Origin of the sequence: Streptomyces sp. NPDC051921 (genome assembly GCF_040680975.1) — a bacterium.
In the GTDB taxonomy this organism is placed as follows: Bacteria; Actinomycetota; Actinomycetes; order Streptomycetales; family Streptomycetaceae; genus Streptomyces.
In genome coordinates this window covers 1-56513 of record NZ_JBFAXU010000037.1, presented here as the reverse complement: position 1 = coordinate 56513, position 56513 = coordinate 1, and the positions used below count along the sequence as shown (strand labels likewise).

Genomic DNA, 56513 nt, shown 5'->3' with positions numbered 1-56513 from the left:
GGCAAGGTCGTCTTCCGCTTCATGACCGATCCCTCGGCCCGTACCAACGCCCTGCTCAGCGGGGAGGCCGACGGAGGCTACCTCATACCGACCGAGAGCTACGGGCGCCTCAGGAGCAGCGGCGTCGGCACCCTCTACTTCGGCGAGGGCCTGAGCACGGTCAACGTCAACATCACCAACATGAAGGGCCCGCTCGGAGACGTACGCGTCCGCCGTGCGCTCTCCCTGGCCCTGGACCGCGGCGGGTTCGTCAAGGCCGGCCTCGGCGGCGCGGGCACCGTCACCCCCTCCCTCACCACCCGCGCCGCCTGGGCGGCGGGATCGGAGCAGACCAGGAAGGCCGCCCTCGACGCCCTGCCCCCGACCGCTCCCGACCTCGCGAAGGCCAAGGCCCTGGTCAAGGAGGCCGGCGCCACCGGCAAGACGCTCACCGTCGCCACCAGCTCCATCGGCCAGGACGTCTCCCTCCTCGCCACCGCCGTGCAGTCGGCCGGTGCCCAGATCGGCCTCGACGTCCGGCTCAAGACGATCGCCCCGAACGCGTTCACCGCACTGTTCACGGATCCCGAGGCGCGCGAGGGCATCGACATGTTCCCGCTCACCTACTACGACTCGATCACCGACCCGCTGGACCTGCTCACGAGCTTCAAGACCGGCGCGTACCTGAACTTCGCCGGCTACAGCGACAAGACGTACGACGCGGGCGTCGAACGGGCGACCGCCGAGTACGACCCGGACAAGCGCCTGGTGATCGAGACGGAGCTGCAGAAGCACGCCGCCGAGCAGCTGCTGTGGATCCCGGTGGCCGAGTGGCCCACCGCCGTCTTCCTCAACAAGAGGATCACCGGCGCCCCCACGACCATCGCGTACATGTACTACCCGTGGGCCGCCGACGTGGGGGCCGCGCGGTGAGCTTCCTCGGATTCGCCGCCCGGCGTCTCGCGGAGATGGGCGCCACCCTGTTGTGCGCGTCGTTCGTCGTCTTCGGTGCGATGTACCTGGCGCCGGGCAGCCCCGCGAGCTTCCTGCTCTCCGGCCGCTCGGCCTCGCCCGAGGCGCTCGCCGCGATCAACGCCCAGTACCACCTGGACGACCCCTTCCTCGTCCGGTACCTCCGCTGGCTCGGCGACGTGGTCCAGGGCGACTTCGGGCGGTCCATCACCTACCGCACCGACGTCTCCCGGCTGCTGGCCGACCGCCTGCCCACCACCCTCCTGCTGGTGGTGATGGCGCTGGCCGTCGTCCTGGTCGTCGGCCTCGTGCTCGGCCGGGTGGCCGCCGTGCGCGGCGGTGCCACCGACTCCGCGGTCCTCGTCAGCACCACCTTCGCCGTGGGCACGCCCTCGTTCGTCGCGGCCGTGCTGCTCCAGGCCCTGTTCGCCGTCAAGCTCGGCTGGTTCCCGAGCGGCGGCGCCGGCGAGGGCATCCTCGACCGGATCTGGCACCTGACCCTTCCCGCGATCGCCCTCGCCCTCTACCTGATCGGCATGCTCGCCCGGGTCACCCGCTCGGCGATGCTCGAAGCCCTCGGCAGCGAGCACGTCACCGTGGCCCGCAGCCGGGGCGTGCCCGAGCGACAGGTCATCCGCCGCCACGTGTTCCGCAACTCCCTGGGGACCGTCCTGACCACCGGCGGTCTGATCGTCTCGACCCTGCTGGTGTGCACGATCCTCGTGGAGACCGCGTTCAGCATCGGCGGCATCGGCCAGCTCCTCGAACTCTCCACCTCCACCAAGGACTTCCCGACCGTCCAGGCCATCTCCCTGATCATCGTCGCCCTGTTCATGATCGTGAACCTCATCGTCGACCTCCTGCTCCCGCTGGTCGACCCGCGGATCACCCTCGCTTCGAGGAGGTCCTCCGCATGACCGCCGTCCTCACCCGCCGGCCCGGCCTCGCCAGGATCCGTGCCGTCCGCTCACCGCTCCACCTGTGCTGTCTGGGCTTCGTCCTCCTGGTCGCTGCCGGGGCGTTGCTCGCCCCGCTCGTGGTGCCGTACGACCCGAACGCGGTCGACCTCGGCAACGCGCTGGCCGGACCCTCGCCCGAGCACCCGCTCGGCGTGGACGCGGCAGGCCGCGACACCCTCTCCCGCCTGCTCCTGGGCGCCCGCACCTCGTTGCTCGGGCCGCTCGGCGTGGTCCTGTTCTCCACCGTCGCCGGCGTCGTCGTCGGCATGGCGGCGGCCTGGCGGGGCGGCTGGCTCGACTCGGTCCTCTCCCGCAGCACCGAGCTGGTCTTCGCCTTCCCCGGCATGCTGCTGGCGATCCTCATCATCTCGATCTACGGCGAGGGGCTGTCGGCCCCGGTCCTCGCCCTCGCCCTCGCCTACCTGCCCTACGTCAGCCGGCTGACGCGTTCCCTGGCCCTCGCCGAACGCGCACGCCCCTACGTCAGCGCCTACCAGGTCCAGGGCCACTCGGCGCTGCAGATCTGTCTGCGCCACGTCCTGCCCAACATCGCGCCCGTCGTCCTCGCCCAGTCCACCATCAACTTCGGTTACGCCCTCATGGACCTCGCCGGCCTCTCCTTCCTCGGGCTCGGCGTCCCGGCGCTCACCCCCGACTGGGGCCGCATGGTCTTCGACGGCCAGACCGCAGTGCAGCACGGCTACCCGCTGTCCGCGATCCTGCCCTGTGTGCTCATCGTGCTGACGGTCGTCGCGTTCAACGTGGTCGGAGAGCGCTGGGCCGACCGCGTCGCCAGGAGAGACCGATGAACACCACCGACAGGCCCGCACTCGACGTCCGGGGGCTCCGGATCACCCTGCCCGGCACGGCCCGCCCCGTCCTCGACGGGATCGACCTCACCGTCGGAGCCGGCGAGACCGTCGCGCTCGTCGGCGAGTCGGGTTCCGGCAAGAGCCTCACCTCACGCAGCGCCCTGCGCCTCCTGCCGCCCGGCGCCGTCACCGAGGGCTCGGTGCTCGTCGACGGCCACGACGTCCTCACCCTGGACGCCGACCGGCTGCGCACGGTGCGCACCGGCACCGCGGCGATGGTCTTCCAGGACCCGCGGCCGGCCATCAACCCGCTGCGGCGCATCGGCGACTTCCTCACCGAGAGCGTCCGCCTGACGAGGACGATGACGGCCGCCGAGGCCAGGACCCGGGCCGTCGAACTCCTGGAGGCGGTCGGCCTGGACGGCACCGCCCTGGCCAAGTACCCCGGCCAGGTGTCCGGCGGCATGCTGCAGCGCGTCATGATCGCCGCGGCGCTGATGGGCGATCCGGCCCTGCTGCTCGCCGACGAGCCCACCACCGCCCTGGACGTCACGACCCAGGCGGAGGTCATCGCCCTGCTCGCAAAGCTGCGTGAGCGGTTCGGCACCGGGCTGCTGTTCGTCACCCACGATCTGGACCTCGCCGCCGCCATCAGCGACCGGGTCTACGTGATGTATGCCGGCCGGATCGCCGAGAGCGGGCCCGCGGAGGAGATCTTCGCGCACCCCCGCCACCCCTACACGGCCGCCCTCCTGGCCTCCACCCCGCGCATGGAGGGCCCGCAGGGCCGGCTCGCCGCCATCGACGGTCAGCCTCCCGACCTCCGGGTGGAGCTGACCGGTTGCGCCTTCGCCGCCCGCTGCCTCCTGGCCACCGAGGTGTGCGACCTGCGGGCGCCCGCGTCGCTGTCCGCCCCGGGGCGGCCGGGACACCGGGCCGCCTGCCACCACAGCGACCGGCTCGAAGGGAGCGCAGTCGATGCCTGAGAACGCCTCGCAGGTCAAGGACGCGGAGGGCGCCGAGCGCACCTCGTACGGTGAGAACGCCGAGCACGTGCTGGTCGTCAGGGGCCTGCGCCGCACCTTCGGGGCCGTGAAGGCGGTGGACGACGTGTCGTTCACACTGCCGCACGGCGGATCGCTGGGCATCGTGGGCGAGTCGGGCTCCGGCAAGACCACCACGGCGCGGATCGTCGTCGGCCTGGAGCGGGCGGACGAGGGCGAGGTCCACGTGCGCGGCCGGTCCCGGACCGCACGCGGGCGTGGCCGGGTGCGGCGTCTCGCCCGCGCCCGTGAGGTCCAGATGGTCTTCCAGGACCCGTACTCGTCGCTCGATCCGCGGACCAGTGTCGAGGCGGCCCTCCGCGAGACGCTGCGGCTCCACTTTCCCGAGCGGGACCACGCCGGGCGGGTACGGGAACTGCTCGACCAGGTGGGTCTGGGGACGCGCGCGGCCGACGCGCTGCCGCGTCACCTCTCCGGCGGGCAGCGGCAGCGCGTGGCCATCGCGCGGGCCCTGGCCGTCGAGCCGGCCGTGCTCGTGCTGGACGAGGCGGTCGCGGCGCTGGACGTGTCGGTGCAGGCGCAGATCCTCAACCTGCTCGCCGACATCCGGGAGGAGACCTCGATCGGATACCTCTTCATCACCCACGACCTCGGCGTGGTGCGGTGCGTCACCGACGACGTGATCGTCATGCGCCACGGCGCCGTCGTCGAGTCCGGTGCCACCGCCGAGGTGCTCGCCGCTCCGCAACACCCGTACACCCGGCTCCTGTTGGAGTCGGAGCCGCGTCCCGGCTGGGACCCGGAGCGGATCGCGGCGGCGCGTCGGGCGCTGTAGGAGCCGGCGCGCGGTCCGTAGCCGGCGCGCGGTGCGCGGGTGCGCGGTCGGCCCAGGCCCAAGCCGTGGCCCGCGGCCCGTGTCCGTGGTCCGCGACCCGTGGTTCGCGGTCGGCTCAGGCCCCGGCCGCGAGGGTGTGGACCAGGGTCCGCAGCACCGCTCCGCCGTCGGCGTCGGCGTCCAGGGACTCGATCGCGGCCAGTCCGTCGACGGCCGCGGCGACGGCCTCGCCGAGCGGCCGCGGGTCGAAGGCGCCGCCGCGCTCGTCGGCCAGCACCTGGAAGAGGGAGACGAAGCAGGCGCGCCAGCGCCGGTACTCCGCCGCCAGGGACTCCCGTACCCGGTCGTCGTTCAGGGCGTGCCAGTGCAGCGCGGAGTGCAGGTGGGCGAGGTCCGTGCCCTCGGGCGCGCCGAGCAGGGCGAGCACGCGTTCGGCGCGCTCGGCGAAAGTGCCGGGGGCGGCGACCGCCTCCTCCAGGGGCAGGATCCACTCGGGCCGGATGTCGGCGACGACGGCCAGGACGAGGTCGGTCCTGTCCTTGAAGTGGTAATGGCACATTCCGTGGGAAACCCCGCACAGCGCGGCCACGTTGCGCGTGGTGAACCGCTCGCTCATCTCGCCGGCCAGCAGCGTGCGGGCGGCCGCGATCAGGCGGGCGCGGGTCTGCTCGCCCTTCACCGAGGCCCGCGACCGCGGTGCCGCGGGCGTGGGGGGCGGGGATGCGGTGAGGTTCCGGGAGTCCTTCGCGGATGCTGCCATGGCCTCACTCTAGCCAGGCACCGGGGCCGCCACCTGCGGCTTCCGCCCATCTTCGGGGGGCCTGGGGGTGCCGGCCGCCGGGCGGGGCCGACGAGAGCGCACCCTGCCGTCCAGAATATTGACCGAGCGCTCGGTCAGTTCTACGTTTTCGGAACAACCGCGGGAATACCGCGGGGAGTTGACACAGGAGGCAACAGTGAACGATCACGCCGAGAGCAGCCCGCGCAGCGGCGGAGGCCTGGGGCGGCGCCGGTTCCTGAAGGTCGCCGGACTCGCGGCCGTCGGCACGGCACTGGCCGGGACCGAGGCCGCCCACGCCGGCGTCACGCCGCTGGTGAACCGGACCACGGCGGCAGGCGCGTTCGCCGTCCCGATCGAGGACGTCCGGCACACCCGGACCTGGATGGCCTTCCCGGACAGCACGTCGATCTGGGGCAACAAGCTGAGCGGGGTCCAGGCGGACATCGCGCTGATCGCCCGTACGATCGCGAAGTACGAACCCGTCGTCATGTGCGCCAACTCCGGCAGTGCCGCCAGAGCCCGTTCGCTGTGCGGCTCCACGGTCACCGTCATCAGCTCCGTCCCCGTCGACGACTGCTGGATGCGCGACACGGGCCCCGTCTTCCGCACCGACGGGGCGGGCGGCCTCGACGCGGTCGGCCTCAACTTCAACGGGTGGGGCAACAAGCAGACCCACGCGAGGGACGCCCTCGTCGCCGAGCGGATCGCCGCCTACGTCGGCGTCCCGTTCACCTGCGCCGACCTCGTCGGCGAGGGCGGCGCCATCGAACAGGACGGCGCCGGCACCCTGATGGCCACCCGCAGCAGCCTGGTGAACAGCAACCGCAACCCCGGTATGACGGAGCGCCAGATCGAGACGGCCATGTGCGCCGCCTACGGCGCCTCCAAGGTCATCTGGTTCGACGGCGTCCGCAACCAGGACATCACCGACGACCACGTCGACGCGACCTCGCGCTTCCTCGCCCCCGGCCGTGCCGTGGTGCAGATGCCGCTGTCGACCGACACCGACGTCTACGCCAAGGACGCCCGCCGGCAGTACCAGGTCCTGTCCGCCGCCACGACGGCCACCGGCGCTCCGATGGCCGTGAGCAAGATCCAGGGCCCCGACTACTACAGGATCCGCTCCACGAACCGGGACTTCCTCGCCTCCTACGCGAACTACTACGTGTGCAACGGGGCGGTGATCTCCGGCCAGTTCGGCGACACCTCGGCCGACACGGCCGCCCGGGCCACCCTGGCCCGGCTCTACCCGGACCGGGTGATCGAGCAGCTCAACATCGACCGCCTCGGCACGGGTGGCGGCGGGATCCACTGCGTGACCCAGCAACAGCCCGTCCGCTGACGGAGGCGCACGCCGGCCGCCGTCGGGCGTCCGGCCGGACCGGGCGCGCGACGCCCCGCCCCTGCCGGACGCCACCCCACCCCTCCTGGGCAGGCCGCGCGCTTTTCGCGGACCGGCGCCCGCGTGGTCGGAGCGGCTCCCTCCGATTGGCCGTATCCGCACCCGGACGAAACGGGCAGGGTGACTCGGTTGCCGTGCCGTCGTCGGCGTTTCGCGCGCCCTTTCTGGCAGTCTGTCCGCGTGCGGGGGCATGTCATGCGAAAACAGTCCTTAAGGGGTGTGCGTGAACGCGGAGAACCGGAGTCGGACAGTGCGGGCCGCCGCTGGAGTCTCGGCAGCAGTGCTTCTGTTGCTGACAGGGTGTGACGTCCCCGGTGTCTACCGGCCGGCCCGCCCCGCCACCGGCGGTCCGTTCACCTTCTACGTGAGCGCGGACGGTGACGACAGGAACGACGGCCTGTCGCCGGAGAAGGCGTGGCGGACCCTGGACCACGCGAGTGACGTAAGGTTCCAGCCGGGCGACCGGCTACGGCTGAAGGGCGGTGAGCGGTTCGCCGGGAGCATCACCCTGGACGAGGACGAGGCCGGCAGCGAGAAGAAGCCGGTCGTGATCGAGTCGTACGGCGTGGGCCGCGCCACGATCGCACCACGGGGGACGTCCGGCATCACCGTGCGCAACACCGCCGGTGTGGACATCCGGGACATCGCCCTGGTCGGCGACCGCAGGTCGCGCCGCGAGGGAGTCGGCATCGCGCTCCGCAACAGCCTGCCGGGGGCCCGGCGGCTCGACCACGTCCGGATCACGAACGTGGAGGCGAGCGGCTTCCAGAACGGGATCAGCGTCGGCGCCGAGGACGAGGCCGAGGCCGGCTACCACGACGTGCGGATCACCGACGTCTCCGTGCACGACAACCTGGAGACCGGACTCGTCGTCTACGGGCCCGATTTCCGCGCCGAGCACCCCGTCTACGCGCACACCGGACTCCGCGTCGAAGGCGTCAGGGCCTACGCCAACGCGGGTGATCCGGAGAGCGACGAGCGCAACACCGGGAGCGGCATCTCGCTCGGCAGCGTGTCGGACGCGAAGGTGGTGCGCTCGGTGGCCCACGACAACGGCGCGCGTTCCTCCGCGGACGCGGAGGAGGGCCCCGAGGGCATCTGGGTGTACGACTCCACCCGCGTGCTCCTGGAGCGGAACAGGTCCTACCGCAACCGCACCGGCTCACAGGTCGACGGCGGCGGGTTCGGCCTCGACAACAACGTGTCCTCCTCCGTCGTCCAGTACAACCTCGCCTACGGCAACGACGGTCCCGGCTTCCTGGTCTACTCCGGTCAGCCGACCGGTGCTCACCAGAACAACGTCGTCCGCTTCAACATGAGCTGGGACGACGCCAGGAAGCTGCCCGAGTACGGAGGCATCGTCGCCTACGGCACCCGCATGAAGAACCTGGACATCCATCACAACACCGTGGTCATGCGCACCCAGGGCCTCGCGTCGGCGAAGGCCGCGGGCAGTCGGCCGCCGGCCCTGCGGCTGCGTGACGGCATGGTGGGCGTGCGCATCGCCAACAACATCTTCGCGACCGACGGCGGGCCCCTGGTCGAGGCCCAGTCGTCGTACGGTCCGAGCACCGTCCGGCTCCAGGGCAACGACTACTACAGCACGGGCCGGTGGGCTCTCGACTGGGGTGCGACCAGCTACACGTCGCTGACCGGCTGGCGCACGGAGTCCGGCCAGGAGACGCTGAAGGGCGGCCCGACCGGACTCGACGACGACCCGTGCCTGAGCGGCCTCACCGCACCGGTCACCGACGGCGCCGGCGCCGAGAACCTGGTGCCCCGCTGCGACGGAGAGGTGCCCGCCGGCCTCACCCCGCGGTCCCTCGGCATCGACATGGGTCCCGTGGACTACTTCGGCAACCGGGTGTCGGCCACCCCGGTGGTCGGGGCCGTCCAGCGGCCCGCCGACGACTGAGCCGAACGCCGGTCACCGTTCGCCGGAAACCGCCGGTCCGCCGGCCCGGGCCGCGAAAGGGGCGCCGCCCGGTCCGCCGGTCGGGTCCGGCGTTCCGGGCGGCGCCTGCTGCCCTCGCGGTGCCGCTACCTTCCGCCGACCGGGCCGACGTGCAGCGCGGAGGCCGGCACCGCGGACGCGTCGGGACCGGCCGCCGCCATGGAGGCGATGACGGTCCGCAGGGTCTCCGTGGTGGGAGCGGCGGACCGGGGCTCCGGCCGCGGCGCCGGGCGGCCGAGCCCCTTCACGGTCCAGCCGGCCGCCCGCCAGACGTCGTGCGGGAGCGCGTTGCGCCCGTCGACCAGCAGCGGAGTGCGGACCACGCGGGCCAGCTTGACCGGATCCAACGTGCGGTACAGACCCCACTCGGTGAGGTGCAGCACGAGCTCCGCACCCTGGCAGGCCGTCAGCAGGTCCGCGGAGCAGCGCAGCTGGGGGTGGGCGAGCCCGGCCTTCGCCGCGCCCTCGGGGTCGTGCACCCGGACCTGGGCGCCCTGCCGCTGCAGCTCCGCCGCGACGGCGAGCGCCGGCGAGTCCCGGACGTCGTCGCTGTCCGGCTTGAAGGTGGCGCCCAGCACCGTCACCCGCCGGTCGGTCAGGTCGCCGCCGAGGAGCCGCCGGGCGAGCTCGACGGTCCGGGTCCGCTGCCGCTGGTTGATGGCGTCGACCTCGTCGAGGAACGCCACCGCGGGCCCGGCGCCGAGCTCCTGCGCGCGGGCACTGAACGCCCGGATGTCCTTGGGCAGGCAGCCGCCGCCGAAGCCGAGCCCCGCGTTCAGGAACTGCCGGCCGATCCGGGTGTCGTGGCCGAGGGCATCGGCGAGCGTGACGACGTCCGCGTCCGCGGCGTCGCAGACCTCGGCCATCGCGTTGATGAAGGAGATCTTCGTGGCGAGGAAGGAGTTGGCCGCGACCTTGACCAGCTCCGCCGTGTTCGGGTCGGTGTCGATGTAGGGGACGCCCGCCGCGAGCATCGGGGCGTACACGCGGCGCAGCGTCTCGTCCGCCTCCCCACCGGTCACCCCGACGACGATCCGGTCCGGTCGGAGCGTGTCGTCGACGGCGAAGCCCTCGCGCAGGAACTCAGGGTTCCAGGCGACGTCCACGCGCACTCCCGGAGGCGCCAGGTGCGCGACCCGGGCGGCCAGGCGCGCGGTCGTGCCCACCGGGACGGTGGACTTGCCGACGACCAGACAGGGCGCGGACAGATGGGGGGCCAGACCGTCGACGACGGCGTCCACGTACCGCAGGTCGGCGGCCCGGGAGCCGGCCTGCTGGGGGGTCCCGACGCAGATGAAATGGACCTCGCCGTGCGCCGCGGCCTCCCGCAGGTCGGTGGTGAAGCGCAGGCGTCCGGAGTCGAGGGCCCGGGTCAGGACGTCCTCGAACCCCGGCTCGTAGAAGGGGGGTCGGCCTTCGGCGAGGTCGGCCACCTTCGCTGCGTCGACGTCCACACCGAGGACGTCGTGTCCGATGTCGGCCATGCACGCGGCGTGCACGGCTCCCAGATATCCGGTACCGATGACGGTCAATCGCATGCGCTGTGATCCTGTCTGGGCGAGGGGCCCCGGGGGCGGGGAGGAGAAGCGGGTAGGGACCGAGGCGGGTGGGGGTCGTGGGGAGGGGGAACGGAGGCGGCGGACCGGGTGAGGGCTCAGGAGGCGTAGCCGCCCGGGTTCTGCTGCTGGAAGCGCCAGGCGTCGCGGCACATCGCCGCCAGGTCGTGCCGGGCGGTCCAGCCCCAGGCCGCGGTGACCTTGGACGGATCGGCCACGAGCTCCGCGACGTCGCCGGGGCGGCGTCCGGTGACGCGGTGCGGGATCGGCCGCCCCGACACCTGCTCGAAGGTGCGCATGAGTTCCAGGACGGAGGCGCCGCGCCCCGTGCCGAGGTTGAAGACCCGCAGGCCGGTCGCGTCGTCGAGGTGGTCGAGGGCCGCGCGGTGCCCCTCGGCGACGTCGACGACGTGGATGTAGTCGCGGATCCCCGTGCCGTCGGGCGTCGGGTAGTCGTCGCCGAACACGCTCAGCTCGTCGCGGCGGCCCACGGCGATCTGGGCGAGGTACGGCATGACGTTGTTCGGCACGCCGCGCGGGTCCTCGCCGAGCAGCCCGGAGGGGTGGGCACCGGTCGGGTTGAAGTACCGCAGGGCCAGCACTCGCAGTTCGGGCACGTGCCGGCACACGTCCGCCAGGATGCGCTCGCACGTCCATTTGGTGGTGGCGTAGGGGTTCGTCGGCGCGACCGGGGACTCCTCGGTCAGCGGGACGGTCGTGGCGTCGCCGTAGACCGAACAGGACGACGAGAACACGAGCCGGTGCACCCCGTGCGCGTGCATGGCCGAGAGCAGGGCCGTGGTGCCGCCCACGTTGATGTCGTAGTACGTGAGCGGGCTGCGCACCGACTCGCCGACTGCCTTCTTCGCGGCGAAGTGGATCACCGCGTCGATCGGGTGGGCGGAGAAGACCGCGTCCAGGGCCCGCCGGTCCCGCACGTCCCCGACGTGGACCGCCGCGATCGGGCGGCCCGCGATCTTGACGACGCGTTCGAGGGCTTCGGGGGAGCTGTTGGAGTGGTCGTCGAGGACGACGACCTCGTGACCGGAGCCGAGCAACTCGACACAGGTGTGGCTGCCGATGAAACCGGCGCCGCCGGTGACAAGGACCGTACGGGGCACGGGGATCCTCATTTCACGATGGGCCATGGGGCCGGGCCGTCACCAGGCGTAGAAGCCGGTGAGATAGGTGGGGAAGAGGGCGACCGCGAGTGCCAGGGGAAGCAGGCACAGCAGGCCGCAGCCGAGGGGGAGGGCGGCCGTGCGCAGCGCCCGGAAGGCGGGGACGCCGGTGGCCCGGGCGGTCTCCTTGACGTGCAGCACGCCGATCGCCAGCGTCACGGCGGCGTACGAGGCGGCGCCGACGAGGCAGAGGAACACGTAGCCCACGGCGGGGCCGGTGAGCTGGCCGACGAGCGCCGAGCCGGACAGGAAGGTCGTGATCAGCACGTACGGGGCGACGGTGCGCAGCGGGAGCCGCTCCAGGCCGTCCCGCCGCTTCGGGGTGACCTTGAAGGTGATCTGACGGGGCCGCAGTTTCTGCAGCACGGCGGCCAGCACGCCCCAGGCCACGTAGGGCCAGCGGGAGAGTCCGAACAGCCAGATCTCCCAGCTGAAGACGGCGGAGTCGTGGGGGCGCAGCAGGCCGCGGCGGCGGCAGAGCAGCGTCAGCAGGATCAGCCAGGCGGACATGCTCCAGAAGTGCGCCAGGAACTCGCCGTAGTTGACGTTGACCCAGGGCACGCCGGTGAACGCGGCGATCGGCGGCAGGACGATGCCCATGACGGTGGCCGCGGCCAGCAGCGGGTAGTACATCAGCGCCGCGGCGAAGCGGATCCGCAGCTTCAGGGGCATCCGGCCCAGGTGGCGCGGCAGCATGCCCAGCAGCATCACCGCCAGGCTGCGGGACCACTGGAACTCCTGCGTGATCATCGCACCGAAGGTCAGCGGGCCCTCGCCGTGCGCCTCCGCGTCGATCGCGAACGCGCCGTGCCAGCCCGCCGAGGTGAGCAGGAACGTGGTCGAGAAGTCCTCGGCGAGCTCGGGCCCGAGGCCGCCGATGTCCCGCAGGGCCTTCGTGCGCACGGCGTAGTGGGAGCCGATGCACACGGGAGCGAGGCCGGCCGAGTGGCCCAGCTGCACGGGGCCGTGGAACATGGCCTCGCGCTGGAGCCGGCCGCGGGCCGCCCAGGAGCCTGCGGCGTTGGAGTCGCACACGCTGGGTGCCGCGACGTAGCCGATGGCCGGGTCGGCGAAGGGGCGGACGACCTCGGTCAGGTACCGGGGGCCGGGGACGTGGTCGCAGTCGAGCTGGGCGACCACGTCGTAGTGGGCGTAGCCCCAGTGGTCGTAGAAGAAGGCGAGGTTGCCCTCCTTGCACCGGGTGCGCCGCGGCCACTCGGCCCGGTGGTAGTCGGCACGGCCGCGCCGGCACGAGACGCCGACGCCGTGGTCACGGCACCAGTCGAGGATCTCGTCGGTCGGGTCCTCGTCGCACAACCACACGTCGTAGGAGTGCGGGAAGTCCTGGGCGAGCATCGCCTCCAGGGTGGTGCGGGCGAGGTCCCAGCTCTCCGAAGGGGCGCGGGTGACGACGAAGGCCGTGCGGAGCGCGGGTACGGCGCCCGCCGGGTCGAACCGGCGCATCCGGAGCAGCGCGACGAGGAAGTGCACCGGCAGATAGGTCAGATAGAGCAGCAGCGCGCTGTTCACCACGAGGCCGAGCCACCCGATGCGGTGGGAGGGCTCCAGCCACCAGGCCCAGAACCAGACCAGGCAGGCCGCCCAGCCGAGGGACATCAGGACGACGAGGAGGCGGTCGGGGCCGGAGAAGGCCCGCACGAAGCTCGACGGACGGGTGCCGAGGCGGCGCGCCGGCCCGGCGAGGACCGGGCCGTCCGGACCGATGGAGGCGACGGAGCCGTCCGACAGGGCTCGGATCTCCGCGCCCAGGGCCTCCCATTCCTCTGGTGAGCCGGGGGCGGGGGAGACGAGTGGGGGATGCTGGACGGTCCCGACTGCGGGGGCGGGACCTTGCTCCAACGACGTCATGTCGGCGATTTCTCCAGGCGGCGTGTCAGCGGACCGTGGGATGCGGAAGGGGCAGCGGCAGCAGGGGCGTCGAGGCGCGCGCGGCTCGGCGCGGGCGGCCGCCGGCGGGCAGTGCGGTCGCGGCGGGGAGTGCGGTCGGGGCGGTCGGGGTGGTCGGGGTGGTCGGGGAGTGCGGTCGCGGCGGTCGAGGTGTGGGGAAGGCGCGGACGGGCGGCACGGCGCGTGGTGCCGGCAGACCGACGGTCCCGAGGCCGGCGCGCCCGTCGCGCGCGGATCAGCCGATCGAACCGGACGGACCGGAAGCCGCCGCGGGCGTGGCTCCGCCCGCGGTCGCCGGGCCGGGAATCGTCTGCACCGCCGACGCGGCACCGGTCAGCGCGACGCCGGTCACCGCGGCCAGCGGCACGGTCTCGTCCTGACCGCCGCGGATCGCCGCGGCCGACGCCCCGAGCCGGTCCCGCCGGTTCGCGAAGTAGGCGACGGTCCTGCGCAGGCCCTCGGTGATGTCGATCTCCGGCTGCCAGCCCAGCACCTCCTGCGCGCGGGTGATCACCGGTCGCCGGCGGACCGGGTCGTCCACCGGCAGCGGGTGGTGCTTCACCTCGGAACACGACCCGGTCATCGCGAGCACCGCCTCGGCGAGCTCGGAGACGGTGCGCTCGACGGGATTGCCCAGGTTGAACGGACCCATCTCGGAGGAGTCGAGGAGGGCCACGAGGCCGCGGACGAGGTCGTCGACGTAGCAGAAGCTGCGGGTCTGCTTGCCGTCGCCGTAGATCGTCAGGGGTTCGCCGGTCAGGGCCTGCGTGATGAAGCTGGACACCACCCGGCCGTCGTGCGGGCGCATCCGCGGTCCGTACGTGTTGAAGATGCGCGCGATACCGACGCTGAGGCCGTGGGTACGGCGGTACGCGGCCGAAACCGCCTCGGCGTATCGTTTCGCTTCGTCGTAGACGCTGCGGGGGCCGATGGAGTTCACGTTGCCCCAGTACGACTCCTCCTGCGGATGGACCAGCGGATCGCCGTAGATCTCGCTCGTCGACGCGAGGACGAAGCGCGCGCCATGACGCTGGGCCAGGCGCAGTGCGTTCTCGGTGCCGCGGCTGCCGACCGCGAGGGTTTCCAGTGGTTGGCGCAGGTAGTCGGGCGGTGAGGCCGGCGAGGCGAGGTGCGCGACGGCGTCGAGGTGGCCGGCGACCTCCACCGACTCGCTCACGTCGCTGTGCTGGAACGCGAATCCAGGGTGGCCCAGGAGCGGGGCGATGTTCTCGGGGTCGCCCGTCGAGAAGTTGTCCAGGCACACCACGGAGTCGCCGCGCCGCAAGAGCGCTTCGCACAGGTGCGAGCCAAGGAACCCACCGCCACCGGTCACGGCAACGCGCATTTGATTCTCCAGGAATGGGAAGCGGAACGAGCTGACCCCCTGCTGCTGCGGACGCCCGGAAAGCAGGCCGGACGAACCGACAAACAGAGCACTCTCGGAAAAACTCAGCAAAATGGTATGGCTGTATGTACTGATTTCCGTGCAGGTCATACGGGGGCTCGGCCGTTCGGACGATGTCCGCGAACGTCGTGTCCCGGCGCTGCTCCCCGGTCCTGGGCCGTTCGCCGTCGCGCGGTCGGCCCCGTCAGCGTCACACGCATGTGTGAGCGCGGGCCCCGTGTGCCCGGAGGGCGGGCGGCATGCGTGGACACGTGTACCCGGCTCGCGCGTTCGAAGAAGCGAGGTGGGGTGGCGCGCGGTTCCCGCCCCGCGTCGGGAAAGCGCGAACGGGTGGTCCGTCCCGGACCACCCGTGTCGACCGGCTCGCCCGCGCGCGGGCGCCGGCTCACTCACGCACGTACAGCTGCACCAGACCGCTCTTCAACTGGGTGCTGCGCACGAGCGCGAACCCCTTGCGCAAGGTGGTCACCTTCGGGTCCTGGTCGAACCACTGCTCGCTCCAGGCGCTGGGCCAGGCCACCACCCACACCCGCTGCTCCGCGCCGATGCGCTGCTCGATCCGAGCCGCGTCGACCTCCTCGCCGTAGAAGGTGCCGGAGGCGGCCGCGCTCGTCCTGAGGGCGATGTCGCGGCGACCGGCGAACTCCCGGTCGTAGGAGAGGAAGATGTGCCGCTGGTACGAGGGGACGAAGAGCACGGCGTCGTTCGGCCGGGTCTCGGCGGCGACGTACGCGGCGACCTCCCGAAGGTCGTCGATGCGACCGTCCCTGCCCCGTTCCTGCTGGTGGAAGGGCAGCTGGCACCAGAACGCCGCGCCGGCCGCCACGATGCCGACCGCCGCCACCACCGGTCGCCACGGCGCGGCGCGCAGCGCGCCGAGGGACCGCTCCAGTCCGGCGGCGACCAGTAGCGGGACTCCGGCGAACGCGAACAGCAGGTAGCGGTCGACGAACAGGGGCTTCACGGACGAGACCGCGAAGAGGACCGCCACCGGCAGGACGACGAGCGGCAGCGCCACCGCGGTGGTGCCGACCGGGCCGGTGCGCCGCAGCGGCCACAGGACCGCGAGCCCGGCGAGCAACGCCACGGCCACGAACACCCGGACGTCCGGGCCGGCGAACTGCAGTGCGAGCAGGCGGAGTTCCTCCGCCCCCGGCTCCTGGATCCAGGAGATCTGGCCGGCCTGGTCGGAGGAGACCGCGGCGAGCGGCGCCACCGGCACGATCGCCGCGGCCGAGGCCGCCGTCCACCGCCGCCGGACCCCCGGCCGGGACCGCGCCATCAGCACCGTGGCCCCGTGGGCGACCAGCACCAGCAGGGCGAACTCGTGCAGCAGGGCCGTACCGGCGACGGCCGCCGCGTATCCGGCCCACGGCCCGAACGAGTCGCGCTCGACGGCGTTCACCAGACACCAGGTGGCAAGCGCGGCGCCGGCGGCCACCAGGGCGTAGGAGCGCCCCTCCTGCGCGTAGAACGACGCGAACGGGGAGACCGCGTAGAGCAGACCGGCCCACAGGCCCACCCGGGGGCGGGCCAGCCGGCAGCCGATCGCGGCGACCAGTCCGGCGGTGCAGGCCGCGGCGAGCACCGACGGCAGCCGCAGCATCACCTCGTCGGCGCGGACGGCGAGGACGGCGTGCATGAGGAGGTAGTAGAGGCCGTGGACGGCGTCGAGTTCGCCCAGGAGGCGCCAGATCTCCGGCACCGACCGGCGGGAGATCTGGAACGTCGCGGACTCGTCGCGCCACATGGTGCCGCGATCGAGCCCCCACAGGCCGACGCCGAGCATCACGGCAGCGGCCACGGACACCGCGCCCGCGGCCGCGAGGCGGCTGCGCGGAGGGGCGGCAGCGGACGCGCCGTGCTCGGCGGGTGCGTACGGGGTCGGGGGCGTGCTGACAGAAGGGTTCGCCGTTGGCATGCTCGGACGATAGGCGTTTGCGCCGGTTATGCCCCGGCTCATCCCTGCCGAGCGCATCCTCTGTCACCTCAACGGCGCCCGGCGCGCGGGGTCCGTGCCGTGCGCCCGGGACGCAGTGGTGGGGACATCGTCGCGCGGTGGACGTCGATGCCCTCGCCGACTGCCGACTGCCGACTGCCGACTGGCGGCTGGCGATCGCCGACTGCCGATCGCCGACTGCCGATCGCCTGCCGCTGTCTGGCTGCCGCCGACCGCCTACGGTCGATCGCCTACGGTCGATCGCCTACGGCCGACCGCCGAGCAGCCGTCGCGGACTTTGCCGGCCGCCGCCCGCGCGAGCTGGGCCTCCCGGCGGCGGGGTCACCACGCCGGGCGTTCCTCTTCACGCCGGTGGGCGAGCATGGCCGTGGGGGCGGGCCCGCCGGGGTGCCGGACCTTGGCTCCGGCTGCCCGGCCGCGGGCGCGGGCCGGGCCCGGGGGACGCCGGGGAACGCGCGGCCAAAGGCCCCGTCACCGCTCCCCGGCCACCGAGCAGGGTGCCGGTCGGACACCGGGCCGGTGCAGGTCACCCGCTCCCTCCGCCTCGTGCAGGCGCGTCACCAGCGAGGCCCGGGCCCGGGACACCCGGGAGCGCACCGTGCCGACCGGGCAGCCGCTCACCGACGCCGCCTCCGCGTAGGGCAGTCCGACCAGCTGGGTCAGGACGAACGCCTCGCGCCGCTCGACCGGCAGCGCGTCGAGCAGTTCGAGGAGCGCGACCCCGTCCTCGAAGCCGGGCAGGCCGCGCACCTGCGCCCGCTCGGCCGCCGCCTGCCAGTCGGCCGTGTCGGCCGACCGGGGGCGCGCGAGACGGTGGCGGATGCTGTCCGCCACCGCGCGGCGGGCGATGGACAGCAGCCACGTACGGGCCGAGGAGCGGCCTTCGAAACGGCGCAACGCGGTGAGTGCCCGCAGGAAGGTCTCCTGGGTGAGGTCGTCGGCGGTCTGGGCGTCGGAGCTCAGATGCGCGACGTACCGCCACACGTCACGGTGCAGGGCGCGGACGAACCGGTCGATCGCCGCGGCGTCCCCTCCGCGGCCGGCCAGCGCCCACGCGGTCACGGCGGCGTCGGGCGGCCGGACGGCGGGCCGCTGGGGGGACGCGGTCGGGGCAGGAGACATCGCCTGGTTCCCTTCGTGGTGCGGTGGTCTTGGTTGCCGGTCGGGGCGAGCGGGGTGGTACGGGACCGGGGTGATCGGGTGGCGCGGGACGGGCGTGAGTGGCTGGCGCGGGACAAGTGGGATCGGGTGGTGCGGGACAAGAGGGATCGGGTGGCGGGGGAGCGCGGTGATCGGAGTGGCGTGGGCAGGGGTGAGCGGGTGCGCGGGTCAGGGGCCGAGCAGCCGTCGCAACAGCTCCCGCTCCGCCCCGCTCAACGGAACGTCGGGGGTGAGCCGCTCGGGGTGGCCGGGAGGCGGACCGTCCCCCTCCCCGGCACCGGGGCGGGCCGGCGGGCGGGCGACGCGCCGCGGTTCCTCCGGCCAGAGCGGATCCGCCGGCCGGTGCGTCCACAGGCTGCCGTACGACACCAGGGCCCGCAGCACGGAGAACCAGCAGCGCGCCGCCAGGGCCATGACGGTCCGCGCCGCCCAGCGGCCGGTCACCGCGTTCCCCGGTGCCGCCCGGGGCGCGCGAGCACTCCGCGCGGACCGAGCTCGTGGAGCGTGACCCGGCCTTCGGGCTTCGCCGCCGCCCTGCGCACCGCCACGGCCACGTGCGCCCCGTCCACCGGGAAGTCGGTGACGCACCATCCGGGCGCGGCCTCCGCCTCCGCGTCCCCCCGGCCCTTCTGCACAGCCTGCCGCCGCGCCCACAGCCGGGCGAAGACCGCGGCGCGCCGCTCCGGAGCCGCGGCCGACACCTCGGCCCGCTCCGGTGTCGGCAGGACGCCAGAGACGGCCGAGACCGTCGGCGGCGAGGGCAGCCGCTCGACGGAGACGCCCACCGGCGTCCCCGCCACGCCGATCAGCACGACTCCGCCGGAGTGCGCGAGAGAGAAGTACGGGGGCGGCGCGGCCAGTTGGGTGGGCCGGCCGTGCGGACCGCCGCAGCAGGGGCAGGTGTCCCGGCGGAAACGCACCGCCGTGGGCGGCAGGCCCAGATAGGCGCCGAGGACCTTCCGTACGGCGATGTGCGCGGCGGCGTACCCGGCACGGTCCGCCGCGTGCACGAACGAGTCCGCGCGCCGCTGTTCGTTCGCGTCGAGCACGGCCAGGTCGAGCTCGTGCCGCGCCGGCATGGCGTGCGGCAGCCGGAGCAGCCACAGATCGGCGTCGTGCCCGGAAGGCGTCGTCAGCAGCACCGGCCAGGCCCCGGGGCCCGCCGTCCGCCCGGCGGCGGCAGGGGCCGGAGACGCCCAGGACACGGCCGACCGGGGCGGCACGGGCAGTGTGGTCACGGCGCTTCCCGTACCGGCACCCCGTGGGGTCCGAACGGGCGGCCGGTGACCTTTTCCGCCAGCCCGGTGCGGTCCAGGAACGGGGTGACACCGCCCAGGTGGAAGGGCCAGTCACCGCTCGCCAGCAGAGCGAAGTCCACATCGGCCGGGCTCGCGACGACACCCTCGTCGAGCAGGGCGCGCACCTCCTCCGCCAGCGCCGTCAAGGCGCGCTCCCGAACGGCGTCCGGCTCCGTGCTCCTGACCGGGCAGCCTCCCCCGGCCGGTGTCACCGGCAGGCCCGCGGCCTCCCGGGCCCGCAGGAGCCGCGAGGGGGCCGTCGGCAGTGCCAGCGTCTCGCAGGCCCGGTCGAGGGACTCCACGAGCGCGTCGCCGTACGCGCCGTCCGCCGCGCCGTCCGCGGAGGCGAGGAGCGCGCCGAGGAAGCGGCCTCGCAGCCGCTCCAGGACCGGGCCCGGCGAGCCGCCCGTCACCGGAAGGCACTGCTTGCCGAGCTTCGTCGCCACCGCGCCCGCGGTCGCGTACGCGGCGTCGCCGGTCGCCGGCAAGCGCAGCAGCTCGGCCAGCCCGGAGGACTCGACCGGCCAGGGCAGCCCGAGGCCGACGACGCGCTCCGGGTGCCGCACCGCCGCCGTCACCTCGTCCGGTCCGGGCGGGGCACCGGTGGTGACGATCACGCAGGTCTCGGGGACCGCCGACCCGGCCCGGCGCAGCGCCGCCGCGGCGGCCTGCGGGCTCCGCCCCGCGGGACCCGCCTCGAACAGCAGGTCGGCCTCCGCCAGGCACCCGTCCGTCGGGTCCGCCGAGCCGGTGACGAGCGCGGCGCACTGCTCCGCGGCCTCCGCGCCGATCCGCCCGGCGGCCGTCAGCCGGCGCAGTCCCTCGCGCACCTCGTCCAGCGCCGCCTCCACCGCGACGGCGTCCTCGTCGGCGACGACGACCGGGACGCGCAGCTTCTCCGCACACAGCAGGGCCAGCTGCCGGGCCTGGTGCGTGGTGCCGAGGACGCCGACCCGGCGCACCGGAAGCGCCCGGACGGGATCGGGCCGGTGCGGGTGGGTCGCCGCGTGCTGCTGGGTGAGGTGCAGGGCGTACAGAGAGGTGCGGAACTCGTCCGTCAGGAACAGGTCGGCGGCGGCCTGCTCGGCCGCCGCGAACACCTGGTCCCGGGTGCCGGCCCGGGCCAGCTCCAGGAGTTCCAGGGCGCGGCGCGGCGCGGGCAGCACCCCGTGGGTCCGCTCGGCGACCAGCGCGCGCCCCCGGGCGAGGGCCGCCTGCCACGCCGCGGGGTCGTCCTGGCGGGGGCGGTCCACCCGGATCCGGCCGGTGAGCACGTCTGCGGCCCAGTCCAGGCAGTGGTCGAGGAAGTTCCCGGCCTCCAGCAGGGCGTCGGACAGGCCGAAGCCATGGGCGCCTGCCGCGTCCAGCATCCGGCGGCCCGCGAGCGGATGGTCCAGCATCAGGGTGACCGCGCGGTCCGGGCCGACCAGGTGCGGCAGCAGGTACGCCCCGCCCCAGGCAGGCACCAGACCGAGCGAGCACTCGGGCAGCGCGACGACGGGCGCGTTCCGGGAGAGCGTGCGGTACGTGCAGTGCAGCGCGAGTTCGAGACCGCCGCCGATGGTCACGCCGTTGAGGAACGCGAAGCTGGGCACCGGCAGTTCGCCGAACCGGTGGAAGACCTCCCGGCCGCGGCGCAGCGAGGCGACCGCCTCGGCCCGGTCGGTGACGGTGCGCGCGAGGGCGAGATCGGCTCCGGTGCTGAACATGTACGCCCGACCCGTCACGGCCACGGCCGTGACGCCGCCGTCCGCCGCGGCCCGGGCGACAGTGTCGAGGACGGCGTCGAGCGCCGCGAGCCCCTGCGGGCCGAAGGTGGTCGGTCGCATGGCCGGACCGAACGGAGGCAGGTCGTTGCCGAGGACGATCAGCGCGCAGCGGCCCGCGTCACGGGGCAGGTCCACGTACCGCAGACGGGCGGTGGTGACGGTCTCGGCGCCGGGCTCCGGTGCGGTGGTGGTCACTGTTCCTCCTGGGCCGTGGCCATGGGCGGCCGGGTGAGCGAGCGGACGAACTCCGAAGTGAGGGCGAGGAGTTCGGCGGAGCGTTCGACGGGCGGGGTGTGGCCCGTGTCGGGAAGTTCGACGATCCGGGCGTACGGCAGCTGCGCGGCGTAGCGGTGGGCCACGCGGGGCCGGATCGGAACGTCGCCCGCGCCGTGCACGACGAGCACGGGCACCCGGACGGAGCCGAGCCGGTCGGAGATGTCGCCCCGCCGGTACACCGAGTGGCAGGCGTGGGTGATCCGGTCACCGGTCAGGGTCTCGAAGTGCCGGATCCAGAACTCCGCCCGGTCGCTGCCCTGGAAGGAGCGGTGGAAGTTCAGCCGGGCGATCATCCGTGCGAGGTCGGGGCTCATCCCGTCGGTGAGGACGCTCTCCACCATCGCCTCGAACGGACGTGCCGTGTTCTCGGGTTCGCGGTACGGCTGGGTGTCCACGAGCACCAGGGCCCGGACCAGATCCGGGTGGCGCAGGGCCATCCGCAGGGCCTTCATCCCGCCCATCGAATGCCCGACCCACACGGCCGGCGCGTCCCCGCCGAGCGCCGTCCGGCAGGCGTCGGCGAGCCGGTCCACCTCCTCCTCCAGCGTGTACGCGGTCGTGCGCGCGGGGGAGTGGCCGTGCCCCGGGGCGTCGACCGCGAGCGCCAGCCGGCCCTCCGACGCGAGGCCGGTCATCACGGGGTACCAGACCCGGCTGTCGGTGAGCAGCCCGTGCAGCAGCACGACCGGGTCGCCCGCACCCTGCCGGTGCACACCGAACGCCCAGTCCTCGCTGGTGACGTGCTCGACCCGGGTGCCGGGGCCGGCGGACCCGTACGGTGCCGTCGACTCATCCACAACCGCCGCCATGGCCGAGGTCACCTCCCGCCGTCGTCGTCCCGAGCGCCCCCGCCGGAGGCTCGGCCGCCGTCGGCGGACGCACCGCCCCGGGGCGGGCCGGGCCGCCCTCAGGCCCGTCCGAGGGGCCGAGGGAGGCCACGAACGCGGAGAGCCGGTCCACGCCCCAGTACTTCTCGCGGCCGTTGACGAAGAACGGCACCCCGAACACGCCCTCCTCGACCGCCGACAGCAGCGCCCCGGCCCCGCGCGCCCGCAGCTCCGGGTCGTCGGCCGCGTCGCCGAGCGAGGCCGCGTCCAGGCCCAGCTCGCCCGCGATCTTCGCCATGGTCGGCCGGGCACAGATGTCCAGGCCGTCGTGCCAGCGGGCCCGGTAGGCGAGGTCGAGGAACGCCGGGCCCGCACCCTGCCGCTCGGCCGCCAGGTACGCCAGGTGCGGCACCTCCCACACCGGGTCGCGGTCCACCGGCCAGCTGACGGTCAGGCCGCGTGCGGCGGCCAGCCGCCGGACGTCGCCGAGGATGTAGAAGTGCTTCTCGCGCGACATCCGGGTGTACACGAACTGCCGGCCCGCCTCGGCGAGCAGCCGCTCGGTCCGGTCGTCGGGCTCCCAGTAGGGCACCCACTCCAGGTCGGCGGCGAGCCGGGGATGATGGGCCATCAGGTCGAGGTGGGCCAGCCAGGAGTAGGGGCTGCGCAGCGAGAAGTAGAAGCGGAGGGCCATCGTCGTCCCCCTTCCGGGGCGGTCGTGGGGCCGGTTCGGTCAGGGCGCGGGGCGCGCCGGATCACAGGGCGATGCCGCCGTCGATCTGGAAGACCTGACCGGTGATGTACGCGGCCCGGTCGGACACCAGGAACGAGACCAGGTCGGCGACCTCCTCGGCCTCCCCGAACCGGCCGAGCGCGATCCGGTCGAGCATTCCCCGGGTCTTCTCCTCGGGCAGCCCGGCGGTCATGTCCGTGCTGATGAATCCCGGCGCCACCACGTTGGCGCGGATGCCCCGGCCACCGAGCTCCTTGGCCAGGGACCGGGTGAACCCGATGATCCCGGCCTTGGTGGCGGCGTAGTTGGTCTGCCCGGCGTTGCCGTACACCCCCGCCACCGAGGAGAGGGTCACGACACAGCCGGACCGGCGCTTCATCATGGAGAAGGCGACGGCCCGGCAGATGTTGTACGTGCCACCGAGGTTGACGTCGACGACGCTCTGCCACTCGTCCTGGGCCATCAGGACCAGCGGCTTGTCCCGGATGATCCCGGCACAGCCGATCACCGCGTCGACGGGCCCCAGCTCCTCCTCGGCGGCCGCGACGAAGGCCCGTGCCGCGGCCGGGTCGGACACGTCGGCCTGGCGGGCGAGCACCCGCGCCCCCGACTTCCGCGCGATCTCGGCGGTCTCCTCGGCCGCCTCGGGCCGGGAGTGGTAGCAGAACGCCACGTCGTACCCGTCCTCCGCGAGCCTGTGCACCACGGCGCGGCCGATTCCACGGGAGCCGCCGCTGACCAGGGCGACGGGACGGTGCTGTGCGGACATGGGGAACGCCTCCTCGGCGGTCGCGGGCAGGGATGGGGGTTTTCAGGCGGTGGGTGGCGCGGAGACCAGGGAGTCGAGCGGGCGCAGCGCGACGATGAAGTGCCCCACCTCGACGGCGGTCCGCCCGTTCACCAGGGTCCGGCCGGCCAGGATCGTGGTGTCGCCCACCGCCCGGACGACGCCGACGCGGTGCTCCAGGACGTCGCCCGGATACACCGGCCGGTGGAAGCGGACCCGGTCCACGGCCCCGGCGAGCTCCACCTTGCCGGTGGTCACGTCGGGGTTGGGCGTGTCCCAGACCGCGAGCAGCACCGCCGCCTGGGCCCAGGACTCCACGAGCAGGGGCCGTGGATAGCGGAAGGCGTCGCTCCCGGCGCCCGGCGGCAGCCTGCGGTACGGGGGTTCGGCGACGCTCACCGCCTTGACGGCGGTCAGCCGCGCACCGGGGACCGCCGCCGTCACCCGGTCGACGAGCAGCATCGGGTACCGGTGCGGGATGATCCGGGTGATCCCCGCGGTGTCGGCCCGCTCCGCGGCGTCGGCGGGTTCGCCTTGCCCGGCGCCCTCGGCCGGGGTCTCCGGTCCCGGCGCGTCGTCGTTCCGCGGGCCGTACCGGAGCCGCAGGTCCGCGGCCCGGCCCCGGGAGGTCTCGACGGCGACGTCGACCCGGAGCCCGTCCGTCCCGTCGGCGGGGTCCGCGTCCGGTGCGTAGCGGACCTGGAAGGTCAGCTCGTCGCCGGGGAAGACGGGCTCGCGGAAGCGGCAGCGGTCCACGCCGACCAGATCGAGACGCCGGCCGCGGTGGGCCAGGTCCGCCAGGACCGTCTGGTCGGCGTACTCGACGAGGCACACCCCGGGGAACACGGGGAAGCCGGGATAGTGGCCGGGGAAGGCCTCGAACCCCGGATCGACCGTGGCCCGGGCGGTCGCGCCGTCCTCGGTGCGGGACAGCAGCCGGGGCGTGAGCCCCAGCAGCGACGCGGGGAAGGGCGTCGTCATGACACGGTCCGCAGCTTGTCGTCGATCACGGCATGGGTCGCCGCCAGGGTGGTGAGCTCCATCAGCTCCTCCTCGGCGAGCTTGACGGTGAACTCCTGCTCCAGCCTGACGGCGATCTCCAGGGCCATCAGGGAGTCGACGCCGAGCTCGTTCACGAAGTGGGCGTCGTCCGTGACCTCCGCGACGTCGACGTCCAGGACCTCGGCGATCAAGGCGCGCAGCGCCTCCTTGTCCAGGACGGTGCCGGTCTCCTCGGGCATGGCGGTCGTTCCTTTCGTCGAGCGGGGTGGGAAGGAAGGATTCAGAACAGCCGTACGGTGGTGCAGGCGAGCAGCCCGTCCTCGTCGACGGAGGTGACGACGGCGACCGCGTCCCGGCCGGCCGGGGAATCGCCCAGGGCGAGCACCGCGCCGAGCTGGAGGGCGGCGGAGGCGGCGCAGGCGTCCCCGAACAGGTCCCGGACGTGGACGAGTTCGGCACCGGAACCCGCCAGGACCTCGGCCAGCACCTGCGTCTCCGCGTCCGGTGCCCCGCCGCCGGTGCCCGACGGGGCCGCGAGACGCACCTCGGCCGGGTCCACGGCGGCGTCGTCCAGGGCCGCCCGTACGAGCCGGGCCAGCGCCGGGCGCAGGTCCTCGGGACCGCCGTACGCGCTGAACCGGGAGGAGAGGATCTCCGCGCGGGGCCGACGCCCGTGCCGCTCGGCGGACTCGGCGTCCTCCAGCAGGAACACGGCGCAGCCCTCGGCGACCGCGACGTCCGCCCGCTCCGGGCCGCGCGCGTGCCAGTCCAGCCAGGCACGCTGCACGCTGTACTCCTCCACGGCGCCGCACAGCACCACCTCGCAGTGGCCGCGCTCGCGCAACCGGGCGGCGTACCGCAGGGCCTGGAGACCCGTCAAAGGGCCGCCGGCCAGCGTGGCGTTGGGCCCCTTGAAGCCGTGCCAGATCGCGCTCGCTCCCGCGGCCCGGTTCATCACCGTGTTCGGGAACAGTGCCGGGTCCACGTAGAACGGCTGGGCGCCGGTCAGCGAGTCGCGGGTGAAGTCCATCGTGCTCTGCACGCTTCCCGAGCCCGTGCCGAGGACCAGGCCGATCCGCTCCGGTCCGCCGGCCAGCGGCGGACGGCTCGTGCCGTACGGTTCGAGGAGGGCACCGAGCGTGGCCACCGTGATGCCGGTGAGCCGGTCCATGGTCCGGGTGCCCCGACTGCCCAGCGCCTCCACCACGTTGAACCCGGGGATCAGGCAGGCCTGGTCCGAAGGGCCGGGCCACACCTCCGTGTTGAGCCGCGGCACGACCTCCCGGTGGGCCCGCACCCCCTCGGCGAAGGGCTCGGCGCCCATGCCGTACGGGGACAGGACCGACCAGTCCGAGATCACGGTGGCCGCGGAGGGCCGCACCGCCCCTGCCGTCGGCGCGGCCGCGGCCGCCGTCGACACGCCACCCATCACTGCTCCTCCGTTTCCTTGGCGGTGCTCCAGGTGGTGCCGGCCGCGACCAGCTCGCCACCGTCCACTCCGATCGTGTCGCCGGTCAGCCACGACGACGGTGCGCGCGACAGGGCGACGACCGCTTCGGCGACGTCCTCCGGCCGGGTCAGCCGGCCGTGCGGATTGCCCGCCGCGGAGCGGTCCACGAACTCCTCGTGACCGGGGATGCGCAGCAGCGACGGGGTGACGGTCACCCCGGCGCGCAGCGCGTTCACCGCGACCCCGTGCGGGGCGAGTTCGCATGCCAGCTGGCGCACATGGGACTCCAGCGCCGCCTTGGCCGCCGACACCGCTCCGTAACTGGGCAGCACCTGTGTCGTGCCGGCGCTGGTCATCGCGAAGATCTTGGCGCCGCGGCGCAGCAGGCCCGCGGCCACCAGGTCCTGCGTCCAGTACACGAGGCTGTGCGCCATCACGTCGAGCGTCATCTCCAGCTGAGGCTGGGTGAGGACCGTCTTGTCCCCGCCCCGCGGCAGGAACGGCACCAGCGACCCGAAGGCCAGCGAGTGCAGGACGATGCGCAGACCAGCCCCTTCGGTCAGTTCGGCGATCTTCGGCACCAGCCGCTCGCGGGTGCGCCGGGCCGCCGCGTTCGCGTTGAACAGATGCGCCCGCACGCCGGTGGCCCGCAGCTCCTCCTCGAGTCGCCGGGCCTCTTCGGCTCCCTCGGCCCGGTCGAAGTGCACCCCGATGACATGGCCGCCCTCCGCGGCGACGGCCCGGGCGGTGGCCCGGCCCATGCCGCTGGAGACGCCGAGCACCAGGCACCAGCCGTCATGCAGGGAATGCGGTGGATGCGGCATCGCGCCCTCCTCGTCCGTGGGTGGAGGCGGCCGCCTCGACGCGGGCCGCCGCGAGATGTCCGGTCGCCGTCACGCTCACGACCAGGTGCGCGCCGCCGGCGTCCGCCGCGGGCGCACCGGCGGCGAGCAGCGCGGCCCCGCGCAGCAGCGGGGACAGACAGCCCGCGCCCGCCGCGACGGTCCGCACGCGGCCCGGCGCGCCCGCCGGCCCGTCGAGCACCCGGGCGGCGGCCCGGCCGCGGCCGGAGGCGTCGAGCACCGCGTGCACCGGCAGCGGACGCCGCGACCAGTCCGGACACAGCGTGTGGAGCAGCTCGACCAGCCGCTGCTCGAGTTCACCGCCCGGGGCGTCGTGCGCGGCCGACGGCGGTACGTACGCCGTCGTCACCGCGCAGCGGCCGAGCACGCTCGCGCCGCGCCGCTCGGCCCGACCGCGCGGTTCCAGGACGAGGGCGACGGCGCCCTCCTCCCCGTACCGGGCGCCGGGCTCGCCGCGCGGGAGCCGGTCCTCGGCGGCGGTGACGAGGACCAGGTCGGCCCGGTCCGCGGCGAGCGCGCGGGTGCCGGCCAGAACGGCCTCCAGACCGGCGACGGCGGGCGTGGTGAGCGTCAGGCCGAAGCCCCTCAGGGCCTGCTCGGAGGCGAGCCGCCCGGCCAGCACGTTGATCGCGAAGTACGGTGCGGTGGCCGGACTGAGCCGCTCGGCGCCCTGCTCCACGACCGTGCGGTCCATCTCGCGGAACAGCGGGGCCAGCGCGCTGTTGGTGCCGAGCACCATCCCGCGCCGGTCGGCCGCGACCGCCGCCGCGGTCCGGTCCCCGGCCGCGTCCGGACCGGCCGCGTCGACACCGACCGCGTCGACACCGGCCGCCCGCAGCGCCCTGCGGCCGGCGGCCAGCAGGTAACGGGCTCCCGGCGGAAGGTACTTGTGACCACGCGGACCCAGCTCGGCGGTCGCGTCGAACCAGTCCGCCGCCGGCTCCGGGCGGCCCGGGCCGAGCCGCCGAGCCGGGTCGGGCCAGGGCGTCACCAGGCCCACACCGGTCACCACGACCTCGTCCGCCGCGCTCAGCACGGGACCGCCTCCCTGATCACGAAGGACGCGTTGTTCCCGCCGAACGCGTACGCGTTGACGAGCACGGCGGGAGCGGCCAGCGGCTCCGCGGTCCCCGGCAGCCGCACCTCGCACTCCGGATCCCGTCGGCCCACCGGCACGTTGGGCGGCACACTGGCATGGCGCACGATCAGCGTCGCGGCGACCGCCGCGAGCCCCGCCGCCGCCCCGCCGGTGTGGCCGACCAGCGCCTTCAGGCTGTACAGCACCGGCACCTCACCGTCCTCCGCGGCGAACACCTCGCGCAGCGCGGCGCTCTCCACCCGGTCGTTGAGCCGGGTCCCCGTGCCGTGCGGCACGACGCAGCCGACGGACCGCGGCGTCAGCCCGGAGCGGCCGAGCGCCTCCCGCATGGCGCGGACGATCTGCTCGCCCGAGGGTTCCGGAGCGGTGGGATGGTGGGCGTCGCAGCTCCAGCCGGACTCGGCGAGCGCCGCGAGCGGCCGCGCGGCCCGCCGGGCCGCGTGCGCGGCGGATTCGAGGACCAGCACGGCCGCGCCCTCCCCGAACACCGTGCCCGCCCGGTCCGCGGCGAACGGGCGGCAGCCCTGCGCGTCGACGGCCCCCATCCGGTTGAACGCACCCAGCGCGATCCGCGCGTACGCGTCCGCACCGCCGGTGAGGACCACATCGGCCTCGCCCGCCCGGATCAGGTCGGCCGCGATGCCCAGCGCGAAACCGCTCGCCGAGCAGGCGTTGCTGACGCTGGTGTGCGCGCCGCGCAGCCCGAGTTCGGCGGCGAGCCGCCCCACCACGTCGAATCCCGGGACCCAGGACGCCTCGTCGTCGGCGTCGCCGCCCAGGTCACGCCGGCGCTCCTGCTCCCCGGTGCCGCCCATGCACGTGCCGAGCACCAGCGCCGTACGGGACGCGGGAAGCGCGGCCGGGTCGAGGCCGGCCTGGTCCAGCGCCTCCCGGGCCGCGGCGACCGCGAACGAGGTCGCCCGGCCGGGCACCTCGGGCAGGCCGTCCTCGGGCGCCAGGTACATCAGCGGGAGGTCCATCCGGGCGTACGGGTCGGGCAGCTTGTCGGGCGCGCGGACGGCGCCCGCCGTCATCGCCCGCCACAGGGCACCCGCCCCGGGGCCGTGACAGGTCACGGCCCCGACACCGGTGATGAGCGCCGGTTCCATCAGATCCGCTGCCCGTTCAGGCCGCGCAGCATCCGGTCGTCGAACTCCACCAGGCTCCAGTCGCGACGGTTCTCGATCCGGGCGTAGCCGTGCGTGATCCGGCCGGTCGCCGTGAGCAGCGGCACGCCGTCCCGCAGGACGTAGGTGTCCATCCGGGCGGTGTACGTGAGCCGCTTGAAGACGTTCTCGACGGTGAGGACGGTGTACAGGTCCTCCTCCATGCCGACCTCGCGCAGCATCGACACCGAGTTCTGCGGCACCACCGGGATCCAGTCCTGCTCGTCGAGGAGCCGCTTGATGGAGATGTCCCGGTCGGCGAGGAACAGGTCGACGGCCTCCTCCATCAGCCGGAGGTAGCCCGACATCTGCAGGCGCTCGGTGAAGTGGCAGTAGAAGTACGGGACGCGCCACTTCCAGGCGTACGCGTTGGTGTCGGCGGTCAGCGCCGCGAGGAAGCGTTCGCCCGCGTCACCGGCGCCGTCCGCCGCGTCCCCGCCCAGGTGCGGAGGCGCCGCGGCGGCCGGCACCCGCGCGAAACCGGTGCGGTCGATCCGCTCCACCGTGTACGGCTCCAGTTCGGCCGGCACCGGCGCGGCGGACCCGCCCCGCGGATCGAGGCGCAGCACCACCCGCACCTTGGCCGTCACCGTCCGGACCGGAGTCGGCCCGTCCACGTGCAGGCTGACGGCGAGCGCCAGCTCACCGTCGACGGCCTTCTCCTCCGCCACCACGCGTGCCGTGACGCTGTCGTCGATGTGCGTCGCGGACAGGATGCGGGAGTCGATGTCCACGATGTCCACACACAGGCCGTGCTCCTCGTACAGTCTGCCGGCCGCCCGGCCGGTGCGCCGCAGGTGCTCGAGCACGGCCTCCTCGACCAGGTAGTTCACGTGCTTGAAGCCGATCCACGTACAGATGTTGGAGCCTTCGAAACGGGGCCTGAGCCGGACCGTGGTCGGGCCCTCCGAGGCATCCGCGGCGACCTCGGCCGGGGCGGCGGAGGAGCCGGACGTGCGGGTGTCGGTCATGTCATCTCCAGCGAAGCGACGGGAGCGGCGGGCAGGGAACGCAGGAAGTCCGCCAGCAGTTCGGCGAACCGGAACGGGTGCTCGGCCATGGGGAAGTGACCGCATCCGGGCAGCACTTCGAGCCGTCCGGCGGGCAGCGCGCGGACCAGCGCCGCCGCGTCGGACGGGCGCGCGGCGCGGTCGCCCGCACCGGCGATGGCCAGCACGGGGGTCCTGACCCGGTGGAGCGGCAGGGAGGGCGTGCGCAGATAGGCGCCGAAGAAGTCCATCCAGCCGTAGGGGCCGATCCGTTCCCGCACGCGCAGGGCCATCGAGGCCCGGGCGTCGGCGGACAGGCGTCCCCCGGAGGACATGGCCAACCCCTCCTCCAGGATCAGATGGAAGCGGTTGAGGTAGTAGGCGATCGTGGACCAGTCGAAGTCGCGCTTGGCCGTCCGGTAGAACGGCGAGACGCACACGGCCCCCAGCAGCGGTGGCCCGGCCGCTTCGGACGCAGGCCGCTCCGCCTCCCTGGCGAGGTACTCCAGGAGCGCCGTCGCGGCGAACGAGTGGGCGACCACGACCTGCGCGCGGGTGGCCCGCACCGCACGCGCCACCAGCTCGGCCGGATCGCCGGCGCCGTCCGGTCGGGCGGTGCCGTTCATCGGCCAGCTGAGGTCCACCGGCACCAGCAGTGCCCCCTTGGGCGCCACGGCGCGACAGGCGCGCCACACGGCGGGCGTGCCGGCCAGCCCGTGCAGCAGCGCGACGCGAGGCCCGGTCATGGCCGGCCCCCCGCGGAGGCGGCGAGCAGCAGCAGGGCGGCCGACGCGTCGTCGTCCGCGGAGCCCGCCGAGGCCAGCACCGAGGCGTGGCCCGCGCGGGCCAACTCCGCCGTACCGGCGACGCACTGCAGGACGCCGAGCGCACCGGAGCTCCGCCCGAACCGCAGGCCCAGGTCGTGGGTGGGCGGCGACTCCGCACCGTCCGCGCCGGGCGCGGTGCCTTCCGGCACGCACCACAGGGCCGGCGCCGCCCCGCCCTCGCGCACCGACGCCACGGCCGCGTCCGGGTCGGACCGCCGCGCGTACCGGCCGATCCGGGCCAGGGCGCGCGCGCCCCGCTCGGCGGCGGCGTCGGACGACTCGGCGACGAGGGCCACCGCGCCGTCGAAGAGACCGGGCCCCTCCTCCTCCGCGCTCCCGCCGACGACGTGCCGCACCGGCTCGTTGACCGGCTCGACCCCGACGACCAGGGCGCGGTCGAGCCGCCCGGCGGCGATGAGCGTACGGGCCCAGTGGACCGCGTCGAGACCGGACGTCGGGCCGTTGCACAACGTCACGTTGGCACCGCGCAGACCGTGCGTGATCGCCAGCCACGAGGCGGTGACGTTGCTCGCCGTGTTGGGGAGCAGCATGGGGCTGGTGGCCGTGTAGCCGGCCCGCCGGATGGTCGCGGTGGTCTCGCAGACCGTGTCGACGTTGCCCCAGTTGGTGCTCACGACCACGCCGAACCGCCGGCTGTCGACCGGTGCGCCCGCACCCGCGGCACCGTCCGGCGCCCCGGCCCCGCCGGCCGCGTCCAGGGCCGCCAGGAGACCGGCGTCCGCCAGCGCCTCCCGCGCGGCCGACAGGGCCAGCTTGGTCGCCCGGTCCTTGTAGCGCAGGCCGGGGCCCCGCAGCCGGCTCACCGGATCGTCCGCGCCGGCCGCCGGGCCGGGGCCCCGCAGCAGGGCGTCCGGTCCCGCGACGCCCGCCAGGGCCGTCCCGAGGCCGGTGATCACCACATCCTGTGCGCGCACCTATGCCACCTTCTCCACCACGGCCACCGCGTTGAGGCCGCCGAATCCGAAGGAATCCACCTGCGCCAGCGACAGACCGGCGTCGGTCACCGGCTCGCGGGCCAGCCGGAAGTCCGCCACCTCGTCGATCGGCTCGTCGAGCCCCAGCGTCGGCGGCACCCGTCCGCTGTGCAGCGACTGCACGGCGGTGATGAGACTGTGCAGCCCCGACGCGCCCGCGGTGTGGCCGATCATCGACTTGATCGCCGTCATGCGCGGCGCCCGCGGCACACCCGCGAACACCTCGGCGAGCGCGACCGCCTCCGCCTCGTCGTTCAGCGGCGTGCCGGTGCCGTGCAGCAGCACCAGATCGACGTCCGACGGCTTGATCCCCGCCCGCCCGTGCGCCTCCCGCATGACGCGGCCGATGCTCTCGCTGTCGGGCGCCGACGGGTGGTACGCGTCGCAGTTGAGCCCCACCCCGCGGACCCGCGCGTACGCCCGGGCGGCCGAGGTGCCGGCCGACCCGCGCCGCAGCACGACGGCGGCGGCGCCGTCCCCCTGCAGCATCCCGCGCCGCGCCCGGTCGAACGGGCGGACCGACTCGGGGGCTTCGCGGTAGACCCGGTCGAGCAGCCCGTAGGTGCTCTCCGTGATCGTGTCCACACCCGCGACCACCACGGTGTCGGCCTCGCCCGTCTCCAGCAGGTCGGTGCCCAGACCCAGCGCGTACAGGGACGCGGAACAGGCGTTGGCCACGGTGTACGTGCGGTCGGCGCCGAACCGCTCGCGCAGCGCCGTCCCGAAGTGCAGCCGGGCCGCGTCGAACGCGGTGCCCTCGCACCAGCTCAGCTCCACCGAACGCAGCTCGCGCAGGGTCGTGCCCACGAGCACCGGCACGTCCGCCAGGTCCTCGGGCAGCCCGGCGTCGGCGAGCGCCTCGGCGACCGCCCGCAGCAGCCAGCCGGTGGCCCGCAGCGGCTGGTCGACGCCCGGCGCCGGGCGGTCGTCGATCTCGTAGGCGTGCCGCGCCCGGTACTTGGCGCGGTCGAAGCCACGCAGTTCGGCCAGGCCGCTGCGGCCCTCGGACAGCGCGGCGAACGTGCTGCGGGCGTCCTCGCCGACACTGCTCACCGCTCCCATGCCGGTGATCAGCACGCTCATGCGGAGCCCTCCGTCCCGCTGTCGTCCGGGTCGTCCCGCTCGTCGGCCGGGTACCTGCCGAGAACGAGGACCGCGTTGTTGCCGCCGAAGGCGAGGGCGTTGTTCTGCACCACCCGCAGCCGGGCCGGGCGCGGCTCGTTCGGCACGCAGTCCAGGCCGCACTCCGGGTCGGTCTCCACGTGGTTGATCGTCGGGGGGATGAAGCCCTCCGCGAGGGCGAGGGCGCACGCCGCCGACGCCAGCGAACTGGCGGCGCCCATCGTGTGCCCGATCATCGACTTGATGGACACCGTCGCCGGCGGCCGGTCCCCGAACACCTGGCGGATCGCCCCCGCCTCGGTGACGTCGTTGGCCCTGGTGCCCGTGCCGTGCGCCGAGATGAAGTCGATCTCGTCCGGCTTCACCCCCGCGTTGGCGTGGGCCAGTTCCATGCAGCGGGCGATGCTGTCCCGGTCCGGGGCCACCGGGTGGTGGGCGTCGCAGTTGAGCCCGTAGCCGAGCACCTCGGCGTAGATCCGGGCGCCGCGCGCGAGCGCCGAGTCCAGGGTCTCCAGGAGCAGCACACCGGCGCCCTCACCGGTGAGGATGCCCTTGCGGTTGACGTCGAACGGCTGGCACGCCTCGGGCGCGATGGTGCCGAGCCGGTAGAAACCGGTGAACGTCTTGCGGCACATGGCGTCCGCACCGCCCACGATCGCCACGTCGGCGTCGCCGCCGCGCAGCGCGTCGAGGCCGTGCCCGATCGCGTAGTTGCCGGCCGCGCACGCGGTGGCCAGGGTCGTCGCCTCGACGTCGACCAGGCCGAGTTCACGGACGATCGCGGTCGTCAGCCGGCCGGCCGAGACCCGGCGGGCGACCACCGGGTCGAGGCCTTCCGGGCCGTCCGCGAGCTGGCTCTCGACCAGCCGGTCCAGGTCGGCCGACTCGCCGTCGGTGGTGCCGACGCAGACCAGGGAGCGGCGACCGCGCAGTTCGTCGAGGGGCATCCCGGAGTCGCGGACCGCCATCACGGCGGCGGCGACCGAGAACTGCGCGGCCCGCCCGAGCTCTTCGGGGGCGACCCGGCTGATCCACTCCGCAGGGTCGAAGCCCGTGACCTCGCAGCCGTTGGCGTGCGCGAAGCCGGTGGTGTCGAAGGCGGTGATGGGGCGGGCGCCGTTGCGGCCCGTGCGCAGCCCCGTGAGGAACGCGCCGATGCCGATGCCGATACTGGTGACGGTGCCCAGACCGGTGATGACGACCCGGTTCGGGCTCACGGGGCGCACGGGGTTCACCGGGCCTTGAGGGCCTGGTCCACGACCGACTCGACGCCTTCGAGATTGACCATCAGGCTCAGTTCGGCCTGCTCGATCGTGATACCGAAGGTGCGCTCCAGTGCGGCGAGGATCTCGATCGCCCGCAGCGAGTCGGCTCCGTGCTCCTCCTTGAACAGGCTCGTCGGGGTGAGTTCGGCCGGGTCGATCTCGAGGATGTCGCAGACCAGGTCCTTGATCTGCGCCCGGCGCTCGTCCGGGGTGGTGGCGATGGGGTCCGACGCGGTCATCAGCTCTCCGAAAGGGGTGCGAGGGGTGGATGGGGGCGTGTGCGACGACGTGCGGGGTGCTGCGGGGGAGGGGCCGGTCACATCAGCGGAAGGACGTCCTTGACCAGCCACTCCATCGTTTCGACGATCTCGGCGGGACGCATGGACAGGTCGAGGACGGTCAGCGAGACGCCGACCCGCCGGTACGCGTCCAGCTGCTCGGCCACCTCCTCGGCCGTGCCGCGGATGCTGAGCCGGTCGGACATGAAGTCCATGACCTCGAAGGGCGGGACGAGCGCCCGGCGCACGGTCAGCTCGATGCCGGCCGGGTCGCGTCCGGCCTCCTCGGCGAACCGGGCGAGCGTGTCGCGGGCGGGCGGGATCTCCTCCGGGTACAGCTCGTGGGCGAGCCAGCCCTCGCCCAGCCGGGCCACGCGCCGCAGCGCGGCCTCGGTGTTCCCGCCCACGTAGACCGGCGGGCCCTGCTCACTGTGCGGCCGGGAGGCCAGCCACATGTCGTCGAAGTCGGTGAACCGGCCGTGGAAGGAGGTGGGCCGGCGGGCCGCCCACAGGGTCCGCATCACCTCGATCGACTCGTCCGTGCGGGCGCCCCGCTGCTTGCGCGGCACCCCGACGGTACGGAACTCCTCGTCCATCCAGCCGATACCGGCGCCGAGCACGATCCGGCCCAGCGACAGCTGGTCGAGCGAGGCCAGTTCGGAAGCGAGGATCACCGGGTTGCGGTACGGCAGGGCCAGCACGTGCGTGCCGATCCGGACGCGTTCGGTCACGCCGGCGACCAGGCCCATCACGGCGATCGGCTCCAGCCAGGCCACGCCCCAGTTGTAGGCGTCCGCGGTCTTGGCGCGCGGGTACAGACAGGTGCTCTCCCGCTGACGGGGGAGGGCGACGTGGCTGCTCACCCACACCGAGTCGAAGCCCATCCGGTCCGCGGCCGTGGCGACCTCGAGGACGTAGCGGCGCCGGCCGGGCGGCCCCACCGTGGGCAGTGCGATGCCCAGTTTCATCGTGCCCCTCCTGATCGGGTCTCTCCTGCTCGGTCGTCCTGCTCGGTCGTCCCGCTCGGCCCGCCGTACCGGGGACCGGGCGGTCGGCCCGGGTTCAGGAGGACGGGCGGTCGAACCAGTGCTCCAGCTTCGCGGCGTACAGCGTGTTGCCGGACAGCTTGACCTTGCCGCCGAGGAACGCCTGCATGCCGTTGAGCCGGCCGGTCAGCAGCTTCAGGAACACCGGCAGCGCCACCGACGTCGTCAGCTTCGGCGACTCCGTACGGCCCCGGCCGGTCTCGCAGCTGCCCCCGGACACCGTCACGAAGTACTCGTGCACGCCTTCCGGCGTCCTGATCTCGTACTGGAAGGACGCCTCCTGGCCCTTGGCACGGTCCGGGCGGAACGCCTCGGGCATGTTGGCGAAGATGTCGTCCAGGAGGCCGTCGATCCCGCCCTCCTGCTGCCGGGCGAAGGCGAACACGTCCTCCTCCTTGCGGCTGCCGGCGACTTCCCGGATCTGCTCGAACCTGCTGGTGTCCAGGGCCATGGCCCACGCTCCTCGTGGTGGCGTTCGTGCGCTCCGCCGGGGCCACCGGGGCCCCGCACGTCCCGACGCGGGTCGGACGGCCCCAACCTGCCGTTCCGCGCCCCGCGGCGCACAGGGCCGTCAGGGCGGTGGATCTGCGCCCCGCCGGGAGCGGCTGCCGGGCCTGACCGATGGGGCCGCCCGACCGGTCACCCCCATGGGGGGCTGCGGGGGCGGGGGACGGCCGCTTTGCTGTCCGGGGCGCCGGCCCCCGCCGAGCCGCTCCCGCGCGCGCTCGCCGAGCCTCCGCACCGGGGCGGTCGCGCCCCCAGAACCCCCGCGGAGGTCGTATGTACGACGTGATAGTCGTCGGAGCCCGCTGCGCAGGGTCGCCGCTGGCGATGCTCCTGGCCCGCAAGGGACACCGAGTGGTCGTCCTGGACCGCGCGGCGTTCCCCCGCGACACCGTCTCCACCCACTACATCCAGCCCAGCGGCCTGTCCCGGCTCGCTCGCTGGGGACTGCTCGACCGGCTCACGGCCACGGGCTGCCCACCGGTCACCGAGGCCCTCTGGTGGTTCGGCGAGACGTCGGTGCGCGGCTTCGCCCCGCCGTCCGGCGACATCGGCTTCGCCCTCGCCCCGCGCCGCACCGTCCTCGACGCGCTGCTCGTCGACGCCGCGCGGGAGGCCGGCGCGGAGATCCGCGAACGGTGCACCGTGCGCTCGCTCGTCCGCGACGAGGACGGCACGCTCACCGGCGTCCGCTTCCAGCGGGAGGGCGGTGCCGAGGAGACCCTGCGCGCGCCCGTCGTCATCGGCGCCGACGGGCGCAACTCGATCGTCGCCCGGCAGACCGGCGCGGCCGCCTACCACACCCGGCCGCCGCTGACCGTCGTCTACTACACGTACTGGCGCGGGCTGTCGCCCGAACGCCGTCACCGCAACGAGGTCTTCCTCGAGGGGGACAAACAGATCGGCGTCATCCCCACCCACGACGACGCCTACCTCGTGCAGGCCGCCCGCCCGCACGACTTCTTCGGCACCTACCGCTCCGACATCGAACGCCACTACCTCAAGGCCGTCGAAGAGGCCGCGCCGAGCCTGGCCGAGGAACTCGCGGGTGCCGAACGCGTCGAGAGGTTCCGCGGCAGCGCCACGCTCGAGAACTTCTACCGCAAGCCCTACGGCCCGGGCTGGGCCCTGGTGGGGGACGCCGGCTACCACAAGGACCCGCTCACCGGCCAGGGCATCAGCGACGCCTGGCGTGACGCCGAGTTCCTCGCCGAGGCCCTGGACACCGTCCGTGGCGGCGGCGCGGACTGGGAGACGGCGCTGTCCGCGTACGAACGCGCCCGCAACGCCGCGTCCGAACTCATCTACGACTTCACCTGCGAGGCGGCGAGCTTCGAGTTCGACCCCATGACCCGGCAGCTCGTCCGGGTGCTCGCCGAACACCGCGACGAGGCCGACCGGTTCTTCGGCGTGATCGCCGGCACCGTACCGGCCGAGCGGTTCTTCGCCCCCGACAACCTGCTGTCCATGCTCGGCAGGCTGCCGGGCGACGCGCTGGCGGAGCTGACCGGCACGGAGGGAACCCCATGACGACCGAACACGACAGCCGCACGGACGACCGGGCGGTGCCGATCCTGAAGGACTTCGACCCCTACACCGACGCGTTCCGCGCCGACCCGTACCCCGAGTACGCCCGTGTCCGCGCGCTCGGCGGCCCCGTCTACTGGGACTACCTGGACGCGTACGTGGTGAGCAGCCACGCCGACTCCGCCGCCGTCCTCGCCGATCCGCGGCTGAGGCTCCAGCCGCCCGACCCGGTCAGCGAACTGCTCGCGGTGATGGTCCCGGAGTCCCTGCGCTCCATGAACACCACGCTGCTCTTCCAGGACCCGCCGGACCACACCCGGCTGCGCAACCTCACCCGGCGCCCCTTCGCCTCCCCCCGGCTGCACCGGGTGCTCGCCGAGGCCCGCGAGGGAGCCGACCGCATCCTCGCGGAGGCCTTGCGCCGCGGCTCCCTGGAGGTCGTCGACGAACTGGCCTTCCCCGTCTCGCTCCAGGCCATCGGGGACCTCCTCGGCGTGCCCCGGGCCGATCTGCCGCGCCTGAAGGACTGGGGCCAGGCGATGTCGCCGGCGGCGGACATCCCCGCCGACCCCGGCTCCATCGAGACGGCCGTCGAGGCCTTCGAGGCGTTCGACGCCTATCTCGGCGACCTCGCGCGGCGCCGCCGCGACGAGCCCGGCGACGACCTCTTCTCGTCGCTCGTGGAGGCCGAGCGGGACGGCCTGATCAGCCGCGCCGAACTCCACGCCAACGCCATCCTGGTCTTCATCTCCGGCCATGAGACGCTCGTGGCGTTCACCGCGAGCGCCGTGCTCACCCTGCTGCGCCACCCCGACCAGCTCGCGCTGCTGCGCGCCCGGCCCGAACTGGCCGCCACGGCGGCCGAGGAGGTCATGCGCTACGAGAGCCCGCTGCAGCTGGCCACCGCGGGAGGCGGTCGCTGGACCAGCGAGGACGTCGAGCTGAGCGGCCGCGTCGTGCCCGCCGGGTCCCGGGTGCTCACGTTCCTCGGGGCCGCCAACCGCGACCCCGCCGTCTACCCGGATCCGGACCGCTTCGACATCACCCGCAGCGGCACCCCCCACCTCGCGCTCGGCCACGGGCTGCACTACTGCCTGGGCGCCGCGCTCGCCAAGCGCCAGGGGGCGCTGATGATGGAGGCCCTGGCGGCCTGGCCGGCCGAGTTCGCGCCCGAGGCGGCCGACGCCCCGCGGTGGCTGCCGCTGTTCATGCAGCGCCGCCTCGCCCGGCTGCCCGTCACGGTCACCCCGCGGCGCTGATCCGGCCGGCGGACGCGACGAAAGGGGGGAAGGCCCGGGGAGATTCCCCGGGCCTTCCCCCTTCGTCGCGTCCGCCGGTTCAGTCGCCCTGGGGCACCCCGAACTGCGCGACCGCCGCGTAGTCCATGACGTCCCAGTGTTCGGCGATCAGACCGTCCTGGATCCGCAGCAGGTCGGCCGTGTGCAGCTTCACCTCACGTCCGGTGGCGGCCTCGTGGCCCTGCCACACGCAGAACACCGCCACCCGGTCGTCCTGGGCGACCATCTGGGTGATCTCCCCGGTGAGGTCGGGCGCGACGGCGAACAGACCCGCGAAGAAGTCCTTCATCCCGCTCAGGCCCGCCCCCGATTCGGCCGCGAAGGGATTGTGCTGGATGTAGTCCTGGCGGTAGTACCGGTCCGCCCGGTCCAGCCGGTGCTCCCGCATGAGCTCCTCCCAGACCGTCAGCACCAGCCGCATGTTGGCCTCCTCCGTCGGGGAGGCGTTCCAGTCCGGCTTGCCCACGGGCTGGGTCTGGTCGCCGGCCGGCATGCCGAAGCGGGTGAGACCGGACTGGTCCACGACGCTCCAGTGCTCGGCGATCTTCCCGTCGGCCACCCGGTACAGGTTCGCCGTGCGCAGCGACAACTCGTCGTCAGCACCGCTGAGGTGGCCGGTCCAGTGCAGGAACACCAGCACCCGGTCGTGCTGCGCGACGATGTGCTCGATCTCCGCCACCGCGTCGGAGAACGCGGTGAACATCATCCCGACCCGGGCCCGCAGGCTGTCGACGCCCACCTCGCCCTGGCCGCCGTGGTTGAGGATGTCCGGGGCGTAGAACTCGGGCATCCGGTCCAGCCGGTGTGCGTTGTACACCTCGGCGTACAGCCGCTGGATCAGCCTCGCGGACTCGGTGGTGGTCGTCTCGGTCATGCGTTCCTCCCGGCGCCTGCGCGCTCGATGAGCTCGGGGGTGAAGAAGGTGTCCCAGGTGTACATCCCGGCGATCAGACCGAAGAACCGGTCCACCTGGTCCTGCTCGCCGGCGATCACCCGCAGGATGTCCAGCAGTTCCGGCATCGGTTCCAGCTGCGCCGCCTGCAGGTTGAAGAAGTACTCGGGCATCGCGTCCTCGTCGCGCCGCTCCGCGTAGTCGTCCAGCGCCCGCTCCAGCGGCACCTCGTCGCCCAGCGCGGGCGCGAGCAGACCGGCCAGCAGCTCGGCGTGGCGGATCGCGTCGCTGATGCCGAACGCGCCCACCGGGTCCTTGTGGAACCCGGAGTCGCCCACCAGGGCCCAGCCCGGACCGCTCGCCTGCCGGAAGAAGTTCGGCAGCCGGCCGGTGCCGGTGAAGCGGGCCGTCCGCTCCGATCCGCGCACCCGCTCCGCGAGTTCGGGCGCCGTCGCCTCCAGGGCCTTCAGGTAGGAGCCCTCCACGTCCCGGCGCACCAGGTCGAACTCGGCGCGGGGCCACTGGATGCCGACCATGACCGCGTCGTCGTTGGTGGGGACGACGCCGATCGCCCGCCGGCCCGTGACGTAGACCTCGTAGTCGGCCTTCATGCCGCCCCAGTACGTGTAGTAGAGGCAGTTGAGGGTCGGCGCCTCCTCGTACCGGGGGGCGCGCACCGCGCGGGCGACCATGGAGTCCACCCCGTCGGCGCCGATCACCACGCGGGCCCGGGCGGTGAACTCCGCGCCGGACTCGCCGCGGGCGCGCACGCCGACCACCCGGGAGCCCTCCCACAGCAGCTCCGTCACGTTGGTGCCCTCGCGCGTCTCGGCCCCGGACTCGCGGGCCGCGTCCACGAGGAGCGAGTCGAGGACGAAGCGGCGCGGCCCGTAAGCGGACCGGATGCCGTCCACCGGCGGCGCACAGCCGGTGATCGTGACGTCCTCCAGGGTCCAGCGGGCCACGTCGAGCGGGGGGCAGCCGCTGGCGGTCAGCCGGTCGAGCAGTCCCCATCGGGCCAGTCTGGCGATGGTGGGCTGGTGCACGTAGTGGGTGGACATGGTGTCGCTGGGGAACCGGGCCCGGTCCAGCAGCAGCACCCGGTGGCCGGCCCGGGCCAGCAGCATCGCGGTGGTGGCCCCCGCGACCCGGGCTCCGACGACTATCGCGTCGTACATGGTGTGTTACGCCTCCTCGACAGACGGCGGCGCAGCGCGGCCGCCGGACGGTGGGTGTGTGCGGGGTGTGCCGCCGGCACGGGCTCCGCGCACGGAGCCGTGGACGCGCAGCCGCGGACGCCGTGCCCGGGACGCCGGCTCAGAGGTCCGTCTCCCGGGCGAGGACCTCCGCCACGGGCCGCCGGGGACTCGCGGCGGCGGGGTTCGCCGGCCGGCCGATGCGGAAGGTGACGAGCGCCTGCCGCTCCGGATCGCCGACCAGGTCGGCGAGCACCTTCCCGAACCGGGACGGCAGCCCCAACTGGCGCTCGCGGTCGGCGCGCACGGTCATCATGTTGAGGTGGCCGACCGCGAGGCCGCGCGCCGTCGCGAAGAGATGGATGCGCTGCAGCAGCCGGCCACCCTCCAGACGGTCCTCCGCGCGGGTCGCGTCCGGGACGGTGACGATGCCGAAGGCCGCCGCCGTCGGCAGGTGCACGTTCTGCGTCTGACGCAGCCAGAAGCGGTCGGCGGTACGCCGCGAAGGGGCCGGCAACCGCTTGCCGATGGCGCTCATCAGCGGCGGCATGCCCTGCGTCCCCACGGTCATCCCGTCGGGGCTGCGCTCGACCTCCCGGTCGTTCGCGCGGAACCAGCGGTGCCCGGCGAGCGACTGGTCCTCGTCGGCGACGATCTCCTTCGTCGCCTCCGTCAGATGGGCCGCCACCCGGGCGCGCTCCGCCGTGGTGGAGAACCAGCGCAGGGCCGGCGCCGCCAGGTCCTTGTCACCGAGCCCGGCGATCTCGCCGAGCAGCTGCGGCGGCAGCGGTTCCGGGCGGAAGGGGCCCCGGTTGGTGTGCCGGTACGGAATGGCCTCGTACAGCTCGCCCGCCTGGGGCTCGCCCGGCTCGAGGACCACGGTCGCCGCGTGCGCGGGGTCGTCGGCGTCGGGACACAGCAGCACCCGGGGCGCGAAGCCCCGCGCCCGGGCGGCGAGCACCATGTTCTCCAGGGCGCAGCCGAGCCCGACGTACAGTTCCCGGTCGAACGGGTCGAGCGCGCCCTGCCGGCGGGCCGGATCGGCGTGCACCCGCACGGCGGGTCCGGCGGCGGAGCCGTCGTCCACGACGAACCGCCACGGCTGCACGTTACGGGCGTTGGCCGCCAGGATTCCCGCCGCGACGATGCCCTCGGCACCCTCGCGGCTCCGCCAGCTCCGCCAGGGGTCGTAGGCCGGGCCCCTGGGCAGCTTGGCGGTGGCGGTGGACATCGCGGAACTGAGCGCAACGGATCCCATGGACGGTAACCCTGGGGCCGCCGACCGGAGCCCGGGAGTCTCCTTTGGGGTGTGCACGTGAGGTGCCCGAACGACCACGGCGTCGGCGGCTCGTCGCGCCCGGCCGGCGCGTCCACCCTCGGAGCCATGACGCAGACGCAGACGAGCCCGGCGCAGTCGCCGGAAGAACAGCTGGCCGCCTACTTCGACCCGGCGAACCGCCCCGACCCGTACGCCCTGCTGCACGGGCTGCGCGACGCCTCGCCCTTCACGGTCATGGACGGCGCCATGCTGGTCCTGGGCCGGCACAAGGACGTCGACGCACTGCTGCGCCACCCTGCCGCCAGCGCCGACCGCAGCCGGTCGAAGATCCTCAGCACCGACGCCGTGGCGTCCCGCAAGGAGGTGATGACGTTCCTCGACCCGCCGGACCACACCCGGCTGCGGGGCCTGGTCACCCAGGCGTTCACGCCGCGGATGGTGCAGAACCTGGAGGGGCGGATCCGGGAGATCGTGGACGACCTGGTCCGCCAGGTCGCCGAAGCCGGCTCCCCGGTCGACATCCCGAGCGTCTACGCCTATCCCGTCCCGGTCCGGGTGATCTGCGAGATGCTCGGCGTGCCGCCCGAGGACCACAAGGTCTTCGGTGCCTGGTCCACCGTCCTCGGCCGGGCCCTCGACCCGCTGATGGCCGCCAACCGGACCCCGGAGATCGACAAGGAGGACACCGAGACCCGGGCCGCCTTCTACCAGTACTTCCGCGACCTGATCGCCGACGGGGGAGCGCGGGGCGACGGGCTGCTGCCCAGCCTGGTCCGGGCCGAGGCGGCCGGCGACCGGCTCTCCGAGCCGGAACTGCTCGCCACCCTCGCGCTGCTCGTGATGGCGGGCCACGAGACCACCGCCAACCTGATCAGCCACGGCATCCTCACCCTGCTGCGCCACCCCGAGCAGATGGCGATGCTGCGCGAGGACCCCTCGCTGGCCTTCGCGGCGGTGGAGGAGATCCTGCGCTACGAGCCGTCGGTGCAGATGCTCCACCGGATGACCAAGGAGCGGATCGTCCTGGACGACTACGAGATCCCCGAGGGCACCGACGTCCTGCTGCTCGCGGCCGCGGCCAACCGTGACCCGGAGGTCTTCGAGGACCCCGACCGCTTCGACATCACCCGGCCCCGCGGCAAGCGCCTGGACCACCTGTCCTTCTCCAGCGGACCGCACCGCTGCCTGGGCGCCAACCTCGGCAAGCTGGAGGCCGCCGTGGCCCTCCAGGCGTTCGTCACCCGGGTGGCGGACCCCGAGCTCGTGCCGGAATCGCTCGAGTACCGTCCGCACGTCATCCTGCGCGGGCCCGAGCGGATGTCGGTCCGCTTCTCCGGCATCCGCTGAACCCCCGCCGCAGGACCCCGGGCGCCCCCGGTCACTCCTCCGGGGCGCCCGCCAACTGCTCCACCAGCCGGCGGAAGCCCGGACACTCGGTGAAGTCCTCGGCCTTGCAGTCCAGGGCGTGCTCGATCAGCGTCCTGGACTTCTCGATCTCCTCGATCCGGCGGGTCAGCTCGGCGTGGTGCTCGAGCAGCAGGCTCCGCCGCTCCACCGCGTCGGGCGCGTCGAGCACCCCGCGCAACTGCTCCAGGCTGAAGCCCGCGGTCTTGCCCCGGACGATCATCGCCACCCGTGCGATGTGCCGTGACGTGTAGTAACGCCGGCCGTTGACCCGCTCGGCGGGGGACAGCAGTCCCGTCGCCTCCCAGTGCCTCAGCACGTGCGGACGCAGCTGGAAGCGGTCGGCCAGTTCACCGATGGTCATGGAACTCTCGTCGCCACTTGACTTCATGTTGACATTAACTTGCAGAGTTGTCCCCAGGTCAAGAGAAACCTGCGTCGTAACGAGACGAGCGGAGTGAACATGCTGGACGCGATCATCATCGGCGGCGGCCCCGCCGGAATGTCCGCAGCACTGACCCTGGGCCGCGCCCATCGCACCGTACTGCTCGCCGACAGCGGCCAGGGGCGCAACGCCCCCGCCGATGCCGTGCACAACTTCATCACCCACGACGGCACGCCCCCGCAGCGCCTGCGCGAGCTGGGCCGGGACAACCTCGCCGCGTACCCCACCGTCGACCACCGGGCCGTCGAGGTGGCCTCCGCCCGCCGCCTCGGTGACGACCACTTCGAGGTCGTGCTCGACGACGGCACCGTCGTCGAGTCCCGCCGGCTCCTGCTCGCCACCGGGCTGCGGGACGAACTGCCCGACCTGCCCGGCGTGGCCGAGCTGTGGGGCAAGTCAGCCTTCCACTGCCCGTACTGCCACGGCTTCGAGGCCAGCGGTCGGCGCATCGCCGTCATAGGCGCCGAGCCGGAGCGGGTGCGCCTCGCGCTGCACCTGAGCCGCTTCACCGACGACATGGTCCTGTGCACCGGTGGCGCGGACCTCGAACCGGTGATGCGCAGCGTCCTGGAGGCCAACGGCGTCACGGTCCACGACCAGCCCATCGCCCGGCTGGACGCCGACGGCATCGACCTGCGCCGGATCGTCTTCGCCGACGGCTCGTCACTCGACCGGGACGCCGCCTTCATCAAGACCACGCTGCGCCAGCGCGCCGACTTCGCCGAGCGGCTCGGCTGCGAAACCTTCCCGGACGCCTGCGTCGAGGTCAACGAGTTCGGTCAGACCAGCGTCCCCGGCGTGTACGCGGCCGGCGACATGGCCCGCCGGGCCACCGTGCCCGTGCCGCTCGCCGCCGTCGTCGCCGCCGCCGCCAGCGGCACCGTCGCCGGTACCGTCATCGACCAGGACCTGGTCAGTGTCGACTTCAAGCTGCCCAACCCCTTCGCGTCCGGGAGGGCGTGACCCACCATGTCCGACAGCACCTCCTCCGGAGCCCCCGTCACCGCCTCCGGAAGCGCCGCCGTCGCCCCCGCGCACGGCAGCAACGTCCCCCTGGCCACCGTCGGCCTCGTCCTCGGCATCCTGCTCTCCGTGCTCGACCAGACGGTCGTCGCCATCGCCCTGCCCGACATCACCGCCGACATCGGCGGCGGCGACTCCTTCAGCTGGGTCGTCACCGCCTACGTCCTCGCCTCCACGGCCACCGGCACCCTCTACGGACGGATCAGCGACCGCTTCGGCCGGCGCGGCGTCTTCATCGCCGCCGTCGTGCTCTTCTCCGTCGCCTCGCTGCTCTGCGGCATCGCCCAGTCCATGCCGCAGCTCATCGCCGCCCGGGTGCTCCAGGGCATCGGCGCCGGCGCGCTCTTCGTGATCCCCACGGTCGCGCTGTCCGAGCTGTACCCGGCGCACCTGCGCGGCAAGGTCCAGGGCCTCACCGGCGCGGTCTTCGCCATCGCCAGTGTCGGCGGTCCGCTGGCCGGCGGTGCCCTCACCGACGGCGCGGGATGGCGCTGGATCTTCTACATCAACATCCCGCTCGGCCTGGTGTCCATCGCCCTGTGCGCGTACGCGCTGCGGCTGCCCAAGGCCGCCGCCAGCGAACCGGTCGACCTCGCGGGCTCCGCGCTGCTGATGGGAGCCGTGGTCAGCCTGCTGCTCGTCACCGAATGGGGCGGCCGGGAGTACGCCTGGGGCTCCGGCCAGGTCCTCGGCCTGATCGCGCTCTGTCTGCTGCTCGCCGCCGCGTTCGTGTGGTGGGAGGGCCGGGCCCGCAACCCGCTGCTGCCGCTGCGGCTGTTCACCAACCCCGCGCTGCGGGTCGCGCTGCCCGCGACCGCCGTCGTCGGCATGCTGCTCTACGGCTCGATCGTGTTCATGCCGACCTTCCTGCAGGCGGCCTACGACATGAGCGCCACTCAGGCCGGACTCGCGCTCAACCCGTACTTCATCCCCTTCGTGGTGATCTCCGCCGTCGCCGGCGGAAAGGCGGGCGCCAGCGGCAGGTTCAAGCCCTACCTCCTCACCGGCGCGGGTCTGCTCACCGTGGCCTTCCTGCTCCTCAGCCTGCTGGACCTGGGCAGCCCGTACGCCCTCGTGGCGGTGGAGATGGCACTGCTCGGCCTCGGCTTCGGCCTGCTCATGCAGAACCTGGTCGTGGTCTCCCAGAACGCCGCGGCACCCCCGGACCTGGCGGCCACCACCGCCGCCAACCTGTCCATCCGCGGACTCGGCATGGCCATCGGCGTCGCCCTCTTCGGCAACCTGCTGGCCCGGGAGGTCGCCGGAGGACCCGGCGGCCCCGAGGCCACCGCCGCGGCCATCCCCGAGGTCTTCACCTGGGGCGTGCCGCTGGCCCTTCTGCTCGCGGCGCTCATCGCCCTGCTGCCCCGGCCCGACAAGGCCGGGCACCGGACCGCCCCGGCCGAACCCGCACCCACCCCCGAGGCCGCCTGACCGCGGGCCGGCCCGCGTCCCCCCGGCGCGGGTCGGCCCGCCGCCCACCAGGAGCCGGCTCCCGTCCAGGGGAGGCCCGGCCGGGCCGGGCCCCGGCGGGTCCCGCCGGCCCGGACACCCAGCCCCTGAGGCAACAGCTCCTGAGACCACGGCTCCTGAGACCACGGCCTCGGGGACCACGGCTCTTGAGACCACGGCCTCGGGGACCACGGCTCTTGAGACCACGGCCTCGGGGACCACGGCTCCTGAGACCACGGCCTCGGGGACCACGGCTCCTGAGTCACAGCCCCCGACGCGACGGCACCCCAGACGACAGCCCTTGAGGCACCACCCTCCCAGGCAACGGCCCCTGGCCCCTCACCCGGAAGCAGTCCATGATGCGCTCCCTCTTCCACGCCGCCCACCGCGCCGTCCACCGGATCGCCGGTGGCGACCGCCACGCCGGTCACCACCACCAGGGCCACGCCGCACAGGATCCCGGCGGCATGGGAATCAGCGGCGAGAGTTACGACCGGCTCTCCGGATGGGTGCTGAGCGGGCTCCACCGGCAGGCCGCCGCCGACGTGTGCCGCCGCGCGCCGCGCGACGGGGTCGTCGTCGACATCGGCACCGGACCGGGCCGCCTGCTGCTGCGGATCGCCCGCACCCGGCCCGACCTCGTGCCGCACGGCGTCGACGTCTCGCCCGCCATGGTCTCCCGCGCCCGGGCCAACACCCGGAGACACGGCCTCGACGACCGCGTCACCCTCCACCTCGGCGACGCCGCCGCCCTTCCCCTGCCCGACGCGTCCGCCGACGTCCTCGTCTCCACGCTCAGCATGCACCACTGGGCCGACGTCGCCGCGGCCGTCGCCGAGGCGGCCCGCGTGCTCCGCCCCGGCGGCCGGCTCGTCGTCTACGACTTCCGCGGCGTCTCCGACGGCCCGCTCAACCAGGCCGTCGCCGCCCGACCCGAGTTCACCGGAGCCCCGGTGCGCCGTGAGCGGCTCACCGGCGCGCCCACCCTGCCCTTCCCGCTGTTCGCCCGCATGGAGGTCGAACGCGCCCCGGCACCCGCCACCCCGCACGGCCACACCGCGACGGGCTGACCGGACGGCCACCCCCGAAGGCCCGGACGATCGCGCCTGGCCCCCACCCACCGACGGAGGTTGACTCCCCGCATGGCCACTCAGGAGAACTACGGACCCACCAGCTACGGCGACGAACTCGCCGACATCTACGACCACTGGATCGTCCGCCTGCAGGACGACACCGACGCCACGGTCGGCTTCCTCGCCGCGCTCGCGGACCGTGCCGCCCGCGACACCGGAGTGAAGCGGGTCCTCGAACTGGGCGTCGGCACCGGCCGGGTGGCCCTGCCGCTCAGCGAACGGGGCGTGGACGTCACCGGCATCGACGCCTCGCCCGACATGCTCGACGTGCTCCGGGGCAAGCCCGGCAACGACCGGGTGCAGCTGGTCCTCGGCGACTTCGCCGAACTCGACGTCGAGGGCCCCTTCGCCCTCGCGTACATCGTCTTCAACACCCTCTACAGCCTCTCCTCCCAGGACGAGCAGGTCCGCTGCCTCACCAACGCCGCCCGCCTGCTGCCCGAGCACGGCCGCCTGGTGGTCCAGGGCTTCGTCCCCGACACCGCCCGCTTCGAGATGGCCCGCCAGAGCGGCCAGCTCATGGAGGTCGCCCGGTCCGACGACCACAGCCTGAACCTCGGCGTCGACCGCCACGACCCGGTCACCCAGCGGATGTGGCCGCACTACCGCCTCGACGGCGGCGACGACACCCGCGAGCACACCGTGCAGTTCCGCTACGTCTGGCCCAGCGAACTCGACCTGATGGCCCGCCTCGCCGGACTCACCCCGGAGCACCGGTACGGAGGCTGGGACCGGAGCCCGTTCACCGGCGAGAGCCAGGCCCACGTGTCGGTGTACCGCAAGACGGGGCCGGCGTGACCGAACAGCCCCGGCACGTCCAGGTCGCGGTGATCGGGGCCGGCCTCGCCGGCCTCGGCGCCGCCGTCCAGCTCAAGCGGCGCGGACTGCACTCGTTCACCGTCTTCGAGAAGGCCGGGGACCTCGGCGGCACCTGGCGCGACAACACGTACCCCGGCGCGGGCTGCGACATCCCCTCGCACCTCTACTCGTACTCCTTCGCGCCCTACCGCGACAGCGCCGTGCGCTACCCGCGCCAGCCCGAGGTCCTCGCCTACCTGCGCCGCTGCGCCGACGACCACGGACTCGTCCCCCACCTGCGCTACGGCACCGAGATCACCGCGCTGCGTTACGACGACGCCGCGGGGCACTGGATCCTCGGCACCGCCGACGGCACCGAGCACACGGCGGACGCCGTCGTGACCGCCGTCGGCCAGCTGTCCCTGCCCCGCTACCCGGACCTGCCCGGACTGGACGAGTTCGCCGGCACCGCCTTCCACACCGCCCGCTGGGACCACGACCACGACCTCGACGGCCGCGACGTGGCCGTCATCGGGACCGGCTCCAGCGCCGCCCAGGTCGTTCCCGAGATAGCCGGACGCGTCCGGCGGCTCTACGTCCACCAGCGCTCGCCCAACTGGGTGCTGCCCAAACCGGGCGAACGCTTCCACCCGCTGCTCTCGGCCCTGCTGCGCACCGTGCCCGGCGCCCACGGTGCCTACCGCGGCCTGCTCTTCCGGCGCTCCGAGGCCGTACTGCTGCCCGCGCTGCGCCGCGGCAGGGCGGCCGCCCTGCTCGCCTTCATGGCCCGCCGGCACCTGGCGGGCCAGGTGCCGGACCCGGAGCTCCGCGCCCGCCTCACCCCGCCCTTCGCCATCGGCTGCAAACGCATCGTGCTGTCCTCGGAGTACTTCCCCGCACTCGCCCGCGACAACGTCGAACTCGTCACCGACCCCATCGCCCGGGTCACCGAGAAGGGCATAGAGACCCGGGACGGGACGCTGCGCGAGGTCGACACGATCATCCACGCCACCGGTTTCCGCACGACCGAGTTCCTGGCCCCCATGGAGGTCTCCGGCAGCGGCGGACAGCGACTGGACGAGGTCTGGCGCCACGGCGCGCGGGCCCATCTGGGCATCCACGTACCCGGATTCCCCAACCTCTTCCTCATGTACGGGCCCAACACCAACCTCGGCCACAACTCCGTGACCCTCACCATCGAGGCACAGTCCGACTACGTCGCCCAGTGCGTGCAGCTGCTCTCCGGTCACGCCGAACGGGGCGAACGGGTCGTCCTCGACGCCCGCGAGGAAGCCCTGACGGCCTGGCAGCGGCGCATCGACGAAGGCGCCGCCCGCACGGTCTGGACCGACGACTGCACCAACTGGTTCAAGAACGCCGACGGCACCCTCACCAACAACTGGCCCTACAAGACGGCGCTCTACCGGCGCCTGACCGCGCGGCCCGACCCGGCCGCGCTGCGCCTCCTACCGGCCGGCCGCCTCCCCGCTCGCTGACGGTCGCGCCCCACGAACGGACCGTGCCCCCGGCCCCACCGGCCGCCGGGCGCGGTCCGTCCGTGCGCTCCCACGCGCCCGCCCGAGGTGCCCGATCAGCTCGTCCGATCAGGACTGGGGCCCCACCGCCGTCCGCCCTACCGTGCTGGCCATGACAAACGTGCACGCCACCGGCGGCCTCGAGGCCGCACAAGCCGTCCTCGCGGACGACCAGGCACACCTCTTCCGCGGCTGGGTCCAGCAGGGCGCCTACCGCGGCCTTCCCGTCGCCGGGGCCGAGGGCTCCTGGTTCTGGGACTACGCCGGCAACCGCTACCTCGACTTCGCTTCCCAGCTGGTGTACACCAACCTCGGTCACCAGCACCCCCGGCTCGTCGCCGCCATCAAGGAGCAGGCCGACCGGCTGTGCGTCATCGCCCCGCACTTCTCCGAGGCCCAGCGCTCCACCGCCGCGCGCAAGATAGCCGAGGTCGCCCCCGAGGGCCTCGACCGGGTCCTGTTCACCAACAGCGGCGCCGAGGCCGTCGAGCACGCCGTCCGCCTCGCCCGCCTCCACACCGGCCGGCACAAGCTGCTCTCCGCCTACCACTCCTTCCACGGTGCCACGTCCACCGCCATCCACCTGACCGGCGACCCGCGCCGCTGGCGCAACGACACCGGCACCGCCGGAGTCAGTCGCTTCTTCGCCCCCTACCTCTACCGCTCCGCCTTCTACTCGCGCACCGAGGAGGAGGAGTGCGCGCGGGCGCTGGAGCACCTGGAGCAGGTCATCGTCCTGGAGGGCGCCAGGACCATCGCCGCCATCGTCCTCGAACCCGTCGGCGGCACCAGCAGCGGCGTCCTCGTCCCCCCGGACGGCTACCTGGCCGGCGTCCGCGCCCTGTGCGACCGCTACGGGATCATGCTGATCCTCGACGAGATCATGGTGGGCTTCGGGCGCACCGGCAGCTGGTTCGCCGCCGACCACTGGAACGTCCGCGCCGACCTCGTCACCTTCGCCAAGGGCGTCAACTCCGGCTATCTGCCGCTGTCCGGCGTGATCGTGTCCGACGAGATCGTGGAGACCTTCAGCAAGACGCCCTACCCCGCCGGCACCACCTACTCCGGCCACCCCATGGCCTGTGCCGTCGCCGTCGCCGCCATCGACACGATGCGCGACGAGCACGTCGTGGAGCACGCGGACCGGCTCGGCCGGGAGGTCTTCGGCCCCGAGCTCGCCCGGATCGCCGAACGGCACCCGAGCGTCGGCGAGGTCCGCGGCCTCGGCGCCATCTGGGCCGTGGAGCTGGTCAAGAACAAGGAGACCCGCGAGATGTTCGTCGGGTACGAACAGCCCGACCGGCTCACCCCGCAGGCCGGCGAACTGATGGGCGCCTTCATGCAGCGCGGCCTCAACGCGATGGTCTACCTCAACCGGATCAACATCACGCCGCCCTGCAACATCAGCGAGGAGGACGCTCGCGAGGGCCTGGCCCGACTCGACGACGCCCTCACCGTCGCCGACAAGCACTGCCACTGATCCGCCGCGCGCCCCGGGCGCCGGTGCCTCAGAACAACGGCGTGAACAAGCCGCGTTGGACCACGGCAGCCGCGCCGTAGACGAGCAGCGCGAGCACCGAGCAGAGCAGCAGCACCGCCCGCCGCAGGGAACGGCACCTCAGGGACTTCGCGAACCGCTTCGGACCGTGCTCCAGCTGGAGCACGCGCGCCTCCAGCGTCGTCGAGTCCCCCATCGCCGTTCCCGCGGCGGTCACCTTCTCGTCCGAGAGGGACTTCACCATCGCGCTCGCGAGGACGCTGCGCCCCTCGACCCGGAGCGCCGCCTGGTCCGCCGACAGCTCCTGACGCACCGCCGCGTGCTCCCGGACCGTACGCAGCGGCGGCAGGAACCACAGCGTCGACGAGACCACCTCGGTCAGCAGCCGGCCCAGCGGATGACGCCACCGGGCATGGTGCGACTCGTGCCAGAGCACCGCGGCGAGCTCCTGATCGGACGTACGCTCCACCAGCCGCGAACTGATCGCGACCCGGGGCCGCCACAGCCGGTACGTGACCGCGAACGGGGAGTCGGCACGGACCTGCACCACGTCCGTCCCCGGCGCCACCCGGCGCGCGATCCGCACCAGCCGGCCGGACGGGCGCACGGTGTTCTCCGCCACCCACGAGGCCAGCCGGGCCGACGCCAGCAGACAGCGCGCCACGCTGCGGCAGCCCGCGAGCGCGCTCACCAGGATGACCAGGAGCGCGCAGCCGATCACCAGCGCGTCCACGAGCCGCACCGGCCCGGCGCCGCCGCCGTGCCGGACCTCGTCCGGCAGCCCCGAAGCGATGTGCCAGAGCTCCAGGGTGACCGCCACGGTGACGACCGGGCAGAGAACGAGCCCCACCAGACAGGCAGGGCTCCTGCGAATGCTGCGTACCACGGACACCAGTTCATTCCCCCGTATGTCGATCGAATCGACGGCATCGCCTCCGGCGGATCAGCCCGGTTCGGGTTCTCCCTGCACCAGCCGCATCAAACGGGACCGCAGATGCGGTTCCGTCTGGCACTGGTCCACGAAGTGCGCGACCGCCGCCACCCCGTGATCACGGATGACGTCGCGCACCGCCAGTTCGGCTACGTCGGCGACCGTCGGTTCGTAGATGAATCCCCGGCCCACGGCCGAACGGCACAGCACGTTGCGCGCCGCGAGCCGGCTCAGCACCGTCATCACCGTCGTGTACGCCAGGGGGTCGGCGCGCCCCTGGTTCAGCCTCTCCTGAACCTGCCGCACACTGAGCGGCCGGCCCGCCCGCCACAGCACGGTGAGGATCTCGGCGCCGAGCGGGCCCAGCAACTTGCCCAACTTGCCGGCATGGTCTCCGGTCATGAGCACCACGGTCCTCGGTCAGTCCGAACGGTGGGAAACCCCGAGACGGTTGCGACGCATCGCCTCCATGCGCACCATACCCACCACCACCAGACCGAAGCCATACCAGACGAGGTCGTGGTAGAAGTCGACGGATGTCCCCTGGGAGTGTTTCCACATATCCAAAAAGAATCCCGCGAGTTCCACCGCGCCACCCGCGGCGAAGAGCCATCCGGAAATCCGGAAACCCGCCTGAAAGGCCAGCGCGGAACCCGTGACCAGAATGATGGCCGCACCCGAATAGATCCCCAGGTGAATCGTCCACAGCGCATTGGGGGGCTCCGGGACGAACGACACGTTCTTCGCGTGCCAGTAGGTGTCGAAGGCCTGACCGAAGAGATAGACGGCCACCGCGGCGAAGGCCACGACCCGCAGCCTCCCCACGGCGTCCTGAGCGCGATGAGCGCCACCCGTGTCCGGCCGTACCTCTGTCCTCGCCCGTGTGGAATCCATACCGCTACGGTGCCCCGCGCCTCGTTCCGCGCGGACCCGACACCGGACGAGCAGAACGACCGCCCGAACGGCCACTGCGCACGACCGCTCCACCGGACGTCGAAGGTCCGGCCGCCTCGGTCTCGCCCCGGCCGCTCCGCCCCGCCCAGAGTCGGCCCATGTCCCACGATCCCGCCCTCGCCCGCGACCTGTTCCTCGCCCACGTCGTCGGCCACCGCGACGGCCCCATCCCGCTCACGTACGCCATGGTCGCCGGCGCCACCGCGCTCTACGCGTCCTTCGACGCCCTCCGACTGCGCTGGAAGGAACCCCGGTTCGAGGCCGGCCGCGTACGGCGCCCCCTTCCCCCGCTGCTCACCCGCACCGCCGACCACCCCCTCGCGCGCCGCACCCTCCGACTGCTCGGCCTGGCCCTCGCCGTCCTCACCGTCGGCGTGCTCACCACCGGCTACGGCGGCACGGAACTCGGCCTCGGCACGTTCTTCGTCGTCTTCTGGGTCGGACTCGTCCCCGCCTCCCTGCTGTTCGGTCCCTTCTGGCGTCTGCTCAACCCGCTGCGCACCGCCCACGAACTGCTCTGCCTGGTGCTGCGCATCGATCCCGAGCGGGGCCTGCGCCCGTTGCCCGACCGCCTCGGCCACTGGCCGGCCGCCGCGGGCCTGCTCGCCTTCGCCTGGCTCGAACTCGCCTCGCCGGACCGGGACTCGGCCCTCCCCGTCCTGCTGTGGCTCTGGGTGTACGCCGCCGTCCAGCTCACCGCGGCCGCCGTCTACGGCGCCCGCTGGTTCGAACGCGGCGACGCCTTCGAGGCCTACTCGAACCTGATCGCCGCGCTCTCCCCGCTGGGCCGCGCACCCGACGGCCGGCTCGCCCTGCGCAACCCCTTCGACGGTCTCGCCGCCGTGCGCCCCACCCCCGGGCTCACCGCCACCGTGTCCGTGATGCTCGCCACCACCGCCTTCGACAGCCTCTCCAACCTGGGCTGGTGGAAGCGGCTCGTGCAGGACCTGCCCACCTCGCCCGCCCGCACCGCCGGGCTGCTCTCCGCCGCCCTCCTGGTGGCCCTGCTGATGTGGCTCTCCGGCCGCGCCGCCCGCCTGCTCGCCCGCGACGGCACCTGGGACACCCCGCTGATGGCGCCCTCACTCGTTCCCATCGCCGTCGGGTACGTCATCGCCCACTACGCCTCCGTGTTCCTCCTGGAGTCCCAGCGCCTCGTCGACGTCTTCCTCGTCAGCGGGCCGCACGGTTCGCTCCACGACGGCGGCGTCCAGGCCACCTCGTACGCCGTGCCCTCCGCCGTCGTCATGTCGCTGGTCCAGGTGACCGCCGTCGTCACCGGACACGTCCTCGGTGTGATCGCCGCCCACGACTCCGCCGTCGGCGCGCTGCCCGAGGACCGCAGCGTGCTGCCGCAGATACCCCTCTTCACCGCCATGGTCGGCCTGACCCTGGGCGGGCTCGCGCTCCTCTACAGCAGCTGACGGGACGACCGGAGGGACACGGAGAAGGGGGCCGTCCGACCGGACGGCCCCCTTCTGCCTTCACCGCACGCGGCGGCCCGGGGCTACTCCTCCCGCGCCCAGCGCGCCAGCTCCGTCAGCTCGGCGACCAGCGCGTCGACGAAGCGTCGGACGGTCTCCGGACGGTGGCGGTTCCGGCTCAGCCCGATCGTCAGGTTCAGGCGTCCGGCCACCACGAAGCCGATCACGTCGACCAGCCGGAACCGCGTCCCCTCCGCGCTGCGCTGCTGCCCGTAGGCCATGCGCGGCACGCTCAGCAGATCGCTGCGCAGGAACACCTCGTCCACCTGGCCCAGATAGTTCACGCCCACCTCCGGCCGCGGCAGGCCGGCCAGCTCCGCCGCCGGACCGTCCGACAGGTACCGCAGCAGGCCGTGCCCCGCTCCCTGCCCCGGCTGGGAGCGGGCCTGGCGGACCGCCCGCCGCAGTGCCTCCACCGGCGAGTCCGCCCGCTCCGCCTCGAACAGCACCGGGACGAGCGTGGAGAACCGTCCCACCGTACGGCCGACGGACACGTCCGGCACCGGCAGGTCGCGGCCGTGCCGCTCCAGGTCGACGAGCACCCGGTGCACCGGCGCGTCCTCCAGCGGCAGTGCGCGCAGCACGGCCGAGCACAGCACTTCGGACAGGTCGGCCCGCAGGCGCCGCGGCAGCAGGCGCACCAGCGCCTCGGTCACCTCGCGGTCCACCCGCACGGTGTGGTTCTCCAGCGACTCCAGCGAGTTCGGGCCCGTCTCGTGGTCCAGGAGGATCCGCGAGGGCGCGCCGCGCAGCGGCGCGGCCCAGTGTCCGAGCTCGGACCGCACCTCCTCGCTCCGGGCGTACTCCGCGAGGCCGCGGGTCCAGGCACGGAACGACGAGGTCTTCGGAGGCAGTTCGCCGGCTCCGCCCCCTTCGAGGTCGGCGTAGCAGCCGAGCAGGTCCTCGAGGACGATCCGGCCGGAGTAGTGGTCCACGGCCAGCCAGTGCGCCAGGAACAGCACACAGTGCGGGCGGTCGCCCATGTCGAAGTACGCCATCCGCAACAGCGGCCCCTCGGCGAGGTCCAGACTCGCCTGGAGCGTGTCGCTGATCTCCACGCTCCGGCGCTTCTGCGCCCGGCTGTCCAGGTCCGACAGGTCGTACGTGGAGAAGGGCAGCTCCTCCCGCTCGTCGTACGGCGCGACCTCCGCGCGCCAGCCGTTGCGGGCCTCGGACGCCGCGGTGAAGCGCAGCCGGAGCGCGTCGTGGTGGGCCAGGACCTCGCGCAGCGCGGTGGCCAACAGGCCTGGGTCGAGCGGGCGCTGGAGGGAGAGCAGGAACGAGGCGTCGTTCCAGTGGTGGCGCCGGGGCAGGTCCTGACCGAGGAACCAGTACTGCGAGGGCGTCAGTTCCGTCGGGCCGACAGGGTCGTCCGCGCCGCCGCGCATCCTCGCCGAGCCCGCTGTCAGTGCCTGTTGGGTGATGGTGGGGTTCTGGAAGATGTCGTGGAGGGTGAGGTGGAGGCCGTTCTGGTCGGCTTGGGCGGTGGCGCGGAGGGC

The 56513-nt window shown here is 73.5% G+C and carries 52 protein-coding genes (1 of these 52 running past the window's edge); 17 read left to right on the top strand and 35 right to left on the bottom strand.

Annotated elements, in window-relative coordinates; all coding sequences use genetic code 11:
• The 5 genes in view from AB0M16_RS34260 to AB0M16_RS34240 are tightly spaced (each overlapping or abutting the next) and all read left to right on the top strand, a layout consistent with a single transcriptional unit that may run on beyond the window.
• Positions 1-912, top strand: partial view of an ABC transporter substrate-binding protein gene (locus AB0M16_RS34260; RefSeq protein ID WP_365350078.1) — the 3' portion only. The gene continues 762 nt to the left of window position 1, outside the view; 912 of the gene's 1674 nt are visible here — the last part of the coding sequence; its start codon lies off the left edge, out of view; the stop codon is at positions 910-912.
• Positions 909-1868: an ABC transporter permease gene (locus tag AB0M16_RS34255; RefSeq protein ID WP_365350076.1), complete on the top strand. Its 960-nt coding sequence runs from the start codon at positions 909-911 to the stop codon at positions 1866-1868. The genes AB0M16_RS34260 and AB0M16_RS34255 overlap by 4 nt, the downstream gene beginning before the upstream one ends.
• On the top strand, positions 1865-2719 hold the full coding sequence (locus tag AB0M16_RS34250) for an ABC transporter permease (RefSeq protein ID WP_365350074.1): 855 nt from the start codon (positions 1865-1867) through the stop codon (positions 2717-2719). Before AB0M16_RS34255 ends, AB0M16_RS34250 begins: the two co-directional genes overlap by 4 nt.
• The gene (locus AB0M16_RS34245; RefSeq protein ID WP_365350071.1) at positions 2716-3708 is read left to right on the top strand and encodes an ABC transporter ATP-binding protein; all 993 of its coding nucleotides are present in this window, start codon (positions 2716-2718) and stop codon (positions 3706-3708) included. The genes AB0M16_RS34250 and AB0M16_RS34245 overlap by 4 nt, the downstream gene beginning before the upstream one ends.
• A complete protein-coding gene (locus AB0M16_RS34240; RefSeq protein WP_365350069.1) occupies positions 3701-4561 on the top strand; it encodes an ABC transporter ATP-binding protein in 861 nt (286 codons plus the stop codon). Before AB0M16_RS34245 ends, AB0M16_RS34240 begins: the two co-directional genes overlap by 8 nt.
• Positions 4562-4676: 115 nt before the next feature.
• On the opposite strand, the gene AB0M16_RS34235 is transcribed toward AB0M16_RS34240, so the two are convergent.
• Positions 4677-5321: a TetR/AcrR family transcriptional regulator gene (locus AB0M16_RS34235; RefSeq protein ID WP_365350067.1), complete on the bottom strand. Its 645-nt coding sequence runs from the start codon at positions 5319-5321 to the stop codon at positions 4677-4679.
• Between the two features lie 196 nt (positions 5322-5517).
• Here AB0M16_RS34235 and AB0M16_RS34230 point away from each other — a divergent pair, with 196 nt between their 5' ends.
• Positions 5518-6684, top strand: a complete 1167-nt coding sequence (locus AB0M16_RS34230; RefSeq protein ID WP_365350065.1) for an agmatine deiminase family protein — start codon at positions 5518-5520, stop codon at positions 6682-6684.
• A 340-nt stretch (positions 6685-7024) separates the two neighbouring features.
• Positions 7025-8659 carry a right-handed parallel beta-helix repeat-containing protein gene (locus AB0M16_RS34225; protein ID WP_365350063.1) on the top strand — a complete coding sequence of 545 codons (1635 nt, stop codon included), beginning with the start codon at positions 7025-7027 and terminating at the stop codon, positions 8657-8659.
• 125 nt (positions 8660-8784) lie between these two features.
• Here AB0M16_RS34225 and AB0M16_RS34220 read toward each other — a convergent pair whose 3' ends face one another.
• The 26 genes from AB0M16_RS34220 to AB0M16_RS34095 all read right to left on the bottom strand — a co-directional run bounded on the left by AB0M16_RS34220 (position 8785) and on the right by AB0M16_RS34095 (position 36112).
• A complete protein-coding gene (locus tag AB0M16_RS34220; protein ID WP_365350061.1) occupies positions 8785-10236 on the bottom strand; it encodes a UDP-glucose/GDP-mannose dehydrogenase family protein in 1452 nt (483 codons plus the stop codon).
• 116 nt (positions 10237-10352) lie between these two features.
• Positions 10353-11375: a UDP-glucose 4-epimerase GalE gene (gene galE / locus AB0M16_RS34215; protein ID WP_365350059.1), complete on the bottom strand. Its 1023-nt coding sequence runs from the start codon at positions 11373-11375 to the stop codon at positions 10353-10355.
• A gap of 39 nt (positions 11376-11414) precedes the next feature.
• Positions 11415-13304, bottom strand: a complete 1890-nt coding sequence (locus AB0M16_RS34210) for a glycosyltransferase (protein ID WP_365350057.1) — start codon at positions 13302-13304, stop codon at positions 11415-11417.
• A gap of 274 nt (positions 13305-13578) precedes the next feature.
• On the bottom strand, positions 13579-14688 hold the full coding sequence (locus AB0M16_RS34205) for a UDP-glucuronic acid decarboxylase family protein (protein ID WP_365350098.1): 1110 nt from the start codon (positions 14686-14688) through the stop codon (positions 13579-13581).
• Between the two features lie 445 nt (positions 14689-15133).
• The gene (locus AB0M16_RS34200) at positions 15134-16669 is read right to left on the bottom strand and encodes a glycosyltransferase family 39 protein (RefSeq protein WP_365350055.1); all 1536 of its coding nucleotides are present in this window, start codon (positions 16667-16669) and stop codon (positions 15134-15136) included.
• A 510-nt stretch (positions 16670-17179) separates the two neighbouring features.
• On the bottom strand, positions 17180-17830 hold the full coding sequence (locus tag AB0M16_RS34195; RefSeq protein WP_365350053.1) for a sigma-70 family RNA polymerase sigma factor: 651 nt from the start codon (positions 17828-17830) through the stop codon (positions 17180-17182).
• 207 nt (positions 17831-18037) lie between these two features.
• The gene (locus AB0M16_RS34190) at positions 18038-18313 is read right to left on the bottom strand and encodes a DUF6059 family protein (protein WP_365350051.1); all 276 of its coding nucleotides are present in this window, start codon (positions 18311-18313) and stop codon (positions 18038-18040) included.
• The gene (locus tag AB0M16_RS34185; RefSeq protein ID WP_365350049.1) at positions 18310-19107 is read right to left on the bottom strand and encodes a phosphopantheine-transferase PgaX; all 798 of its coding nucleotides are present in this window, start codon (positions 19105-19107) and stop codon (positions 18310-18312) included. The genes AB0M16_RS34190 and AB0M16_RS34185 overlap by 4 nt, the downstream gene beginning before the upstream one ends.
• Positions 19104-21131 carry an enoyl-CoA hydratase-related protein gene (locus tag AB0M16_RS34180; RefSeq protein ID WP_365350047.1) on the bottom strand — a complete coding sequence of 676 codons (2028 nt, stop codon included), beginning with the start codon at positions 21129-21131 and terminating at the stop codon, positions 19104-19106. Before AB0M16_RS34180 ends, AB0M16_RS34185 begins: the two co-directional genes overlap by 4 nt.
• A complete protein-coding gene (locus tag AB0M16_RS34175; RefSeq protein WP_365350045.1) occupies positions 21128-22021 on the bottom strand; it encodes an alpha/beta hydrolase in 894 nt (297 codons plus the stop codon). Before AB0M16_RS34175 ends, AB0M16_RS34180 begins: the two co-directional genes overlap by 4 nt.
• A complete protein-coding gene (locus AB0M16_RS34170) occupies positions 22002-22733 on the bottom strand; it encodes a DsbA family protein (protein ID WP_365350043.1) in 732 nt (243 codons plus the stop codon). The genes AB0M16_RS34175 and AB0M16_RS34170 overlap by 20 nt, the downstream gene beginning before the upstream one ends.
• Before the next feature lie 61 nt (positions 22734-22794).
• Entirely contained in the window at positions 22795-23541 is a 747-nt protein-coding gene (gene fabG / locus AB0M16_RS34165; protein WP_365350040.1) for a 3-oxoacyl-[acyl-carrier-protein] reductase, read from the bottom strand.
• 42 nt (positions 23542-23583) lie between these two features.
• Positions 23584-24540: a hypothetical protein gene (locus tag AB0M16_RS34160; protein WP_365350038.1), complete on the bottom strand. Its 957-nt coding sequence runs from the start codon at positions 24538-24540 to the stop codon at positions 23584-23586.
• Positions 24537-24800: an acyl carrier protein gene (locus tag AB0M16_RS34155; protein WP_365350036.1), complete on the bottom strand. Its 264-nt coding sequence runs from the start codon at positions 24798-24800 to the stop codon at positions 24537-24539. The genes AB0M16_RS34160 and AB0M16_RS34155 overlap by 4 nt, the downstream gene beginning before the upstream one ends.
• A 41-nt stretch (positions 24801-24841) precedes the next feature.
• Entirely contained in the window at positions 24842-25990 is a 1149-nt protein-coding gene (locus tag AB0M16_RS34150) for a beta-ketoacyl synthase N-terminal-like domain-containing protein (protein WP_365350034.1), read from the bottom strand.
• Positions 25990-26835, bottom strand: a complete 846-nt coding sequence (locus tag AB0M16_RS34145; RefSeq protein WP_365350032.1) for an SDR family oxidoreductase — start codon at positions 26833-26835, stop codon at positions 25990-25992. Before AB0M16_RS34145 ends, AB0M16_RS34150 begins: the two co-directional genes overlap by 1 nt.
• A complete protein-coding gene (locus AB0M16_RS34140) occupies positions 26807-27910 on the bottom strand; it encodes a beta-ketoacyl synthase N-terminal-like domain-containing protein (RefSeq protein WP_365350030.1) in 1104 nt (367 codons plus the stop codon). The genes AB0M16_RS34145 and AB0M16_RS34140 overlap by 29 nt, the downstream gene beginning before the upstream one ends.
• Entirely contained in the window at positions 27904-29082 is a 1179-nt protein-coding gene (locus AB0M16_RS34135; RefSeq protein ID WP_365350028.1) for a beta-ketoacyl synthase N-terminal-like domain-containing protein, read from the bottom strand. The genes AB0M16_RS34140 and AB0M16_RS34135 overlap by 7 nt, the downstream gene beginning before the upstream one ends.
• Positions 29082-30110 carry a hypothetical protein gene (locus tag AB0M16_RS34130; protein ID WP_365350026.1) on the bottom strand — a complete coding sequence of 343 codons (1029 nt, stop codon included), beginning with the start codon at positions 30108-30110 and terminating at the stop codon, positions 29082-29084. Before AB0M16_RS34130 ends, AB0M16_RS34135 begins: the two co-directional genes overlap by 1 nt.
• Positions 30107-30874, bottom strand: coding sequence for an alpha/beta hydrolase (locus AB0M16_RS34125; RefSeq protein ID WP_365350024.1), 768 nt, complete (start codon positions 30872-30874; stop codon positions 30107-30109). Before AB0M16_RS34125 ends, AB0M16_RS34130 begins: the two co-directional genes overlap by 4 nt.
• Positions 30871-31890 (bottom strand): beta-ketoacyl synthase N-terminal-like domain-containing protein, encoded by a 1020-nt coding sequence (locus AB0M16_RS34120; RefSeq protein WP_365350022.1) that lies wholly within the window; start codon positions 31888-31890, stop codon positions 30871-30873. Before AB0M16_RS34120 ends, AB0M16_RS34125 begins: the two co-directional genes overlap by 4 nt.
• Entirely contained in the window at positions 31891-33033 is a 1143-nt protein-coding gene (locus tag AB0M16_RS34115; protein ID WP_365350020.1) for a beta-ketoacyl synthase N-terminal-like domain-containing protein, read from the bottom strand.
• Positions 33030-34298, bottom strand: a complete 1269-nt coding sequence (locus AB0M16_RS34110) for a beta-ketoacyl-[acyl-carrier-protein] synthase family protein (protein WP_365350018.1) — start codon at positions 34296-34298, stop codon at positions 33030-33032. The genes AB0M16_RS34115 and AB0M16_RS34110 overlap by 4 nt, the downstream gene beginning before the upstream one ends.
• 5 nt (positions 34299-34303) lie before the next feature.
• On the bottom strand, positions 34304-34576 hold the full coding sequence (locus tag AB0M16_RS34105) for an acyl carrier protein (RefSeq protein ID WP_365350014.1): 273 nt from the start codon (positions 34574-34576) through the stop codon (positions 34304-34306).
• Positions 34577-34653: 77 nt separating this feature from the next.
• A complete protein-coding gene (locus tag AB0M16_RS34100; RefSeq protein ID WP_365350012.1) occupies positions 34654-35583 on the bottom strand; it encodes an LLM class F420-dependent oxidoreductase in 930 nt (309 codons plus the stop codon).
• Positions 35584-35677: 94 nt separating this feature from the next.
• Positions 35678-36112 carry an SCP2 sterol-binding domain-containing protein gene (locus tag AB0M16_RS34095; RefSeq protein ID WP_365350010.1) on the bottom strand — a complete coding sequence of 145 codons (435 nt, stop codon included), beginning with the start codon at positions 36110-36112 and terminating at the stop codon, positions 35678-35680.
• Between the two features lie 329 nt (positions 36113-36441).
• Between AB0M16_RS34095 and AB0M16_RS34090 the strand changes: the two genes are divergently transcribed.
• Both AB0M16_RS34090 and AB0M16_RS34085 read left to right on the top strand, forming a co-directional pair.
• Entirely contained in the window at positions 36442-37695 is a 1254-nt protein-coding gene (locus AB0M16_RS34090) for an NAD(P)/FAD-dependent oxidoreductase (protein ID WP_365350008.1), read from the top strand.
• Positions 37692-38951 (top strand): cytochrome P450, encoded by a 1260-nt coding sequence (locus AB0M16_RS34085; RefSeq protein ID WP_365350006.1) that lies wholly within the window; start codon positions 37692-37694, stop codon positions 38949-38951. Before AB0M16_RS34090 ends, AB0M16_RS34085 begins: the two co-directional genes overlap by 4 nt.
• A 79-nt stretch (positions 38952-39030) precedes the next feature.
• Here the strand turns inward: AB0M16_RS34085 and AB0M16_RS34080 are convergent, their stop codons facing one another.
• From AB0M16_RS34080 to AB0M16_RS34070, 3 genes are all read right to left on the bottom strand, one after another.
• Positions 39031-39864 carry an ester cyclase family protein gene (locus AB0M16_RS34080; RefSeq protein ID WP_365350004.1) on the bottom strand — a complete coding sequence of 278 codons (834 nt, stop codon included), beginning with the start codon at positions 39862-39864 and terminating at the stop codon, positions 39031-39033.
• Entirely contained in the window at positions 39861-41060 is a 1200-nt protein-coding gene (locus tag AB0M16_RS34075; RefSeq protein ID WP_365350002.1) for an NAD(P)/FAD-dependent oxidoreductase, read from the bottom strand. The genes AB0M16_RS34080 and AB0M16_RS34075 overlap by 4 nt, the downstream gene beginning before the upstream one ends.
• 139 nt (positions 41061-41199) lie before the next feature.
• Positions 41200-42309 carry a hypothetical protein gene (locus AB0M16_RS34070; protein WP_365350000.1) on the bottom strand — a complete coding sequence of 370 codons (1110 nt, stop codon included), beginning with the start codon at positions 42307-42309 and terminating at the stop codon, positions 41200-41202.
• Between the two features lie 153 nt (positions 42310-42462).
• Between AB0M16_RS34070 and AB0M16_RS34065 the strand changes: the two genes are divergently transcribed.
• A complete protein-coding gene (locus AB0M16_RS34065; protein WP_365349998.1) occupies positions 42463-43704 on the top strand; it encodes a cytochrome P450 in 1242 nt (413 codons plus the stop codon).
• Between the two features lie 31 nt (positions 43705-43735).
• Here AB0M16_RS34065 and AB0M16_RS34060 read toward each other — a convergent pair whose 3' ends face one another.
• Positions 43736-44125, bottom strand: a complete 390-nt coding sequence (locus tag AB0M16_RS34060; protein WP_365349996.1) for a MerR family transcriptional regulator — start codon at positions 44123-44125, stop codon at positions 43736-43738.
• Positions 44126-44224: 99 nt separating this feature from the next.
• Here AB0M16_RS34060 and AB0M16_RS34055 point away from each other — a divergent pair, with 99 nt between their 5' ends.
• The 6 genes from AB0M16_RS34055 to AB0M16_RS34030 all read left to right on the top strand — a co-directional run bounded on the left by AB0M16_RS34055 (position 44225) and on the right by AB0M16_RS34030 (position 51627).
• Complete coding sequence (locus AB0M16_RS34055) at positions 44225-45169, top strand: NAD(P)/FAD-dependent oxidoreductase (RefSeq protein WP_365349994.1); 945 nt, start codon at positions 44225-44227, stop codon at positions 45167-45169.
• Positions 45170-45175: 6 nt separating this feature from the next.
• Positions 45176-46663: an MDR family MFS transporter gene (locus AB0M16_RS34050; protein WP_365349992.1), complete on the top strand. Its 1488-nt coding sequence runs from the start codon at positions 45176-45178 to the stop codon at positions 46661-46663.
• 374 nt (positions 46664-47037) lie between these two features.
• Complete coding sequence (locus AB0M16_RS34045) at positions 47038-47751, top strand: class I SAM-dependent methyltransferase (protein ID WP_365349990.1); 714 nt, start codon at positions 47038-47040, stop codon at positions 47749-47751.
• A 72-nt stretch (positions 47752-47823) separates the two neighbouring features.
• Positions 47824-48612: a class I SAM-dependent methyltransferase gene (locus AB0M16_RS34040; protein WP_365349988.1), complete on the top strand. Its 789-nt coding sequence runs from the start codon at positions 47824-47826 to the stop codon at positions 48610-48612.
• Entirely contained in the window at positions 48609-50108 is a 1500-nt protein-coding gene (locus AB0M16_RS34035) for an NAD(P)/FAD-dependent oxidoreductase (protein WP_365349986.1), read from the top strand. The genes AB0M16_RS34040 and AB0M16_RS34035 overlap by 4 nt, the downstream gene beginning before the upstream one ends.
• Before the next feature lie 151 nt (positions 50109-50259).
• On the top strand, positions 50260-51627 hold the full coding sequence (locus AB0M16_RS34030) for an aspartate aminotransferase family protein (protein ID WP_365349984.1): 1368 nt from the start codon (positions 50260-50262) through the stop codon (positions 51625-51627).
• A 28-nt stretch (positions 51628-51655) separates the two neighbouring features.
• Here the strand turns inward: AB0M16_RS34030 and AB0M16_RS34025 are convergent, their stop codons facing one another.
• From AB0M16_RS34025 to AB0M16_RS34015, 3 genes are all read right to left on the bottom strand, one after another.
• Entirely contained in the window at positions 51656-52495 is an 840-nt protein-coding gene (locus tag AB0M16_RS34025) for a M56 family metallopeptidase (protein WP_365349982.1), read from the bottom strand.
• 93 nt (positions 52496-52588) lie between these two features.
• The gene (locus AB0M16_RS34020; protein WP_365349980.1) at positions 52589-52978 is read right to left on the bottom strand and encodes a BlaI/MecI/CopY family transcriptional regulator; all 390 of its coding nucleotides are present in this window, start codon (positions 52976-52978) and stop codon (positions 52589-52591) included.
• 18 nt (positions 52979-52996) lie between these two features.
• Positions 52997-53383, bottom strand: a complete 387-nt coding sequence (locus AB0M16_RS34015) for a hypothetical protein (RefSeq protein ID WP_365349978.1) — start codon at positions 53381-53383, stop codon at positions 52997-52999.
• Between the two features lie 245 nt (positions 53384-53628).
• Between AB0M16_RS34015 and AB0M16_RS34010 the strand changes: the two genes are divergently transcribed.
• Positions 53629-54954 (top strand): hypothetical protein, encoded by a 1326-nt coding sequence (locus AB0M16_RS34010; protein WP_365349976.1) that lies wholly within the window; start codon positions 53629-53631, stop codon positions 54952-54954.
• A gap of 83 nt (positions 54955-55037) precedes the next feature.
• Here AB0M16_RS34010 and AB0M16_RS34005 read toward each other — a convergent pair.
• Positions 55038-56513, bottom strand: a 1476-nt coding sequence (locus AB0M16_RS34005; protein WP_365349974.1) for a condensation domain-containing protein, incomplete at its 5' end; no start/stop codon positions are given.

Excerpts from the sequence above, each read along its gene's own strand:
- AB0M16_RS34250 (WP_365350074.1), top strand. The coding sequence starts at position 1,865 with ATGACCGCCGTCCTCACCCGCCGGCCCGGCCTCGCCAGGATCCGTGCC.
- AB0M16_RS34245 (WP_365350071.1), top strand. The coding sequence starts at position 2,716 with ATGAACACCACCGACAGGCCCGCACTCGACGTCCGGGGGCTCCGGATC.
- AB0M16_RS34240 (WP_365350069.1), top strand. The coding sequence starts at position 3,701 with ATGCCTGAGAACGCCTCGCAGGTCAAGGACGCGGAGGGCGCCGAGCGC.
- AB0M16_RS34235 (WP_365350067.1), bottom strand. The coding sequence starts at position 5,321 with ATGGCAGCATCCGCGAAGGACTCCCGGAACCTCACCGCATCCCCGCCC.
- AB0M16_RS34220 (WP_365350061.1), bottom strand. The coding sequence starts at position 10,236 with ATGCGATTGACCGTCATCGGTACCGGATATCTGGGAGCCGTGCACGCC.
- AB0M16_RS34210 (WP_365350057.1), bottom strand. The coding sequence starts at position 13,304 with ATGACGTCGTTGGAGCAAGGTCCCGCCCCCGCAGTCGGGACCGTCCAG.
- AB0M16_RS34205 (WP_365350098.1), bottom strand. The coding sequence starts at position 14,688 with ATGCGCGTTGCCGTGACCGGTGGCGGTGGGTTCCTTGGCTCGCACCTG.
- AB0M16_RS34200 (WP_365350055.1), bottom strand. The coding sequence starts at position 16,669 with ATGCCAACGGCGAACCCTTCTGTCAGCACGCCCCCGACCCCGTACGCA.
- AB0M16_RS34195 (WP_365350053.1), bottom strand. The coding sequence starts at position 17,830 with ATGTCTCCTGCCCCGACCGCGTCCCCCCAGCGGCCCGCCGTCCGGCCG.
- AB0M16_RS34175 (WP_365350045.1), bottom strand. The coding sequence starts at position 22,021 with ATGGCGGCGGTTGTGGATGAGTCGACGGCACCGTACGGGTCCGCCGGC.
- AB0M16_RS34170 (WP_365350043.1), bottom strand. The coding sequence starts at position 22,733 with ATGGCCCTCCGCTTCTACTTCTCGCTGCGCAGCCCCTACTCCTGGCTG.
- fabG (WP_365350040.1), bottom strand. The coding sequence starts at position 23,541 with ATGTCCGCACAGCACCGTCCCGTCGCCCTGGTCAGCGGCGGCTCCCGT.
- AB0M16_RS34160 (WP_365350038.1), bottom strand. The coding sequence starts at position 24,540 with ATGACGACGCCCTTCCCCGCGTCGCTGCTGGGGCTCACGCCCCGGCTG.
- AB0M16_RS34155 (WP_365350036.1), bottom strand. The coding sequence starts at position 24,800 with ATGCCCGAGGAGACCGGCACCGTCCTGGACAAGGAGGCGCTGCGCGCC.
- AB0M16_RS34150 (WP_365350034.1), bottom strand. The coding sequence starts at position 25,990 with ATGGGTGGCGTGTCGACGGCGGCCGCGGCCGCGCCGACGGCAGGGGCG.
- AB0M16_RS34145 (WP_365350032.1), bottom strand. The coding sequence starts at position 26,835 with ATGCCGCATCCACCGCATTCCCTGCATGACGGCTGGTGCCTGGTGCTC.
- AB0M16_RS34135 (WP_365350028.1), bottom strand. The coding sequence starts at position 29,082 with ATGGAACCGGCGCTCATCACCGGTGTCGGGGCCGTGACCTGTCACGGC.
- AB0M16_RS34130 (WP_365350026.1), bottom strand. The coding sequence starts at position 30,110 with ATGACCGACACCCGCACGTCCGGCTCCTCCGCCGCCCCGGCCGAGGTC.
- AB0M16_RS34125 (WP_365350024.1), bottom strand. The coding sequence starts at position 30,874 with ATGACCGGGCCTCGCGTCGCGCTGCTGCACGGGCTGGCCGGCACGCCC.
- AB0M16_RS34115 (WP_365350020.1), bottom strand. The coding sequence starts at position 33,033 with ATGAGCGTGCTGATCACCGGCATGGGAGCGGTGAGCAGTGTCGGCGAG.
- AB0M16_RS34105 (WP_365350014.1), bottom strand. The coding sequence starts at position 34,576 with ATGACCGCGTCGGACCCCATCGCCACCACCCCGGACGAGCGCCGGGCG.
- AB0M16_RS34100 (WP_365350012.1), bottom strand. The coding sequence starts at position 35,583 with ATGAAACTGGGCATCGCACTGCCCACGGTGGGGCCGCCCGGCCGGCGC.
- AB0M16_RS34095 (WP_365350010.1), bottom strand. The coding sequence starts at position 36,112 with ATGGCCCTGGACACCAGCAGGTTCGAGCAGATCCGGGAAGTCGCCGGC.
- AB0M16_RS34090 (WP_365350008.1), top strand. The coding sequence starts at position 36,442 with ATGTACGACGTGATAGTCGTCGGAGCCCGCTGCGCAGGGTCGCCGCTG.
- AB0M16_RS34085 (WP_365350006.1), top strand. The coding sequence starts at position 37,692 with ATGACGACCGAACACGACAGCCGCACGGACGACCGGGCGGTGCCGATC.
- AB0M16_RS34080 (WP_365350004.1), bottom strand. The coding sequence starts at position 39,864 with ATGACCGAGACGACCACCACCGAGTCCGCGAGGCTGATCCAGCGGCTG.
- AB0M16_RS34075 (WP_365350002.1), bottom strand. The coding sequence starts at position 41,060 with ATGTACGACGCGATAGTCGTCGGAGCCCGGGTCGCGGGGGCCACCACC.
- AB0M16_RS34070 (WP_365350000.1), bottom strand. The coding sequence starts at position 42,309 with ATGTCCACCGCCACCGCCAAGCTGCCCAGGGGCCCGGCCTACGACCCC.
- AB0M16_RS34065 (WP_365349998.1), top strand. The coding sequence starts at position 42,463 with ATGACGCAGACGCAGACGAGCCCGGCGCAGTCGCCGGAAGAACAGCTG.
- AB0M16_RS34060 (WP_365349996.1), bottom strand. The coding sequence starts at position 44,125 with ATGACCATCGGTGAACTGGCCGACCGCTTCCAGCTGCGTCCGCACGTG.
- AB0M16_RS34055 (WP_365349994.1), top strand. The coding sequence starts at position 44,225 with ATGCTGGACGCGATCATCATCGGCGGCGGCCCCGCCGGAATGTCCGCA.
- AB0M16_RS34050 (WP_365349992.1), top strand. The coding sequence starts at position 45,176 with ATGTCCGACAGCACCTCCTCCGGAGCCCCCGTCACCGCCTCCGGAAGC.
- AB0M16_RS34045 (WP_365349990.1), top strand. The coding sequence starts at position 47,038 with ATGATGCGCTCCCTCTTCCACGCCGCCCACCGCGCCGTCCACCGGATC.
- AB0M16_RS34040 (WP_365349988.1), top strand. The coding sequence starts at position 47,824 with ATGGCCACTCAGGAGAACTACGGACCCACCAGCTACGGCGACGAACTC.
- AB0M16_RS34030 (WP_365349984.1), top strand. The coding sequence starts at position 50,260 with ATGACAAACGTGCACGCCACCGGCGGCCTCGAGGCCGCACAAGCCGTC.
- AB0M16_RS34020 (WP_365349980.1), bottom strand. The coding sequence starts at position 52,978 with ATGACCGGAGACCATGCCGGCAAGTTGGGCAAGTTGCTGGGCCCGCTC.
- AB0M16_RS34010 (WP_365349976.1), top strand. The coding sequence starts at position 53,629 with ATGTCCCACGATCCCGCCCTCGCCCGCGACCTGTTCCTCGCCCACGTC.